44 protein-coding genes, 2 tRNA genes and 3 pseudogenes (1 of these 49 running past the window's edge) are annotated in these 57,671 nt (G+C 67.2%); 27 read left to right on the plus strand and 22 right to left on the minus strand.

The window, feature by feature from the left end:
• Positions 1-322: 322 nt before the first annotated feature.
• From AAH979_RS18400 to AAH979_RS18410, 3 genes are all read right to left on the minus strand, one after another.
• Complete coding sequence (locus AAH979_RS18400; protein WP_346259348.1) at positions 323-877, minus strand: hypothetical protein; 555 nt, start codon at positions 875-877, stop codon at positions 323-325.
• Positions 878-939: 62 nt separating this feature from the next.
• Complete coding sequence (locus tag AAH979_RS18405; protein WP_346259349.1) at positions 940-3,381, minus strand: polymorphic toxin-type HINT domain-containing protein; 2,442 nt, start codon at positions 3,379-3,381, stop codon at positions 940-942.
• Positions 3,382-3,423: 42 nt separating this feature from the next.
• Positions 3,424-4,356: a hypothetical protein gene (locus AAH979_RS18410; protein ID WP_346259350.1), complete on the minus strand. Its 933-nt coding sequence runs from the start codon at positions 4,354-4,356 to the stop codon at positions 3,424-3,426.
• A 327-nt stretch (positions 4,357-4,683) separates the two neighbouring features.
• Here AAH979_RS18410 and AAH979_RS18415 point away from each other — a divergent pair.
• The 8 genes and pseudogenes from AAH979_RS18415 to AAH979_RS18450 all read left to right on the plus strand — a co-directional run.
• Positions 4,684-4,950: pseudogene (locus AAH979_RS18415) on the plus strand (hypothetical protein); the annotation flags it as partial.
• A complete protein-coding gene (locus AAH979_RS18420) occupies positions 4,947-5,522 on the plus strand; it encodes a flavoprotein (RefSeq protein ID WP_346259351.1) in 576 nt (191 codons plus the stop codon). The pseudogene AAH979_RS18415 and the gene AAH979_RS18420, both read left to right, overlap by 4 nt.
• 546 nt (positions 5,523-6,068) lie before the next feature.
• Positions 6,069-8,801, plus strand: a complete 2,733-nt coding sequence (locus AAH979_RS18425; RefSeq protein WP_346259352.1) for a hypothetical protein — start codon at positions 6,069-6,071, stop codon at positions 8,799-8,801.
• Between the two features lie 2 nt (positions 8,802-8,803).
• On the plus strand, positions 8,804-10,294 hold the full coding sequence (locus tag AAH979_RS18430; protein ID WP_346259353.1) for a hypothetical protein: 1,491 nt from the start codon (positions 8,804-8,806) through the stop codon (positions 10,292-10,294).
• Positions 10,295-10,318: 24 nt separating this feature from the next.
• The gene (locus AAH979_RS18435) at positions 10,319-12,472 is read left to right on the plus strand and encodes a DNA methyltransferase (RefSeq protein ID WP_346259354.1); all 2,154 of its coding nucleotides are present in this window, start codon (positions 10,319-10,321) and stop codon (positions 12,470-12,472) included.
• Positions 12,469-15,066, plus strand: a complete 2,598-nt coding sequence (locus AAH979_RS18440) for a DEAD/DEAH box helicase family protein (protein WP_346259355.1) — start codon at positions 12,469-12,471, stop codon at positions 15,064-15,066. Before AAH979_RS18435 ends, AAH979_RS18440 begins: the two co-directional genes overlap by 4 nt.
• A gap of 255 nt (positions 15,067-15,321) precedes the next feature.
• Entirely contained in the window at positions 15,322-16,104 is a 783-nt protein-coding gene (locus AAH979_RS18445) for a transposase family protein (protein WP_346259356.1), read from the plus strand.
• Between the two features lie 56 nt (positions 16,105-16,160).
• Positions 16,161-16,456, plus strand: a pseudogene (locus tag AAH979_RS18450) (transposase); the annotation flags it as partial.
• A gap of 92 nt (positions 16,457-16,548) precedes the next feature.
• Here the strand turns inward: AAH979_RS18450 and AAH979_RS18455 are convergent.
• The 6 genes and pseudogenes from AAH979_RS18455 to AAH979_RS18480 all read right to left on the minus strand — a co-directional run.
• A pseudogene (locus AAH979_RS18455) lies at positions 16,549-16,949 on the minus strand (tyrosine-type recombinase/integrase); the annotation flags it as partial.
• Positions 16,950-17,244: 295 nt separating this feature from the next.
• Positions 17,245-18,075 (minus strand): hypothetical protein, encoded by an 831-nt coding sequence (locus AAH979_RS18460; protein WP_346259357.1) that lies wholly within the window; start codon positions 18,073-18,075, stop codon positions 17,245-17,247.
• 154 nt (positions 18,076-18,229) lie between these two features.
• A complete protein-coding gene (locus AAH979_RS18465) occupies positions 18,230-18,511 on the minus strand; it encodes a hypothetical protein (protein ID WP_346259358.1) in 282 nt (93 codons plus the stop codon).
• A gap of 371 nt (positions 18,512-18,882) precedes the next feature.
• Positions 18,883-20,061, minus strand: a complete 1,179-nt coding sequence (locus tag AAH979_RS18470) for a DNA adenine methylase (protein WP_346259359.1) — start codon at positions 20,059-20,061, stop codon at positions 18,883-18,885.
• Positions 20,062-20,066: 5 nt separating this feature from the next.
• Positions 20,067-21,452 (minus strand): hypothetical protein, encoded by a 1,386-nt coding sequence (locus tag AAH979_RS18475; RefSeq protein ID WP_346259360.1) that lies wholly within the window; start codon positions 21,450-21,452, stop codon positions 20,067-20,069.
• Entirely contained in the window at positions 21,452-23,500 is a 2,049-nt protein-coding gene (locus tag AAH979_RS18480) for a DUF87 domain-containing protein (protein ID WP_346259361.1), read from the minus strand. Before AAH979_RS18480 ends, AAH979_RS18475 begins: the two co-directional genes overlap by 1 nt.
• A 164-nt stretch (positions 23,501-23,664) precedes the next feature.
• On the opposite strand from AAH979_RS18480, the gene AAH979_RS18485 reads away from it, so the two are divergent.
• The gene (locus AAH979_RS18485) at positions 23,665-23,874 is read left to right on the plus strand and encodes a hypothetical protein (RefSeq protein ID WP_346259362.1); all 210 of its coding nucleotides are present in this window, start codon (positions 23,665-23,667) and stop codon (positions 23,872-23,874) included.
• A 487-nt stretch (positions 23,875-24,361) separates the two neighbouring features.
• Here the strand turns inward: AAH979_RS18485 and AAH979_RS18490 are convergent, their stop codons facing one another.
• From AAH979_RS18490 to AAH979_RS18505, 4 genes are all read right to left on the minus strand, one after another.
• Positions 24,362-25,834, minus strand: a complete 1,473-nt coding sequence (locus AAH979_RS18490; protein ID WP_346259363.1) for a tyrosine-type recombinase/integrase — start codon at positions 25,832-25,834, stop codon at positions 24,362-24,364.
• The gene (locus tag AAH979_RS18495) at positions 25,831-26,259 is read right to left on the minus strand and encodes a hypothetical protein (RefSeq protein WP_346259364.1); all 429 of its coding nucleotides are present in this window, start codon (positions 26,257-26,259) and stop codon (positions 25,831-25,833) included. Before AAH979_RS18495 ends, AAH979_RS18490 begins: the two co-directional genes overlap by 4 nt.
• Positions 26,234-27,166, minus strand: a complete 933-nt coding sequence (locus tag AAH979_RS18500; RefSeq protein WP_346259365.1) for a DUF2637 domain-containing protein — start codon at positions 27,164-27,166, stop codon at positions 26,234-26,236. Before AAH979_RS18500 ends, AAH979_RS18495 begins: the two co-directional genes overlap by 26 nt.
• 393 nt (positions 27,167-27,559) lie before the next feature.
• A complete protein-coding gene (locus AAH979_RS18505; protein ID WP_346259366.1) occupies positions 27,560-28,447 on the minus strand; it encodes a replication-relaxation family protein in 888 nt (295 codons plus the stop codon).
• 1,128 nt (positions 28,448-29,575) lie between these two features.
• Here AAH979_RS18505 and AAH979_RS18510 point away from each other — a divergent pair.
• Entirely contained in the window at positions 29,576-30,232 is a 657-nt protein-coding gene (locus AAH979_RS18510; protein WP_346259367.1) for an HAD family hydrolase, read from the plus strand.
• On the opposite strand, the gene AAH979_RS18515 is transcribed toward AAH979_RS18510, so the two are convergent.
• A complete protein-coding gene (locus tag AAH979_RS18515) occupies positions 30,229-31,566 on the minus strand; it encodes an XRE family transcriptional regulator (RefSeq protein ID WP_346259368.1) in 1,338 nt (445 codons plus the stop codon). The genes AAH979_RS18510 and AAH979_RS18515 overlap by 4 nt on opposite strands.
• Positions 31,567-32,049: 483 nt before the next feature.
• Here AAH979_RS18515 and amcA point away from each other — a divergent pair, with 483 nt between their 5' ends.
• From amcA to AAH979_RS18570, 11 genes are all read left to right on the plus strand, one after another.
• Positions 32,050-32,226 carry a multiple cyclophane-containing RiPP AmcA gene (gene amcA, locus AAH979_RS18520; RefSeq protein WP_346259369.1) on the plus strand — a complete coding sequence of 59 codons (177 nt, stop codon included), beginning with the start codon at positions 32,050-32,052 and terminating at the stop codon, positions 32,224-32,226.
• Between the two features lie 6 nt (positions 32,227-32,232).
• Entirely contained in the window at positions 32,233-33,201 is a 969-nt protein-coding gene (locus tag AAH979_RS18525) for an NAD-dependent epimerase/dehydratase family protein (protein WP_346259370.1), read from the plus strand.
• 21 nt (positions 33,202-33,222) lie between these two features.
• Positions 33,223-34,203 (plus strand): thymidylate synthase, encoded by a 981-nt coding sequence (locus tag AAH979_RS18530; RefSeq protein ID WP_346259371.1) that lies wholly within the window; start codon positions 33,223-33,225, stop codon positions 34,201-34,203.
• The gene (locus AAH979_RS18535) at positions 34,200-35,936 is read left to right on the plus strand and encodes a carbamoyltransferase C-terminal domain-containing protein (RefSeq protein ID WP_346259372.1); all 1,737 of its coding nucleotides are present in this window, start codon (positions 34,200-34,202) and stop codon (positions 35,934-35,936) included. Before AAH979_RS18530 ends, AAH979_RS18535 begins: the two co-directional genes overlap by 4 nt.
• Positions 35,918-36,964, plus strand: coding sequence for a hypothetical protein (locus AAH979_RS18540; protein ID WP_346259373.1), 1,047 nt, complete (start codon positions 35,918-35,920; stop codon positions 36,962-36,964). Before AAH979_RS18535 ends, AAH979_RS18540 begins: the two co-directional genes overlap by 19 nt.
• A gap of 51 nt (positions 36,965-37,015) precedes the next feature.
• Positions 37,016-37,537, plus strand: a complete 522-nt coding sequence (locus AAH979_RS18545; protein WP_346259374.1) for a topology modulation protein — start codon at positions 37,016-37,018, stop codon at positions 37,535-37,537.
• Between the two features lie 24 nt (positions 37,538-37,561).
• Positions 37,562-38,377: a class I SAM-dependent methyltransferase gene (locus AAH979_RS18550; protein ID WP_346259375.1), complete on the plus strand. Its 816-nt coding sequence runs from the start codon at positions 37,562-37,564 to the stop codon at positions 38,375-38,377.
• Entirely contained in the window at positions 38,374-39,111 is a 738-nt protein-coding gene (locus tag AAH979_RS18555; RefSeq protein WP_346259376.1) for a phosphotransferase, read from the plus strand. The genes AAH979_RS18550 and AAH979_RS18555 overlap by 4 nt, the downstream gene beginning before the upstream one ends.
• 22 nt (positions 39,112-39,133) lie before the next feature.
• Entirely contained in the window at positions 39,134-39,784 is a 651-nt protein-coding gene (locus AAH979_RS18560) for a histidine phosphatase family protein (RefSeq protein ID WP_346259377.1), read from the plus strand.
• Positions 39,781-40,563 (plus strand): aminoglycoside phosphotransferase family protein, encoded by a 783-nt coding sequence (locus tag AAH979_RS18565; protein WP_346259378.1) that lies wholly within the window; start codon positions 39,781-39,783, stop codon positions 40,561-40,563. Before AAH979_RS18560 ends, AAH979_RS18565 begins: the two co-directional genes overlap by 4 nt.
• Before the next feature lie 101 nt (positions 40,564-40,664).
• Complete coding sequence (locus tag AAH979_RS18570; RefSeq protein ID WP_346259379.1) at positions 40,665-41,534, plus strand: hypothetical protein; 870 nt, start codon at positions 40,665-40,667, stop codon at positions 41,532-41,534.
• Between the two features lie 11 nt (positions 41,535-41,545).
• Here the strand turns inward: AAH979_RS18570 and AAH979_RS18575 are convergent, their stop codons facing one another.
• From AAH979_RS18575 to AAH979_RS18585, 3 genes are all read right to left on the minus strand, one after another.
• Positions 41,546-41,842 carry a DUF4326 domain-containing protein gene (locus tag AAH979_RS18575; protein ID WP_346259380.1) on the minus strand — a complete coding sequence of 99 codons (297 nt, stop codon included), beginning with the start codon at positions 41,840-41,842 and terminating at the stop codon, positions 41,546-41,548.
• 278 nt (positions 41,843-42,120) lie between these two features.
• Complete coding sequence (locus AAH979_RS18580) at positions 42,121-44,778, minus strand: hypothetical protein (RefSeq protein ID WP_346259381.1); 2,658 nt, start codon at positions 44,776-44,778, stop codon at positions 42,121-42,123.
• Positions 44,779-45,098: 320 nt separating this feature from the next.
• Positions 45,099-45,174: transfer RNA gene (locus AAH979_RS18585), tRNA-Lys, on the minus strand.
• A 188-nt stretch (positions 45,175-45,362) separates the two neighbouring features.
• Here AAH979_RS18585 and AAH979_RS18590 point away from each other — a divergent pair.
• Both AAH979_RS18590 and AAH979_RS18595 read left to right on the plus strand, forming a co-directional pair.
• Positions 45,363-46,601: an Ig-like domain-containing protein gene (locus tag AAH979_RS18590; protein ID WP_346259382.1), complete on the plus strand. Its 1,239-nt coding sequence runs from the start codon at positions 45,363-45,365 to the stop codon at positions 46,599-46,601.
• Positions 46,602-46,800: 199 nt separating this feature from the next.
• A complete protein-coding gene (locus tag AAH979_RS18595; protein ID WP_346259383.1) occupies positions 46,801-48,093 on the plus strand; it encodes a L,D-transpeptidase in 1,293 nt (430 codons plus the stop codon).
• A 155-nt stretch (positions 48,094-48,248) separates the two neighbouring features.
• On the opposite strand, the gene AAH979_RS18600 is transcribed toward AAH979_RS18595, so the two are convergent.
• Both AAH979_RS18600 and orn read right to left on the minus strand, forming a co-directional pair.
• Positions 48,249-48,324, minus strand: a tRNA-His gene (locus AAH979_RS18600).
• Between the two features lie 145 nt (positions 48,325-48,469).
• The gene (gene orn, locus AAH979_RS18605; RefSeq protein ID WP_346259493.1) at positions 48,470-49,066 is read right to left on the minus strand and encodes an oligoribonuclease; all 597 of its coding nucleotides are present in this window, start codon (positions 49,064-49,066) and stop codon (positions 48,470-48,472) included.
• A 68-nt stretch (positions 49,067-49,134) separates the two neighbouring features.
• Here orn and AAH979_RS18610 point away from each other — a divergent pair, with 68 nt between their 5' ends.
• Positions 49,135-50,430: a glycosyltransferase family 87 protein gene (locus tag AAH979_RS18610; RefSeq protein ID WP_346259384.1), complete on the plus strand. Its 1,296-nt coding sequence runs from the start codon at positions 49,135-49,137 to the stop codon at positions 50,428-50,430.
• Positions 50,431-50,713: 283 nt separating this feature from the next.
• On the opposite strand, the gene AAH979_RS18615 is transcribed toward AAH979_RS18610, so the two are convergent.
• The 3 genes from AAH979_RS18615 to AAH979_RS18625 all read right to left on the minus strand — a co-directional run bounded on the left by AAH979_RS18615 (position 50,714) and on the right by AAH979_RS18625 (position 55,603).
• Positions 50,714-52,699, minus strand: coding sequence for a hypothetical protein (locus AAH979_RS18615; RefSeq protein WP_346259385.1), 1,986 nt, complete (start codon positions 52,697-52,699; stop codon positions 50,714-50,716).
• Between the two features lie 190 nt (positions 52,700-52,889).
• Positions 52,890-53,639, minus strand: coding sequence for a YcnI family protein (locus tag AAH979_RS18620; RefSeq protein ID WP_346259386.1), 750 nt, complete (start codon positions 53,637-53,639; stop codon positions 52,890-52,892).
• 11 nt (positions 53,640-53,650) lie between these two features.
• On the minus strand, positions 53,651-55,603 hold the full coding sequence (locus AAH979_RS18625) for a copper resistance protein CopC (protein WP_346259387.1): 1,953 nt from the start codon (positions 55,601-55,603) through the stop codon (positions 53,651-53,653).
• Positions 55,604-56,157: 554 nt separating this feature from the next.
• Between AAH979_RS18625 and AAH979_RS18630 the strand changes: the two genes are divergently transcribed.
• The 3 genes in view from AAH979_RS18630 to AAH979_RS18640 are tightly spaced (each overlapping or abutting the next) and all read left to right on the plus strand, a layout consistent with a single transcriptional unit that may run on beyond the window.
• Positions 56,158-56,703, plus strand: coding sequence for a MauE/DoxX family redox-associated membrane protein (locus AAH979_RS18630; protein WP_346259388.1), 546 nt, complete (start codon positions 56,158-56,160; stop codon positions 56,701-56,703).
• A complete protein-coding gene (locus AAH979_RS18635; RefSeq protein ID WP_346259389.1) occupies positions 56,696-57,415 on the plus strand; it encodes a thioredoxin domain-containing protein in 720 nt (239 codons plus the stop codon). Before AAH979_RS18630 ends, AAH979_RS18635 begins: the two co-directional genes overlap by 8 nt.
• On the plus strand, positions 57,412-57,671 hold the 5' end (the start) of the coding sequence (locus AAH979_RS18640; RefSeq protein ID WP_346259390.1) for a hypothetical protein. 958 nt of this gene lie beyond the right edge of the window; only the first 260 of its 1,218 coding nucleotides appear in the window; it begins with the start codon at positions 57,412-57,414; its stop codon lies beyond the right edge, outside the window. The genes AAH979_RS18635 and AAH979_RS18640 overlap by 4 nt, the downstream gene beginning before the upstream one ends.

Consider the following 57,671-nt stretch of genomic DNA (forward strand, 5'->3'; position numbering starts at 1 on the left):
CTGAGATCAACTTATCGACCCTGTCCGTCGAATCGGGTCAAGCCCACGTGCCGTATGGCACATGCCCGGCTGCCCGTGACCGAGGCAGAAACGAATCTCGGTCATGGATCGAGATCGAGTTTCAAACCAAGGTCAACCAGATACTCCGCATAGAAAGCCGCCAGGTCGGGATGTATATTGAGTACACGCCGAGTACGGGGAAGCTTCACGGTGGCCTCGTCGAGACCACCGTACATGTCGCCGTCTGTGAGCTATCTTCCCCTGCTCAAGAAAGCGTGACCGAAGGGATTCGAGCACTTAACCCTTTGATCCATAGAACGACCTACTTCCCCTCGACATTGAAATGCTCTCGGAACGACGAAACGAACCGAACAGTTTGCCGCGCCAGTAAAGCTGGCTGCGTCTCGGATAGGTGCTCTAGGCGTCGCAGTATCGACAATGCTTCGGGAATCTGACCAGCAACCATGTAGGAGACGGCGAGCTGCGCTGAGTTCAGGCTGGTGATGGCGGCTGCTTCCAATGCCTTGATGAGGTCGGCAATGGATGAATGTCGTGAATAGAACGACGATCCGTATTGATGGACGTCCGACAGGATTTTTGCGACTGCCGCAGGCACCTCACTTCGCTCTTCAACCGTCCACAGAATTCCGCTTCCCTGCCCGGCCGCCCGTAGAATGTCCGACAGGGAGGCCCCGACCGCAGAGGGACCACGATCGAATCCGTAGAATTGTGCAACGAGGTTCGATACGCCAGTGTGCCGGACCGACAATACGGGATTCAAGGACAACCCGAAATCTTTCCCGATAATGTCGAGCCCCAGCTCCGCGTGGATGTCGCCATGAATCTGCTTAGAGAACATGACCAGCTCGTCGTCCATATATGTACGACGCCACCCAAGCGGAGCCGCCTCCGTGGCAAACTCAGAGACGAATCTCTCGGCTAGTAGGGACTGGAACCGCATGCCGGACACGTCCATGCGTCTATAACAACTTGCATAGTTACAACAGATCCTTTCGGGATACCGAATTGCTCAAGCCTGGACGTATCAACAATGACCCCCACCGATTCAAGCTCCGGATATCCGGTAGCCTGCCCTGGAGTGATTTCGGCACCACGACCGGTCTTAGCTTCGATCGCAACCCAGTTTCCATTCGCATCCTGCGCCACAAAGTCTGCCCGGAAATCCCTACCCTTGCTGTTCAGGAACTGAACCTCCGATACGATATTAGTATATCCCTCGTTCTGCAACCGCTGCAGGCTTGCAGCCTCCCCGAGCTTGCCATGCGGGAGTCCGTTTACGGGACATGCGCCGACCGGCGAAGAGTTGTGCACGAGGACCGGCGTCTTGCCAACCATCACGTAGTACGTGTGGATGCCGGCGACCGTCAGGTTGTACGCCAGGTCTTGGCGAATACTTTCCCAATCGATGCCCTCGACGGTTGCCGGCGCGGCATGGCTGGTGTACAGCAGGTCTCCGCGATCGAGGTGCTGGGCTTCCTGCCACTGCCGGTCGCTGTGGTTCCAGAAGGGGTGGTCCTCGGTGGTAGTAACGGCAATACCATCAGCGAGTTTGAGGCTGACCACGACATCTTGATGTATCCAGAGGTGGGTGACCCTGCGTGGGCCCTGTTCGCCTGTTTCAGGGTCGGTGGCGAGGACGAGGTCCCCGACTTTGATGTCTTTGATGGCCTTGGTGCTGCCGTCGGCCAGGAGGATCTTGGTGTCGCCGCTAAAGCTGCAGGCCTTCTTGGCGAGATCAGCGGCGTCGGCGACATCATCGAGGCCTTTGAGCGCTTTCCACTTGCCCCAGGGGATGAGTCCTATCGCAGTCCATATGCAGCCGCTTGCCGAGCCGGCGACGCAGTCTTTCGCGTCGTTGATCCCGGACAGCTCAAGGAGGACGGCCTTGGCGATTTCCCGACTGTGGGCGTCCTCCATTTCTTGGAGTTTCTTACACAGCGATCGGTTGTTGATGCAGATCGCCATTCTGACGATCTCGATTTGATCCGACAGTGGCTGCTGCAAGAAGGTCTTGCCTTTTCTGAATCCGGTGTGGCAGGGGTCGTAGGGGTCGCATCCGTGTTCGTTGATGACGTCGCCGATGCTTTTCGACGAGGAGTGGGTACTGCCGGGTGTGGTGTCGTCGGGTGTGTGGGTGCCGTTGCCTTCGGCGCAGCCGGCTCCTTCTCCACAGACGAGGCCGAGGCCGCTCGGGTCGCTGTGGGTTATCGGGTTGTTGGTGCCGTACTGGTAGGCGTTGTGTTGGCGGGGGTCGTCTGCAACGAATAGTGGGTCGACGGAGATGAATTTGCCGAGGGTGGGGTCGTATTCGCGGGCGCCGAGGTGGGTGAGTCCGGTGGGGTGTTGGTCGCCGCCGACGAAGCCTTTCTGGTTGGCCCAGATCGGGTTTTGGCCGCGGGGGGTGCCGTAGGGGGTTTGTCGGCGGGTGGTGACGGCCTGGCTGGTGGGGTGGATGGTGGTGTGTTGGCTGCCTTGGTGGTCGGTGTGGGTCCAGGTGAGGCCGGCGGGGGTGCGGGAGGCGACGAGTTTGCCGGCGAAGGTGTAGTAGCGGGTGGGGGTGCGGACGCCGGCTTCGTAGCGGATTTCGTGGCCGGGGAGGTAGAGGGTGGTGCCGGTGGCGTCGCGGCGGATGAGGCGGTTGCCGTTCGCGTCGTAGATGTAGCTGCCGGCGGTGGTGGCGTTGCCGGAGACGCTGGCGAGGTGGCCTTCGAAGTCCCAGGTGAGGTGTTGGGAGTTGGTGTCGGGTGGGCAGGTGTTGGCTGTGGTGCCGGCGGGTCGGCAGGTGGTGTTGCCGGTGGCGTCGTAGCCGTAGTTGGTGACGACGGGTGGTTGTCCGGGTGCTTCGGTGGTTACGGAGGTGACGGCGTGGGGGCGTGGGACGCCTTTGCCGCCGGTGGGGAGGGTGTAGGTGCGGGTGGTGTTACCTGCGGCGGTGTGGGAGACCTCGGTGCGTCGGTTGCCGACCTTGTCGTAGGTCCAGTCGAGCCAGTAGGGGGCCGCTCCGCCGAGGTTGGTGACGGTGGGATCGGTGTCGCAGGCGACACCCTGTTTCGGTGTCCAGGCGCGGGTGAGGCGTTGCAGGGTGTCGTAGCGGAAGCATTGGGTGTCGCTGCTGCCGGCTTGCGGGGTGTCGGCGATGGAGGTGATGTTGCCGGCCGGGTCGTAGTCGTAGTTGCGGTCGGAGACCGGTACTGGTGACGATTCGGGGCGGATGGTGGTTCGAGTGAGTCGTCGGGTGACGAGGTCGTATGTGTTGACCTCTTTGACGTAGACGCCGCCGTCGGTCTTTCTGGTGGTGATGGTGGGTTCGTCGAAGTCGGTGTATTCCTGGGTGTCGACGTAGGTCCCGTCGCCGGTCATGGTGGTGTCGAGACCGGTGGGCAGGCCGGTGGTCTGGTCGTATCAGGTGATGACTTCTTCACTGTCGAGGGCCCCGGCGGTGGGGTACTTGACGCTGATTGGTGATCCGTCGAACTCGGAGTAGCCGTAGCCGAGCGACCAACTGGCGTTCAGGCCAGTCTCGGCCGCTGGGATGATGTAGGTGACGCCACCGGGCTGATTCCGCACGGTGAAGTTGGTGAACAGCTGCTGGTAGGCGTTGGTGGAGCCGGCCGGTTCATACCGGGTGGCTTCCGTGGTCTGGCCGCGGACGGTCTGCCCGCCGAAGCGGATGTCGACCTTGTCGTACTTCCACCGGGCGGCCAGTTTCGGCGTGGCGGGGTTGCTGTTGTCGTACTGGTGGGTTTTGCGGCCGAGTTTGTCGTAGGTGTAGCTGATGGCTTTGCCGTTGGCGGCGCGGGTCTCGGTGAGGTCGTTGTAGTCGTTGTAGGTGCTGACCGTGATGCCCTTGTCGGGGTCGTTGGCTTGGGTCTGCCGGCCCTTGACGTCGTAGGTGTAGATCCACTCGTTGTTGTCAGGGTCGGTGATCGCGACCAGTTGGTCCTTGCGGTTGTAGGTGTAGCTGGTCGCCTGGTAGGGGCCGTTGACGCCGTCGGTGGTGGTGTGCTGGCGTAGTTCGGTGGTGCGGCCCTGGGCGTCGCTGACGGTGGTGGTCGAGACGCCACCAGATGGGGGCGTGACCCGGACGGTGTCGCCGGTGTAGTCCGTGTGGGTCCGCCACTTCTCAGTCAGGATGACACTGTCGTCGCCGTTGATGTGGCGGCCGAGGAGGATCGTGTCGGTCGGCCGTGACGCGTTGTCATAGATGGTCTGGTTCACTGCAAGCATGGCGTTTAGCGGGCCGCTCCAGAGGACGCCGTCCGGTGGCCCGGATGGGGCAAATGGGGCCGACGTGAACTCGGCCCGGCCTACCTCGTCGTAGCGGGTCTCGGTCACGGCGCGTTCACCGCTGACGCCCGTGGTCTGCACCTGGCGGGGGCGGAGGAGGCCGTCGAAGAGCTGGTACGAGGTGCGGTAGCCGTTGCCGGCGTGCAGGGTGCGGGTGCGGATGTACGGGTAGGCGTCCCGAGACGCGGCGAAGGAGTAGATGAACTCCGACGACGGTCTGTCCTCGCGGCCAGCACGGCTCCAGCCGATGTTCCATACCTTCGCGACCCGGCCGAGCGGGTCGTAGACGATCTCGTTGACGGCGCCGTTGGGGTCGGTGGTCTTGACCGGCAGTCCCCAGTAGGGGCGGGTGTCGGTGCTGTTGGTCCAGGCGGCGCCCTCGCTCAGCAGGTGCCACTAGACAAGATCCGCCTCGCCGAACGCAAAGCCTCGCTCTTCGTCGACGTAGCCCAGGCCTACACCCAGTGGGGACGCTACGAGCACGGCCTCAAGGCGTTGCGCATCGCGTACGACGTGGCGCCCGAGGAACTCCGGTGCCGACCAGCGGTCCAGCGCATCGCCGGCGACCTCGCAGCCCTCAGCCGGGGCCACGTCCGCACCGCGGTCGTCGAGTTCGCCCACCGCGTCGGGATACCGGTATGACCGCCGGTCACCTACAGATCGTCGTCTGCGGCGCTGGCCCCGCCGGAGACCTCACAATGCTGATCGCTACCGCCAAGGGAAATTCCTGGACGGTGGCGGTCACCGCCACGCCGAGCGCCATCGACTTCATCGACGCCCGAGCGATCGAGTCGTTGAGCGGGCACCCGGTCAGGTCCACCTACCAGTCGTCTCCAGGTACTCGCCGTACGCTTCCCGGCGCCGACGCGCTCGTCATCGCCCCCGCCACGTACAACTCCATCAACAAGATCGCCCTCGGCATCGCCGACAACTACGCCATGACCTCAGTCGCCGAACTGATCGGACGCCAGGTGCCGACCGTCATCGTCCCGTTCGTCAACGCCGCCCTGGCCGCCCGCGCGCCCTTCCAACGCGCGGTGACCGACCTTCGCCACGAACACGTACCCATCCTGCTCGGTGAAGACGACGGCTGGGAGCCTCACCCACCGGGAAGCGGCAACGACCGGCAGCGCGTCTTCCCCTGGACGGCGGCTTTCGAGACAGCGGTCCGGCTCGTTCACAAGTCGCGTTCGGCGGCCGACCATCAGGGCTGACGGCCGGAGACGCCCACCCGGTCACCAACGCTCACGCACCGATCCTGTCCAAAACAGGGGCGGAAAGTCCCACGCCCGCAGTGGCCGTCCAACGGCTCCCGAGCACCCGTCGAGCACCCGGACCACGGCACGGGACATGAAAAAGGCCCGGACCCGGTACGAAACCCAGGTCAGGGCCTCGATCGGTGGTGCGCCGCCAGGGACTCGAACCCCGAACCCGCGGATTAAGAGCCCCGTCCATGCCGTGCTCATCGGTCCCGCACGGCGCTGGTAGTCCCACATCCCCTACCAGTCCATTGCCTGTGGGCCGCCGTGTACCACCGGATGCTCGTCTGTCCACGGCGCGCGAGCACCCGGCGAGCACCCGCATACCGCGTCCCTGCGTACGATGAGGACTGCCGTACAACCCGACGCTTGACCGATCAAGCTACTCAAAGCGCGCTGGTTTCCTCGACCAGACCGGCATGACCCTCAAGCCAAACCGCCATGATGATGCAGACGTCAGCCCTTCAACCTCTGCAGCTAGCTTGCGGCAGAATCTAGGCCATGCCAGGCAGCGTGTCCGGAGGGGCCAGCAGCGCAGTGGCGGCGTCGGCGCACGCCTCGTGCGCCCGATTCCGTGGGACAGACCCGCTGGTCACGGGCGTCACCCGCCGGAGGCTCGCTCAGGACGTCGGCCACTCGAAGGGCCCGGAGAGCGCCATCCCGCTGCTGCGCTGGATGCGTGCGATGACGTTCGAAGGCCTTATTCAGGACAAACGATTCGCCTCCGAAGTTGTCACGACCGCCGTTGGCGGCCTTGGCCTGGCTCGCCCGACTGGCGTCGTCATCAGGGACGCCGGTGTCAACGTAATCAAGACCGCCGCCGTGCTCGACGCCGCTCACAAGGACGCAATCGTCCACGGCCGCGCCACTCTGATCTATCACCTCGCTGTCCCGTTCGTCGGGCTCGATGGCGTGGACGCCACCACCACCCGACCGGATTTCGCTGTCGTCACCCCGCGCCCCCAGAACGTCGATGGCGAGGTCGACTCGTCGTGGTTGATCGTCGGAGACGCGAAGGACTACCAGCGCGTGCGCGCAAAGATCGACGACGCGAAGCTAATGAAGGGATTCCTGCAGGTCGCCCTCGGCGCCGAATCCGCCGCCCAGTGGTCGCAGCTGCCGGCTGGTATGGAGGTCCACACCTCCGGCGTGCTCGCGGTGCCGCGCAACACATCCCTGAATCCGACCGCCGTCATCGAAGACCTCACCGACTACCGCGACGAAGTCCGTATGCGCGTCGTCGAACGGCAGAACGAGGTGGCACGGTTCCCAGACCCGACGACGATTGACCCGCTCGAACACCTCGCCCACCTCACGGCTCACTTCGACCCTGCTTCGTGCGCCGGATGCGACCTCTTCATCTTCTGCCGAAACGAACTCCAGTCGTCGAAAGACCCCGCCGACCTGCTCATCGAGCTTGGCGTGAAACCGGAGATGCGTCAGCAGGCGATAGGCTTGATCGACAAGACCACCCCTCTCGGCCCGATCTCGTCCTCCGTCCGGTCGATGATCGAGGCCACTCTTTCCGGCGTCGGCGTGAAGTCGCGGCAGCGGCGCCTCGACCCGATCGGGCAGTCTGGCACCGTCCACGTCGTTATGGCGAAATCGGACGGTGCGACGCTCGGTGTGTACGGCATTGCTTTACAGCGCATCACCGCCCAGGGTGCGGGGGCGTGGGACGTCACCGTCTTCGACAACCCCGACTCCGATGCCACTCGCCGCCAGATCATGAAGCTGCTTGGCAAGCAGCTTTTCGACGCCCTGTCTGGTGCCGTGAAAGCGAATACGACCAGCCCCGAACCGATCCACGTCGTCGTCCCCGACTCCGGCACCGCCGATCTGCTCGTCGGCATCGCGGACTCCATCGCCGGCGCCGAACTGTCCCGCCTGCGCTGGCAGCGCGACAAAGACCAAGACCGTCCGGCGCTGACCTTCGGCGGCGAGCCTGCCGTCATCCCGCCGCGGCTGCCAGAGAAAGATCGGACGGCCGTGTCGTTCCTGCTCGAACAGGACCGGGCCCGGACGATGAAGTGCCGCATCCCGATCGTCGACCTGCGCGCCACGCTGGCTGCCCTCGTCACCGCCGGTGGACCGTCCGTGAACTCGCTGCGTGTCGACTACCTGTACCCGTGGGCGATCTCCGGAAGAGTGACGATCGACTTCCGCGCCCACAGCTCGGTCATCGAGAAGTCGCCGCACACCGTCGGCGCCCAACTGACCACCCCCCAGTCGAACGCGATCCACGAGGCGTTCACTGGCGACAAGCCGGGTCTGCCCCGCCCGGCCAACCCCGCCGCTTACGACTCACTCGTGCGCGACGAACTGGCGTACAAGACGGACGTGTTCGACAAGTGCGTCGCCGCGCTCGACTCCGAGTTCGCTCCGTCAAAGCTGCGGGCCGCCGTCCGCCAGGTCGAGGGCGACTCGCAGATCGTGTGGCGCCGTCGCCTCGACCTGCACGCGTTCGACCTCGTGCGCTTCACCCGCACGTCGCGCTTTTGGCGCAACGACAACGTCCCCCTCCTGGAGGCGGACAAGCTCTTCGTCGACCAGCTCACGATCCTCACCAGCCCGCTCGCCGCCGAGAACGCCGCGGTCGACGCCGGCAACCGACGCGTCGCCATCGCTCGCGTTGTCGGCACCTCCCCATACCTCCTCGAAGTTGACTCGCGGTGCATCGGGGACCAGTCGCGAGTCGTCGCCCTGCACGTCAACGGCGATCCGTGCGTGGAAAAGCCTGCCGTCACGGTGAAGATCCAGAAGGGCTCGTTCAAGATCTCGAACATGGCGATCGGTCCGGTCGCCGAAATCTCGGCCGACCCGCGTCAGTTCGAGTGGGACCCACACCACGACCCGGGCGTAGCCGTCGGCGACGAACTCATCGTCGCCGATTTCGCATGGTTTTCAACGAACACCGGCGACGCGTTCCTGAACGTCCCACGGCCGAGCGTCGACCAGCGCTCCGCCCCGAAGCCGGACTGCACCCCCGACTCGTACGGCGACGACCCAGCGAGCCACCAGTACTGCTGCAAGCCGCACGAAGTCTCGGAAGCCGAGTGGTCAGACGAACTCGCCGCCCGACGAGCGTCCGGTCGGCTCAATCCACAAACCTGGCCGCCGATCGTCGACCCGGACGCCTTTGACGTCGCCGCCGTCGGCGACGACTTGCCCGATCCCGCAGCCGAACCGGCCGTCGCACCGCCGGAAGACCTCTCGATGGACGACGTGGAGTAGCCGTGACCATCGTCTTCACCCCGCCAACCGCTGTCGCCACGAGCGCTTACCACCACTCACGGGCCGCCGCCGAGAACGAAGCCGCCGCCAAGATCGCCAAAGGCCAGCTGCTCGACGCGCTGAACGGCTCGTCCGACATCACGACGATCCTGCTCAAGGCGGCTGCCGGAGCCGGCAAGTCGTACGTCCTCAAGCAACTCGTTCAGGACGCAACCGTCCAGCCGCAGTGCCTGCGGGTCGCCGTCACCGCGTTCCAGAACCGCCAGTTGTGGCCGCTCGCCGAGTCGCTCGGCACCGCCATCGGCAAGGACAAGGTCTACCTCTGGTCGTCGAAGGGCCGCTTCAACGACGTTCCCGACTCGGTGAAGGCGGCCGCCACCGTTGTCGACTCCGGCAACGCCATCCCGACCGACGCCCCCGTCGTGATCGCCACGTCGCACATGTTCGGCGAGATCGGGCCGCGCAAGATCGTCAGAGACCACTTCACCCCGTCGTTTCACGGCGACTACCGGTTCGACGTCCTGTTCGTCGACGAAGCCTGGCAGCTGGCCAGCCACCGTTTCGACAAGCTGAACTACGTCGCCCCGATCCGCGTCGGCGTCGGCGACGTCGGGCAGCTGCCTCCGATCGAGATCGGCGAGAACCCTTGGCGAGGCGACTCCGGGTACAACCCGTACCGCGCATGGCCGAACAACCACTCTTCTGACGAGCACGCGTGGGCCACCGAACTGCCCGCCGTATGGCGCCCGACGGGAGAGCAGCTCGGGCTGTGGCGCGCCTTCTACCCCGAGTGGCGCTCCCTCAATTGCGTCGCCGCGCCCGGCGACCGGTCGATCAAGCTCGGCAAACTGACCGGCGTCGCGAAGGACGTGTGGGAGTCCGTCGCCTCTGGCGTACCGACGCTACTGGAAGTCGACGGGCTGCCGCCCGCCGAAGCACCGGACGTCGACTTCCCCCTCGTCCAGTTCGTCGAGCAGCTTCTCGACGACCTGTTCTCAGCCGGCTTCTCGCTCGCCGCCACCGAGTACAACGGCGACGGCACACCGAGCGGGAAGACGATCACTACCAAACCCGGGGACGAGCCGAACGATCCGCTCGTCGCCGTGCTCGCCACCCGCAACGCCACGGTGGACGACGCCGCCGACGCTGTCGAGCAGCTGCGCAAGCGGCACGGTCTCACCGAAGCCGACCTGCTCACCTCCACCGTCGACTCGTGGCAAGGGCAGACCGACGGCATCACGGTCGCGGTCCACCCGCTCACCGGGGCCTCGGAACTCGACGAGTTCAACTCGTCGTTCGGCCGTCTGGCCGTCACGTGCACCCGCGCCACCCACGGGCTACTGATCGTCTCGCGTGCCGGGCTGGACCGTATGCTGCAGGAGGCGCCGGCCATGCCTGGCACTCCATTCGGAGAGCCGGGCAACCGCACGCTGCCGCGGCAAACCCACCAACGCATCCTCGCCACGTTCGCCCGGGGCACCTACACCGTCTGATCACCGATCCGAAAGACTCACTGCATGTCTCGCCTCTCCGAACTCCTGCGCCAAGTCGCACTGAAGGACGAGCGCCTCGCCGCGGACCTCAAACGGGAGACGGACGCCCTAGCCGAACGGCGCGCGTTCGGCTTGAACTTCGAGCGGCACGTCCCGGAAGCGGTCGAGCTACCTGGCCGGCCCGTCCGCAAGAACGACAAGGTGCGGCGCCTCCCTCCGCGCGGCGAGACGCCAACCGCCGAGAACCAGATCCTGTGGCGGGTCGCTTCGGTCGACCGGAAGGCCGGTACCGCGACGCTCACCCGTTCGGTGGTTGTGGCAGGCGGTGCCAGTGTCGAAACCACCGAGGCCGCGATGGACGACTTGGTCGTCGTGGCCGAGTTCCGCGACCCGATCTACCCGGGCCTCATCTCCACCGGCAAGGTCGAGCGAGGTGAGGCGGAGAAGCCGTACCACGCAGTGATCAACGCCGAGAACTACCACGCGCTGCAGGCGCTGCTGTTCACGCACCGCGGCAAGGTCGACGCCATCTACATCGACCCGCCGTACAACACCGGCGCGAGGGACTGGAAGTATAACAACAACTATGTCGAGGGCGACGACTTGTACCGCCATTCGAAATGGCTTGCGTTCATGGAACGTCGCCTTATCCTTGCCAAGGAGCTACTGAACCCAGATAGTTCCGTACTAATCGTCACTATCGATGAAAAGGAGTACCTTCGCCTGGGCCTACTTCTCGAACAGGTGTTTCCCGGCGCGGTACGCCAAATGGTAACGGTCGTGATCAACCCGCTCGGACAGGCACGCAAGCAGGAGCTCGCACGCGTTGAGGAATATGCCTACTTCGTCTTTCTCGGTAGTGCTGGGCCCACCCCAACGGCCGACGATTTGCTTACTGAGCGTGCAGCAACAGACGCCACGCAATCAGTTCGATGGGAAAGGTTGCTCCGCGGTGGAACCAACGCTCGGCGTATGGATCGGCCAAACCTATTCTACCCAATAGTTGTTGACCCCGCCACCAAGAGAATCGTCGAGGTAGGCGAACCTATTCCGCGCGAAGCTAAACGGGATTCGGTTCCTGATCGCAAGGGTCTTGTGACAGTTTGGCCGCTCAACACCAATGGGAACGAAGGACGGTGGCGCGTCTCGGCCGACGCCTTCCGCGCCATGGTAGCGCGGGGTTACGCCAAGGTTGGCTCATATGATGCAAAGAATGACCGATTCAGTATCTCGTACCTGGGCCGTGCACAGGTTGCTCGCATTGACAGCGGCGAGATCAAGATCATCGGACGTGACGAGAACGACGTAGTGGTCGTCGAGGGCGACGGCAGCTCCGCCGCGAGTCTCGTCGCAAAGACGGTATGGAATCGTATGTCCCACCGCGCCGGCGAGCACGGAAGTGGTCTTCTAAAGAAGCTACTGCCCGGCAGGGATTTCCCATTCCCTAAATCTCTGTACTCGGTCGTCGATGCGTTGCGAATCGCTGTTGGCAACCGCCCCGACGCGCTTGTGGTCGACTATTTCGCCGGATCAGCGACTACTGCGCATGCCTTGATGCTTCTTAACCGCGAAGATGGCGGATCTCGACGTTCCATTATGGTAACAAATAACGAGGTCTCGGCCAGCGAGCAGGCAACCCTACTTGCACGCGGACTGCGCCCGGGAGATTCGGATTGGGAGGCGCTCGGCATATGTGAGTACATTACGAAGCCGCGGCTCGTCGCCGCAGTTACCGGAAGGACGCCCGAGGGCGCGTCGGTTGCCGGCGATTACAGATTTCTCAACGGCCTTCCAATATCTGGTGGTCTGGAGGAGAATGTTGAGTTCTTCACGTTGACGTACGAGGCGCCGCTGCGGGTTTCAACGAACCGCGAGTTCGGGAAAATTGCTCCCTTCCTGTGGTTGAACGCAGGCTCGCGCGGAAGGCGGATCGACGACATCTCGACTGGATGGGACGTTGCGGAGGCGTACGGCGTGATCGCTGATCTCGACCAGTCGGAGCAGTTCCTAAAGGCGATGGAGGACGCACCGAGCGTCACACACGCGTTTATCGTCACCGACGAAGACCGCCTTTTCGAGGCAATGGTGCGCCGGCTCCCTGCGCACGTCGAGCCGGTTCGCTTGTACGAGGCGTACCTGCGCAACTTCGAGATCGAAGCAGGGCGGGCTGCGCGATGAAATTCACCCTCAAGCCGTACCAAGCCGACGCCGTCGCGGCGATGCTCAGCTCGCTGGAGCGGGCGAAAAACGTGTACGAGCGCGAGAACGTCCCGACGTCCGTGTCCCTGTCCGCGACGACCGGTGCCGGCAAGACGGTGATGGCCGCCGCGGTCATCGAAGCTCTGTTCTACGGCAACGAGACGTTCGAGTTCGAGGCCGACCCGGGCGCCGTCGTCATCTGGTTCTCCTACAGCCCGGACCTGAACGAGCAGTCGCGGTTCCGGTTGATGGAGGCGTCCGACAAGATCGAGTCGTCCGATCTCGTCGTCATCGAACCGCCGTTCGCCAAGCCGCGGCTCGACCCGGGCAAGGTGTACTTCCTCAACACCGGCAAGCTGACGAAGAACTCGCTGCTCACCCGCGGTCACGTCGAGGTGCAGGAGGGCGAAGTCCTTCCCGGTCTGCATGACGCGGCCCAGCCGGACATGCAGGGGTGGACGATCTGGGAGACGATCGCCAACACGGTCAACGACCCGGACACGACCGTGTACCTGATCCTTGACGAGGCGCACCGTGGGTTCCGCGCCGACCGCAGTGCGTCCGACAAACCGACCACCGTCCGCAAGCTCGTCAACGGCCACTCCGGCCACCCACCGATCCCGATCGTCTGGGGCATCTCGGCGACGATCGAGCAGTTCCGCGACGCGATGACCGAAGCGGACTCGTCCGACGTACGCCGGGCGCTGCCGCCGATCGAGGTTGACGGGTTCCAAGTGCAGGAGTCCGGCCTCGTCAAAGACACGGTCGTCCTGGAGATCCCCGCCGAGGCCCAGGCGATCGACCTGGTCCTCGTGCGCCGAGCGGCGAAGAAGTTCCGCGAGGCGAGCGAGCGGTGGGAGAGGTACTGCGCCGACCAGGGTCTGCCGGACGTCGTCCGGCCGCTGCTGATCCTGCAGGCGCCGGCCACGCCGGACCACGACAAGATCGGCGAGGCGATCGACGTCATCTTCGACGAGTTCCCGGCACTGCCTGCCGGGTGCATCCGGCACGTGTTCGGCGAGCACACTCCCCAGCGATTCGGTGCGCACGACGTCGACTGGGTCGAGCCCCAGACGGTCGAGGACAAGACGCATATTCGGATCCTGATCGCCAAGGACGCCATCTCGACCGGCTGGGACTGCCCGCGGGCCGAGGTGCTCGTGTCCTTCCGCCCGGCGCGCGAGCACACGCACATCACCCAGTTGCTCGGCCGGATGGTTCGTAACCCGCTCGCCCGCCGCGTGCCCGGCGACGAGGTGCTCAACTCGGTCGACTGCATCCTGCCGTTCTTCGACCGGACGATGGCCGGCAACGTCGTGAAGTACCTGACCGGCAAGATCGACGGAGTCCCGGACGGTTCGGGCCGAAAGGCGATCATCGAAGAGTGCAAGCTGCTGCCGAACGCTGCGGTGGACTTCGTCTGGCCAGTGTGGGATTCGATCCCTACGATGACCGTCCCGCAGCGGGGTGCTGCCCCGGTGAAGCGGCTCGCCTCGCTCGCCCACGCGCTGGCCACCGACGGTGTGCGTCCCGGGGCGGTGAAGGAAGTCGCCGGGCTAATCCACGCGGCGCTCGACGGGGCGAACGTCGAGTTTGCGTCCAAGGTGAAGGCATCGACGGCGGAGGTGCTCGCTGTTCGGCTGCAGCAAATTTCCGGCCGACTCGGTAAAGGCAACATCGCGTACGCGGACGTCATCGAACAGGCCGACGAGCGGGCGATCCGAGCCGCGTTCCAGGACGCCCGCAAGGCGTTCGGCTCGGACATCGCGTCGATGTACGTGGACCACCTGGTGGGCGAAGACGGCGAGGACGACGACCTGCGCGACGCGTTCATCCGAGCCGCAGCGCTGGCGACCGTCCCGGAGATCCGCGAACGGATCGACGCGCGGGCGAACGAGATCGCGAACACGTTGTTCGCCGAGCACCGCGTGGACATCAAGAGCCTGCGTGACGACCGGCAGTCCGAGTACGAAGACATCCGGGCGCTGGCGGTCGAGCCGCAAGTGACGTCGCTCGGGCGGCCGAAGACACGGATCGAGGACTACGTCGAGGTGGACGAAAAGACCGGGCAGTTGGCGCGGGCGCCGTTGGCGCCCAAGCACCTGATGTCCGACGAGCACGGGCAGGTGCCGATAACGAAGCTGAACGACTGGGAGCGCGAAGTGATCTTCGCCGAGCTGAAGCGATCTGTCGCGTGGTATCGCAACCCGCCGCGTCAGGCGACGGACTCGCTTGGGATCGCGTACCGAGACGGCAGCGGCGACTGGCATTCGATGCATCCGGACTTCATCTTCTTCAGCGAAGTGAACGGCAAGGTCTTCCCGTCGATCGTCGACCCGCACGGTCACCACCTGGGCGACTCGACGGAGAAGCTGCAAGGGCTCGCGAAGTTCGCCGAGGACCACGGTGCGTCGTTCCACCGGATCGAAGCGCTGAGCAGAGTCAACGGCAACATGCGCGTGCTCGACCTGACGAAGCCCGCCGTTCGCGAGGCGATCTACGCCGGCGGCAACACCCCGATCGAGTTCTACGACTCCCCCATCGCCGAGGACTACGACGGACCGGGCTTATGACGGGCAGTTGACCTGGAAGGAGGCCGCCGTGTCCAAGCCCGGCCTTGCACGACTTGAAGGCTCCAGACTCTGCGAGCGCTCCTTCAACTGCTGCAGCCGAGCCGCGTCCAGTATTGCGGCCACTCATTCAGTGAAGCATTTTCATCGTGATGGCGCTGGTCACGGTGGGTACGGCAAGCCGGTGTCGACATAGGACGAGGCTCCCGGTAGGACAGCAGTCGACCAAGATCAGATGCCCCAACCGGGAGCCTCGCTGTGCTGTCTTACCCGTCCACGATCGCGCTGTCCAGCCATACCCTGAACCACCTGGCCGACCTCATCCGCGCCGAACGCACTCGGCGTCGCGGGCGGTGGTGGCGCCTCGACGCCGGCCGGCAGGCGCTGCTCGCCCTGGCCCATCTCCGCAACGGCGATACCATCACCCGCCTGGCCTGCGGCTTCGCGGTCAGCACAACGACGGCTTGGCGGTACGTCCGGGAAGCCGTTGATCTGCTCGCCGCGCATGCCGAGGACCTGAACGCCGCCATACGGCGCATCGGCCGTCTCGCCTACGCGATTCTCGACGGCACCCTCATCCCGATCGACCGGGTCGCGGACCAGAGACCGTACTACTCCGGAAAGCACAAGCGCCACGGGGTCAACGTGCAAGTCATCGCCGACTGCGCCGGACGCCTGATCTGGGCCTCGCCCGCGTTGCCCGGCGCGGTGCACGATCTGACCGCCGCCCGCACCCACGGCCTGATCGACGCCCTGACCAACGCGAACGTCATGACCTTCGCCGACAAGGCGTACCAGGGCGCCGGCGGCAGCGTCCGCACGCCGTTCAAACGCCGTCCGCACCGGCCCCGACTGTCCCGCCGGCAGAAGACCGTCAACCGCCACCACGCCAAGATCCGGGCCGTCGGCGAACGTGCCGTCGCCACCCTCAAAGGCTGGAAGATCTTGGCCAAACTTCGGTGCTGCCCACAACGCACCACCGCGATCGTCCAGGCCATCCTCGTCCTACATCACGTCCAGATCAGCCGACACCCACGATGAAAAGAACTCAGTGCAAAACAATGAAATACCAGCTACAGGATTTCTCGTAAGGAACCGTCAACGTCCATGGCCTGATCGAGGTCCGGGTCAACGCCGACGGCGGGCGCGAAGTGTTGGGCCTGGATGTCGTCCTTCGACGAGGGCGGAGCCGGCTGGCTCGCGTTCCGAACGTCGCTAACCGCCTGCGGTCTGACCGGGGGTGCGTCCGATCATGTCCGATGCCCACGCCAGCCTCGAGGCCGCCATCGGCGCGGCCCTGCCCGGTGCGTCGTGGCAGCGCTGCCGGCCCCGCTACCTGCGCACCGGGCTGGCGAAGATGCCCAAGTCGGCGCAGCCGTGGATCGCCACGGTGTGTGGCGCACGAGCGCGCCACACACCGTGGCGCCGTCCTTCGAGAGGGCCTGGAGAATCTGGGTGATGACCGCATGCGCGGGTCGTACCGGTCTACGCCGGCCTTGTCGTCGAGCCACGCCGTCGCGGGACGACTGACGCGGTGGTTTCGGCGGCGGCGTGTGAGATTTCGGGTAGGACGTCGCCGTAGAACTTGGCGGTGAAGTGTGGGCTGGAGTGGCGGAGTCGGTTGGAGATGACTTTCATCTGACGCCGGCGGCGAGGCCCATGGTGGCGGCGCCGTGGCGGAGGTCGTGGAGTCGGATGGGTGGTAGTCCGGCTTGGGTGGCGAGGTGGTGGAAGTGGTCGGTGAAATCGGCGGGGTGGAGCCGTCCGCCGGTGGGGGTGGTGAAGACGAGTCCGGTCTTGGCCCAGGTGGTGCCGGCGGCGAGGCGTTCGCGGTTCTGTTGGGCGCGGTGGGTGCGTAGGACGGTGACGGTTTCGGTTGTCAACGCCGCCCCAATTCTGGCTCTGGCACGCATTTTGGATGCTGTTGGTGATCTTGGTTGGGTGATCGGTCTGGGTGCGTCGCTGCCCGAGCCGGAGGCGTCTCGATGCTGGAATAGCGGGATGTCGGTGGGTCGTGGTTCGGGTTCGGCTGTTCCGGTGGAGACTGCTCGGGTTCGCCGGCTTTCCCGGGTGGAGTTGGTCGCGGAGACGATGCGCGCTTCGTTGGAGGCCCTGGCCAAGCTGGACGAGGTGTGGCTGGCCGGGGTCCTGGCGCCGGACTGGGCCGAACGGTACGGCCGGTCAGCGCGTCACGAGCGCCAGCCGACTGGTACGGCTGCGGTGCGGCAGTACGTGGAGCAGGTCGGCGCTGACGGCATTGCCTTGCTGCGGGCCGTCTACGGTTCGACGGCGCCCACAGGTGGCCCGCCTGTGGGCGCTGTCGAGGTGCTGCGTCAGGTCTGGGTCCAGCAGTACTGGTATGACGAGTCCGGACAGCTGCGGTGGCGGGAGGCGAAGCTGTCCCGAGCTCGCAAGAGCCGGGAAGGAACGCAGCGGCGCCGGTCCGGCACCTCGGCGGCCGATGATGATGCGGAGCCTGCTCGAGTGCCGTGGTCTCGGGTGGAGGTCGTGTCGCCGCATGATCCGCAGGCGCGGTTCAGCCACAAGCCGGGCAAGGTCGAATGGGTCGGCTACAAGGACCACCAGACCGAGACCTGTGACGAGGAGCGACCGAACCTCATCGTGCATGTTGTGACAACCCCGGCTCCGGAACAGGACGTCGATGTCGTCGAGGCGATCCACACCGCGCTGGCCGAGCAGCGCATCACGCCGGCGGAACACTATCTCGACAGCGGCTACGTCACGCCCGAAACGGTTCACCGGGCGTCGACCACTAATGCGATAACCGTTGTCGGGCCGGTCCGTCAGGACCCGCGCGCCAGTGACCGACCCGGCTTCGCCAAGGAGGACTTCCACGTCGACTGGCAGGGCGAAACCGAGGTGCCCGCAAGGAACGGTCAGCCCGCGGTGGAAAGCCACGGTGGCGGATGGGAAGCCGCGACTGTCGGTGCTGTTCAGGCGGGCGGACTGCCGCGCCTGCACCGCCCGGCAGCAATGCACCGGCAACGTCAACGGCAAAGGCCGACACCTGCTCCTACTACCCGAACCCCTGCAGAAGATCCAAACCCGGGCTCGGGCGCTACAACAGACCCCCGAGTGGAAACGGCGCTACGCCCTACGCGCCGGATGCGAGGCCACCGTCTCCGAAACCGTCCACGCGCACGGCCTACGCCACTGCCGGTACCGAGGGCTCGCGAAGACCCACGTCCAGCACGTCCTCACCGCCGCCGGCACCAACATCATCCGACTCGGTCAACACCGGCCCAACCAACGCCGACGACCACGAAGCCGCCTGCAACAACTCTTCCGCGCCCCGGCCGACGACTGACACCAAGATCACCAACAGCATCCAGAATCTGTGCCAGAGCCAGTTTTCAGGCGGAACCGACAACTGGAAGCGGCAGCACCGCCCGACGCACTCCCCACAACCCAAAATCACCAACAGCATCCAATAACTGCGTCAGAGCCACGACTGAGGCGGTCTTGACAACAGAGAGTAGTCATTATATTGATGTCGCACGGCGACCGCGCTTGTGGCTTCTTCGCCGTTGTGGACCGGGCGACTGTCCGAGCCAGTCGAAAGCTTCGAGAGGCTCGCGCGTGAACTGTCGTTCGCATGTTAAGTCTGACCAAGACGGTTTCGAATAGTGGCTAGGCCTACCTTGCGCGGATTTGGACGTCGGGACCCTGGAGGACCTGCTGAGATCCGAATCCTGCTGTCGCGAGTGCTGCCCGCGTGGACCTTTGGCGTCAGGGCATGGTTGACACGCGGGTTCTGACGGACGCAAATGATCGATCGTACATAGAGCCGCCCACAGATCAGTCCGGCAACTCGGCCAGCATTCTTTCGTTGGTCGGCACTGTTGCTGGCGGAAGCGTGGTGAGCAGAAGTTCCTGTGCCGGGCCGCGCCCCGTTCGCGAGGACGCAGTGTAGTTCAGTGTCACGATGCGCTTGCTGATATGCCAGGCCTTGACGCCATTCAGTTCGCGACCGGATTTCGACGGGCGCATCGCCTTCGCTGCATACAATGCGTCCTCTGTGAGCAGCCGCTCGTCGTAGTCGTACGACAGAATCCAGCGGTACTGCATTTCTCGCCGGAGGTACTCCGCCAGGTGGTGGTGCTGGAGCGTGCCCATCCAATCGAGATCCTTACCCGCCTGCGCTGCCTGACCATCGAACGAACCGCGATAGAGCTTCCCCGACTTCGAAAGGTAAGGTGGGTCGAGGTACGCGACAACGCGGTCGGGGAGCAGCGTCTTATAGTGCGAGGCAACGCCGTGGAGCGTGGTCTTCCAGTCCGATCGCCAGACGTCTGCGATCCTTCTCGTCTCGTAGAGGTGACCGATGTATTCGAGCCGCTCGACTAGGCTCTTGAGGTTGAATCGGCATCCAATGCCGTACTCCGAGGTCTGTGCGCGACCGCCGATAGGGCCAGCCTGCCCATGCAGGATCCCTGAGAAGGTGGTTCGGTTCAGGAACATGCACTTCGTGGCGAGTTCGAGGTCCTCAGTCGAACGACTGGTACCAGGAGCCGCCGTCCAGGCGCGCCAGTAGTCCCAGCGCGCCAGTGCTGTCGCCCCACCGGCAGCGACGTACGTTGCGTGTTCGTCGGCGATCCGCTCGACAAGCTCCTGCGTCCGGGAGGCCGCCACCTGCCAGAAGGCCGCCACCATCGGATCTGCGTCCGCAAGTAGCGCCCGCTCGACGATGCCCGCACCGACCAGCCTGAGGGTGGTCGACGCGCCGCCAGCGAAGGGCTCCACCAGGAGGTCGACTCGCCTGACTTGAGCGGACCGTTGAGCCGCTAAGATTAGCTCGCCGATCACATTCGACAGACCACTCTTGGCACCCGGGTAGCGCAGCGGACTCTGGTACCGACCTGCGGCAAGAGGATGTGCGACCTCGGCCGGTGCGTGGTCGATCTTGCGTGGAGTCGTTCCAACCGGAATCAGAATTTCCGTACGCGCCGACTCCTGATCGCGTACGGCGACTGTCACGGCGATCATGGTACCAGGCCGGTGTTGCGGGACGTTGGGTCGAGACCAAGCCGCTTGGTGGCCACCAAGCGCAGTACGTCGGTGCCGACGCCGATGGGGAACGCTGCCTTTCCATGCGCAGCTGCCACGGGAATGATCCCATCGACGTACATGGAGGAGCCTGTTCGGTCGACAACGTCGAGGATTGCTGGGAGCGTGGGGTAGTCCTTTGGGTCAGGCCGTCCCCCGTTCGCGTCGTATGGCGCACCGGACGGTGGCATGACTGTCGGGACGATCACCCGCCCGTCGAGCGCCCGATAAACGAATTTGCGTCCCCAGTAGGTCTCCTTGCCGTATGCACGAGCATTGGCCGCGTTGGTGACGCGAGCGATGATCTGCTCGTCGCAAACAAGCAGATCGCCAGGGACCAGCACATCGTGGCGAGCCAACTGCCGCGCGTAGTCGACCATGGCACCGGACTTCTCAATACCACAGACAAATGGACCCACGCCGGGTGTGGTTGAGGCCATCGCTTGGAAGTAGTCGAGGGCACGGCCTCGCAGCTTGGCCGGAGGACCGTACACGGCAAGGGGGCCATCGACGATGAATAGCGTGGTAGGCAGTAGCTCCTGACGGGACTGCTCCCAAAGTAGGGTGGCCAGCCCGACCAGCACAAGGAGTTCGACAACCGACATGAGTCGGCCGAGGGCGGACTGGTTGCTTCCCTCCTCGCCCACTTCCTCGTGGATGCGTAAGACGTCCGTGGGAAACAGCCAACTGCCGCACGCGTCGCAAGCGGCTCCGGCCGGCGGGACGCCGACGTCCTTGCTGCAATCTTCGGTCGGGCAGTTCACGGGCACCGTTGACGCGGGCACGCCCGGCTTCCCCTGTAACAGAAAGAGCAGCTCCAGCAAGGTCTGATTCAGGCGATTGACTTCGACCTTCTTCGTACGGAAGAGTTGGTCGATGGCCTCTCGCCACGAGGTCGCGATGTCGACACTCTCACGGGTGTAGGCGCCAGCGACCGGAAGGTCGAGCGTCACGAGCGCCGTATTGACGGCTCTTGCGACCTCGTACGGGTCGACGAACCGCTGTGCCTTTTGCGTCTCAAGGATGCTGAGGTCAAGATACGCCGCCGCAGCTTGCGCGAACCCGTACAGCACCGACGGCAATCCATCCCGCACCCGCTCAACAACGTACGACCCGTCGACGGCGAGCGCAGACGACAGCGGCAATGTTGGGGAATTGAAGTCGCTGCGGTGCCGGACCCGCTTGCGGATCTCCTCGACATCGCGCAGCACCTCAGACGGGACGTGGAACGTACGCTGATCGGCGATGGCACGGACCGCAGCGGTCGAGTGCCCGAGGCGTGAGGCGAGTTCATGGGTCCCACCGACGGTCTCGTATGGCATCAGGCGGCCGACCCATCGCCGTTCGGAGTCAACGGAGGATCACCCGCGGACGCGCGGGCCTCGTTGACGAGTTCCAAATCGTAGCGATCGATCTGCACCGGAACGATGTACGGCGATGACAGGGTCTTGAGTCTTACGTAGCCGCGGTCTTCGGAGGCGATGATGGCATCGGAGAACGAGCCGAAGTCGTAAAACTGGGCGAGTTCACGAACTTCCTTCGTGTTGTTCAGGTGCGCAACTACCCAGTTGGCCGTGTTGGCCTTCACCTGGTGCGCGACGCCCGAAACCTCTTGGGTCGCGTACGTCATGCCGAGGTTCAACTTGCTCGCCTCCTTGGCGAGCTTGACCCAGATATCCCGGTCGTCCTTGTAGCGGTCGGACGAGAACAGATTATGGGCCTCCTCGAGCATCACCTGGATGGCCGGGGGCTCCTGCCCTGCCGTGAAGACGGCGGTCTGGCGCTCAAGTAGCCGAGCAGTGATCGATTCGCTCAGGGCCTTGGTGATCGCGCTGGCTCCGACGTGCAGGTCGACGATGACGATGCGCCCTTGAAGGAGTTCGTCATAGATCTCGATTGCGGGGTCATTCATCGTCAGAGGGCTGTGGAATGGCCGCAGCGGGTTGAGGTTCTTCCAGCCGCGTACGTTGCGGTTTTGGCTCTTCGTCGTGAAGATCGGTTCCACGCTCGTCCATCGGACGTTCTTCGTGAAGTCCACGGCGTTGGCGTCGCCCGCCTCGCGAAGCTCCACGATTGCATCTACGACGGCCTCCACGTTCGAGGCGCCCACGGTCACCATGTTGGCCGTCGACCCCGCTTGGGTGAACGGGTTGCGGCGGAGCTTGCCCGTGATGACCTGCTGAAACTCGGCCTTGATGTTGATACGAGCTCGAAACTCGGGCGGCACTTCGAAGCCTGCGCGCATAAGCGCTCCGTAGAGGACGAGTCTCGCCCGCTGCGCGTGCGTGGTAGCGGACCGATCGTTAGGAACATCCGCGTAGGACGCACCCGCGAAGTCCTTTACATAGCCCGCGTCATCGGTGCTGAGCTCGCCGGAGATGAGGCTCTGAACCGCGTCGATCTGGTTTTCGGAGAAGAAGTTGATTGAGAGAGGCTTGACGTGCGGCTGCGACCCGTCCGCACCGAACTTGAAGATCCGGACGTGCTTCGCGCCGATGGCAGCGATTTCGGTGCCGTCCTGGGTGTTCGGGTTCGCGTACTCACCCTGCGGATCAAAGATCAACTGCCCCACGGGACGCTTGCCTACAGAGCGCTGACGCTCCGAGATGGCGAATGTGCGAGCGATGATAATCTTCGCGGTGTTCGACTTGCCCATCCGGGTCATGCCCAGGAGGGCGGTCTTGTGACCGATGAAATCACGGATGTTGACCTCGACAGTAGCCGTGGCCTGCTTCGACGCCTTTGCCCGGCGACGAGTCGCGGAGTACCGAACAGCGCCGATACGGACGCGGTCCACGGGGCGATCCGTCGGTTTCAGGTACGAGGCAATTGCCGAGAGCCCCTCGCCGACCGGCTTCAGCACCCGGTAGGTGGATGTGGCATAGAAGTTGTCCACATCGGCGCCGAACTCGAGCACCTTCTGGCCTTCGACGTCGTCCTCGTAGAAGGTGCCGAGAATCCTGCAGCGTAGTCCGGTGAAGGAAACGCGATTCTTCGTGAACGGGTCCATCTCTAGGTCGAGAACGACGGACGGCGATGGGTTCTGGCTGCTAGAGAGGGCGGCGCGGAGGGACTCCTCGCGCACGGCATGAAGGTCGCTCTCCATCGACAGCGACGACGTCCCCTCCACGCGCAGCAGCAGGACTTCGTCGTCATCGACCTGCGGGGTGTTGATGTCCTGGGCCGTGGCGAGCAGGAACGAATGCTGGGGTATGCCACCCGCATCGAACTTCCAACGGTCGTGTGTGAGCACGATAGCCTCGGTGTAGCCGATCCGGTAGATCGCGCCGATGCGGGTCGATCGGTCGTCCGCCAACAACTGCGAGTTCAGCAACGAGCCTGCGCCGACGCCGGGTATAAGGTTGGTCATGCAGGCTCCTCTGCGCGATCGAATTTCCTAGCCTAGTAATTACCGGCTCAACGAAGTTGATGGGGTTCGGCTGATTTCGCTGGTCTGTCCAGGGTAGACCATGATGGGCGGCAGCAGCCGTGTCGGCTTGTAGGCAGATGCCGCACGGTCGCGGGCAGCGGCCGATGTCGCGATCGCCGACGGTGGACGCGCCCTGGTGCGGTCGGCGCGGGATCACTACCAGGCGGTGGGTCGCCGAGCAGATGATCGCCCTGCTGCACTGGCTCCGCCGCCTGCTCATCCGCTGGGAGATCCGCGACGACATCCACGAAGCTTTCCTCGCCCTCGCCTGCGCCATCATCTGCTGGCGCCGACTCCGCCGCTCAAGAAGTTAGTAGTAGCTAGGACCCTGGTGAGGCCTCCATGCAGCTCCAACGGTGTCGTGCGACAGTCCTGCTGCCCGCAATGAGCCTCCGGCGCTGGACCGGCCGTAGAAGCGCCTCCAACGCTTTTGCCTGGGCGCGGTCCATTTGGGAGTGTGCCTCAGCGCCCACACCCTCCCCAACTGTCTCGCCCTGGAGCTTTCGGCGCTGGCTTGCCGATCTCGGAGCCGACCGTGCGCGCGGCCTTGCTGCTGCGTCCACCTACCTCCGTTGGAACGAACTGCTGAAGCCCGTAGAGGATGCCTACCTCGCCAATCGGATCGCAGTGTCAACGCTTCGGCAACCTCGACCCTGCCCGAAAGGTCCTCGAGAGCTCGCCGACTCCTGGCGTGAGAGTCTTCAGGAAGCGGCGACATGGTCAGACCGCTCACACGGCGTAGGGCCACCCGACGACATCGTCGGCTGGCCCTACGCTGCTGATAGGCGGTGAACCCGCGAACTATGCCGGCCTTGCGGTACCACCGCGGCGTGGGACGACGGCGGCCGTTGCTTCGGCTGCGGCGTGGGAGAGTTCGGGGAGGACGTCTCCATAGAACTTGGCGGTGAAGTGTGGGCTGGAGTGACGGAGTCGGTTGGAGATGACTTTCATCTGGACGCCAGCGGCGAGGCCCATGGCGGCGGCGCCGTGGCGCAGGTCGTGCAGGCGGATAGGCGGCAGTCCGGCTTGGGTGGCGAGGTGGTGGAAATGGTCGGTGACATCGGCGGGGTGAAGCCGCCCGCCGGTCGGGGTAGTGAACACCAGCCCGGTCCTGGTCCAGGCGGCGCCAGCGGCAAGGCGATCGCGGTGTTCCCGCGTGCGGTGGGCGCGTAGGACGGTGACGGTTTCGGCGTCGAGGGCGACGGTGGCCTCGCTGTCGGTGGTTTTTGGGGTGTCGATGGCGGTGGCCCAGCCATGTTGGACGAGTTGCCAGCGGACGGTGAGGGTGCGGGCGTCGAGGTCGAGGTCGTCCCAGTGCAGGCCGCATGCTTCGCCTCGGCGCAGGCCGGTAAAGGTGATGAGGTGGTAGAGGGCGTAGAGGCGGTCGCCGGCGTCGTGGGCGCGGTCGAGGAATCGTCCGGTCTGTTCGGGGGTCCAGATCATGACGGGGCTGGGGATCTTGCCGGTGTCGCGCCAGGTCTTGACACGCTGGTCGGTCCAGATGGTCGGCTTCGGTGCCCGGGCCGGGGGTAGTTCGACCACGAGGGCGGGGTTGATGTCGATGAGCCGGTGGCGGCGCATCGCGTCGTTGAGCGCTTTACGCAGCGTGGCGTGGATACGGTGCTGAGTCGCCGGGCCGACGATGCGCTGACCCTTGACCTGGTCCCGCTTGACCTGGTCTCGACTGGCGCGGAGGGTGTCGATGGTGGTGTTGCGTTCGTCGATGGCGTCGTACATCGCGTCGATGTGGCCGGGCCTGAGCCGGTCGATGCGCAGGTGGCCGAGGTACGGAATCAGGTACAGCCGGACGTGGCCCTCGTACGAGCGCAGGGTTCCCTGCTTGATGTTCTTACGTCCGGCGAGCCAGTCGGTTAGGTACTCCCCGACGGTCGGCAGTTCGGTCGGGGTGATGTCCAGGTGCAGCGCCCGGCGGATCTGATCCGGCGTGGGTATGGGTGCGCCGGTCTTGGCGGCGGTTTCGATGAGGTCGCCGGTCTTGACCGTAGCGTGTGGGTCAGTGGGGTCGGGGACTGCGAGCGCGGCGCGGATGCGGTCCAGAACCGCGTCGGCGTCTGCCTGGGTCGGGTACGGGCCGTGCCGCAGCGGCCGGCGGCTCCCGTCAGCGCGGGCGGGGACCTCGATCTGCCAGTGCCATTGGCCGTGGCTGCGGGACCAGCCACCGCCGGGCCGGCGGAGCTGAGGGCAGGAGCGCCCCAGTCGCCGGCCCGAAGTGGCGTCGCGGCAGCCGCAGCGTTTGAAGATGGATCCCTTCACTCATCGTCTCCTGGGTGCTCGACGCGGTGCCGCCAGCGGTGGTGGGCGTAGTCCGCTGGCGGCCTGGTCGTTGCATCCACGCTCGCCTCGCCGGTGCGATCAAGTCGCCGGTCGTCGGCGGCCAGGGCGGGGCTTTCGAGCAGCAGGAGCTGGAGCAGGCCGGCGACCGGGACGATGATGCGGGTGCCGGCCCGGATCAGTGGTGTGGGGAAGGTGTCGGTGGCGGCGAGCCGGTACGCCTGGGATCGACTGATCCCGAGTACGGACGCGGCGGTGGCGAGGGTGGTGGTCACGCCCAGGGCACGGAGGCGTTCCTCGGTCCACACCTCGGCAGCAATAGACGCGGGTCCGGCGGCGGGGACGGTGGACGCGGTGTTTGCCGTGGCGCGGTAAGGCTGCTCAGTTGAGTTTACGCGGGTGCTCATGATCGAGATGCTCCTGATCGTCTTGGGATGTTTCGGCTTCGCCGGATCGATGGCTGTCGTCCGTTTCGGGCAGGTCGGTGGTGCCGGTCGCGCGGTCGAGTGGGCTGGTGCCCGCCGACCACTGATCGGCTTTCAGCGGCGTCCCTGCCGGTAAAGATCGGCTGCGCTTGGACCCAGTCGCTGGCAGGGACGACTCGGCTTTGAGGGTCTTGAGGAGATCGGATACCCGGGTGTTGGAGACGGTGTGCCCGGCGGACCGGAGAGCATCGGCGAGCGCTGCCCGGGTGAGCGGCTCCCCGTCCGCGGCGAGCCGGTCCCGGACGTGTCGTGCTGCGGGCAGCAGTTCGTCTGCGTCAGGTGAGCGGTGCGTAGACCACTCGCGATGTTTTGTGTTGCGGTGACGGGTCCGTCCGTCTCGTCGATGGCTGGTGCCGGACGGGCGGACGGTCCGAGCGGTGGACCGCTCCCCCACCGGTCCGGCGGGCGGGGCTGCGCCGATCGGTCTGGCGGACAGCTCGACGTCCGCGGTCCGGTCCGGATGGTGTGGGGCGGACGGGGTTGCGTCGCTCCGGGTCGCCGTGCCGGTGTAGCCGAGGGCGACCTTGACCATGACGAGAAAGCCGAGTGCCGGCACCGCCGCGGCGATCCAGCCGATCGGCGAGGGCTCAGCCTCGACGACCTGCGCCGCGAGCGAAAGCGTGACCGCACAGCCCAGTACGACCGCCGGGAACCTCGTCGAGGCGTGGACGCGTTTGCGACGCCGCAGCTCGAGTCCGGCTGCGATGGACATCAGTTCCAGGACGATGGCGTCCGCCCAGGCGAGCCATCCTGGTTGACCGTGTGCTGCGGCTACGTTGTGGACGTGTGTGAAGCTCGCTGCACCGGCGGCCCCGCCGATCGCGAGCATGATCAGGATCTGGACGGCTCCCTCAGCCCGGTCCGTCCGCCGGGGACCGTCCGCATCGTTCTGCGGCGTAGTCGTGGCGAACCACCTCCTCCGTCCGGACCGCAGCGGCGCCGGCACCTACAGGTGCCGAGATGGTCTGCACGGGGACGGAGATCATGTCCGTACCTCTCAATCTGGTGATCATCGGGACGATCGCGCACGAGCACGGGTACCGCCCAGACGAAGGCGCGGGACGATACCTCGGAAAGGGTGGTGTTGGAAAGGATCCGGATCTGTCACGGCGCTGTCCGCGCTGGCAAGTCTTGCCGTGACAGCCGGGTGACAGATCCCCGCTCTTGCTGTCAGCGGAGACTGCGAGGAATAGGCCGCCTCTTGGCGATCGGATGGCACGGCTCATGCCGCCTCCGACGATTCGTGTCGCAGGTCGACGACGTACGCGGCGAGGTCAACCAGCCGGTACCGCTGGCCGTTTCCGTGCGCGATGGCCCAGACCGCGTCAGCCGGAGAGAGCCCCGCCGAGGCGGCGTGATCGCGTGCGCCGGTGGCGATCGGCAGCGGCGGCGCCTCCTCGGCGAGCAGGCGTCGCAGGTTGCGTTCTCGGGCTGCGGAGTGCAACCAAAACAGCACCGGCCACACCCGTCCAATCATGGCAAACAGTTTCTGGTACCCGATCAGCTTGCCGAGCAGGACCGACAGCTGCTCACCGCCCGAGTCGTACTCGACGAAGATCGGCACCTCAGTGCCGTCCTCGGCCCACAGGCCGTATCCGTCCGGTCGTATTCGGGGTTGGTAGGCGCGCATCAGCCCTGGATCCTCGGGGCTGGTGAAGGCTCCGGCTCGGTCGCACGCCGACTCCGGCAACCATCGGCACAGTTCCGCTTCCGGATGGGTACGGGCGTAGCCGGCCAGGTCGGTGAAGAAGCCGTTGATCCCGAGCCGGTGAGCCAGGCTGCGGCTGGAGGTCCAGCGCCGCCGCTCGACACGGGCGTGATCGCGCCGTGGCGGCCGCTCATCCCGCGCTGCGGCGACGACCTCGGCGCCGAGCTGGTCAATGACGTAGTGGTACGGATACGAGCCGCCGTCGGCGCGCTGTGGCCGGAACCGGGCCACAAGCCGTAGCCGGTGCAGCGTGCGCAGCCGGCGTTGACAGAAATCCAACGACGGAAACAAGGCGTGGGCGATCTGGAACGAGGTCAGCACCCCGTGGTCGTACAACCAGCTCAGCAGCACCTGGTCACGGTTGGTCAGCTGGGACTGAACGCGAAGGACGGGGTCATCCACCGGATCTCACCTCCTCGTCGATCCTCATGAAGCGGGTCCCCGGGGAGAGACCCGAGACCATGCAGGGTCTCTCGCAGGACAAACAGCAGGTTCTGACAGACGCCATGACCTGCGGTGTGACCGCTGGTCGGGGGTCAGTTCGGGGGTCCGGCTGAAGACTGACCCCAACCCGGACGCCAACACGGACGCCCGAACCGAGGTCAAGCCGGAATCTGTCACCGCCAACGGCCGGAAGCCGAAGCGGCGGAATGAAGAAGTGGGAGAACAACGCAACTCCTTGGTTGAAGGTCTGGACGGTGCCGACAGGCACGACGCCGTCACGGGATCGCCGGCCGTACTTCCCGCACGCCTGATCGAGGCGTGCGGCAGGTAGCCGGCGCCCTGCCGGGTCACGCCCGGCAGGGCGGGCCGCGCTATCAGCGGCCATGGAGGTGTCACTGTGGAGGTGTCAACGAACAGGTAGGCCGGGATACCGCCTGGCATGAGGCGGATCAGGGCAGCAGCGGTCGGCACGACCGCGAGCGGCACAGTCGCGCAGGCGAAGATGGACAGCAATGGACAGGGCGGTTGGCGTTCGCACCGGTATCCGGGTTCGTCACAGCCCGTGACGGGGACTCCTGCAGCCGCGTGACATTGCGGCGGCCGGGTAGGGCTTCGGCTCAACCCGCCGGGGGAAGATCCTTCATCTCAGCCCTCCTGTAGCTCGCTCGACACCCGTCGCCGACCCGCTCACACGGACTTAGCAACGAAAGCAAGCGCTCCTACGGAGCGCCCACCCATCGACCTCTGAAGCCCGGCGATCAAGACCGCCGCACGGGGAACGTCCATCCAGTACCTCTCGGCAGAGCTTCCTTGTCAAGGCCATTCAGCTGCTGCGATACAGCTCACGAGCCTCGCCGGCACCATCGATCGTGCAGGGGCGCATCGATCCGTCCGGGCGAGTACGCCGTGGTCCGACGGCGGTGCCTAGATTCCGGGGAATGCAGATGTGCCAACTTCCCGCGATGCTCCGTTCGCTTGCCCTTCCGTCGTCGCGGTATACGCCGGGCCGTCTCGTCTGCGACCGGTGACCTTCGGGCACGCAGACCCCCGTAGATCACTCTGCGTGTCCGGGGGCACAATCGAGGTGTGATCGCGAGCGTGTTCTTCGATGTAGGCGAGACGATCGTCGACGAGTCCCGGGAGTACGGGACCTGGGCAGACTGGCTCGGCGTACCGCGCCACACCTTCTCAGCTGTCTTCGGGGCGGTGATCGCTCGGGGCCTCGACTACCGGGAGACGTTCCAGGTGTTCCGCCCAGGGTTCGACCTGGCCGTGGAGCGGGAGCGCCGGACGGCGGCGGGACAGCCGGAGTCGTTCACCGAGGAGGACCTGTACCCGGATGCCCGACCGTGCCTCGCCGCGCTGCGCGAGTCGGGGCTGCGGGTCGGCTTGGCCGGCAACCAGACCGCGCGGGCGGAGACGATCCTGCGTGCCCTCGACCTACCGGTCGACGTCATCGGCACATCGGACGGCTGGGGTGTCGAAAAGCCGTCCGCAGCGTTCTTCGAACGCGTGGTGGCCGAGGCGGGCTGCCCCGCAAATCAGGTGCTCTACGTCGGCGACCGGTTGGACAACGACATCCGTCCGGCGCAGGAGGCGGGGATCGCGACCGCCCTGGTCCGTCGCGGCCCGTGGGGCTACATCCTCGACGACAGGACAGTCAGCGACCGCTGCCTGTTCCAGCTCGACTCGCTGGCCGAACTGCCCGACCTCGTCCGCAAGCACAACGAGTCGGCCGGCTAACTACCCGGAAGAGCCGCTCGACCGACGGTGAGAGCGGCGATGCGTTCGTCGAGCTGTGCACCGTGCCGGCTGTCGCCGAGTAGGGGCCGGACGGCGCGGACCCGGTCGAGGCCGATGCCGTACCAGTCGGTGTGCAGGGCGTCGATGGCCTGGTTGAGGTAGTCGGCGACCTGGTCGCCGTCACTGCCGTGTGCGGTGGCGAGGTCAGCGAGGACAACACTGCGCTGCTTCGCGCTGGTACCGGTGAGCCCGGCGAGCGCCTGGTCGAGTTGGACGGCGGCTTCGCGGTGGTCGCCGCTGACGAGGGCTGCGTACCCGGCGAAGGAGTGCAGGCGGCCGTTGTCGTAGAAGTCGAGCCATTCGGGTGGGGTGGAGTCGCCGTCGATCGCCCCTGCCGCCAGATCGATGTGCCGGCGGCTGGCGGCTGCCGCTCCGGCCCGCGCCTCCACCTCCGAGGCGACGCAGTGCAGCCAGGAGCGGACCATGGGGCTGACACCGTGCCAGGTGTGTTGAATGGCTGCGTCGATCAACGGACGGGCGCCGGCCGGGTCGTGACCGAACGCGGGAATGAAGGCGGTGTGGCCGAGAACAACCGCAGCCAGGGCGTGGTCGCCGGCTTCGCGGGTGGCAGCGAGGGCGACGTCGTAGCAGCGTTCGGCGATGGCGGGCCGGCTGAGGTCGAAGAAGGCGAGCCGGGCGGTGAGCAGCGCGGATTCCGCGAGCGCGCTGGCGAGGCTGGCGCGGCTGGTGCCGGTGGCGGCGGCGCGCAGGAGCCCGATGCCGAGCTGGGTGTGGGCGTAGGCGGCCTCGTAGAGCGGCCGGGCCGGGCTGGTCCAGTACAACTCCCGCTGGCAGCGCACGATCTGCCGGTACGCGTCCGGGTCGACGGACTTGCCGTCGGCGTGTGCGGCGTCGGGGTCGAGGGACAGCAGTGGCGCGACCAGGGGCAGCATGCTGGCTCCGACGAGGGCGCGTAGTACGGACGCACGGTCCCAGCCGTTGCCGTTGTCGTCTCCGGTGAGCATGTCCCACAACCTCCTGAACTCGTGCAGTGTTTCCGCCTCCGGGCGTACGGCCAGCTCGTCGGGGGTGAGCAGGCCGAGGTCGCTCGCTGGCTTGCCGAGGATCGCGACGAGGTGTTTGCGGTAGCGCGGGTCCGGCCACCGCTCGCCGATCTCCCAGCGTCGGACAGTGTTGGCGTTCAGCCCGGTGTCGGTCTCGCCGGCGCGGCTCATCTCACTACGGATTCGTTCGGTGATCTCCTCGTACGACCACCCGCGTTGGAGTCTCTCCCACGCGAGCCGCCGGTTCGGGGGATAGCGCCGCTCCGCCATCGGACACCTCCGGGCATCGCCAATCGACGTAGATCACGCTAGCTAGTCCGGCTACGGGTCGTCACTAGCTGGTTGCGATTGGACGGGCAGTGGACGGTACCGACCGATGGCCACAGACGGTTCGCTATTGCCGAGCCTCGAACGGTGCCGCCCGACGGCGGCTACACGGCCAGCCCGAATCGGCAACAGCTCAGGGGGTAGATCGTGGACACGTTGATCGAACTCGGCAAGACGATCTCGGGCCCGCGCCTAGTTGCGGCGGTGGTTCATGGCTCCAGTGTCGTGAGGCTGTCTCCTCGCCTGCGTACTGCCACGAGGGCTGCGCGGGCGGGTGACCGGCGGGACGCTCCCACCCGCAGCCTTGCGGTGGCGGACCCGCTGTCCCCCCCGGCGGGTCCGCCACATCGACCACGAGCGGACCCTCTCCGACACGCACCGCCGGCACACCCCCTACCAGCGAGCCGGCATGCAGACGGCACGGCAATGACCGTCTACCTCTCCCGCAACGCCGCCACGACGGCTACCAACGACGCCGACGGACAGGAATGCGGGAGCCGCCGGACCGCGATCGGTCGAGCAGGTGTTCCAGCGGTCGATCCTCCCCTGCTCACCCACGCCTGGCTGCTGATCTTCGAACACAGCACACGAAAGGAGGCGTGACGATCCATGTTCCGAGTCCTGGTGACCGGGGCGGCCGGGTTCATCGGCTCGCATCTGGTCGACGCGCTACTGGCCCGAGGCGTGACGGTGATCGGCCTGGACCGTCGCCGACTCGGCGACCACGCCCTCGCGGACGAGAACCTCGCCGCCGCAGTCTCCAATCCGTCGTTCACGCCATACCACCTCGACCTGGGCACCGATCAACTCCACGACGTGGTGAAGGGCTGCGACACCGTCTTCCACCTCGCCGCCCGGCCCGGCGTCCGTCAGTCCTGGGGCAGCGACTTTCTCGACTACGCCCAGACCAACGTCCTCGGCACCCATCGACTCCTCGACGCCTGCGTCCGGCAGGGCGTAGGACGGCTGGTCCTCGCGTCGTCGTCCAGCGTCTACGGCCCGACGAACCGGCCAAGCCGGGAGGGCGACCCGACCTCTCCGATATCCCCGTACGGCGTGAGCAAGCTCGCCGCCGAGCACCTCTGCCTGGCCTACGCCCGCCGCCCCGACAGCCAACTCAGCGTCGTCGCACTCCGCTACTTCACCGTGTACGGGCCTCGGCAGCGACCCGACATGGTGATCGGTCGGATCCTGTTCTCCGCATACACCGGATTTCCGATGACCCTCTTCGGCGACGGCAGTCAGCATCGTGAGTTCACCTACATCAGCGACGTCGTCACCGCGACCATCGCCGCAGCTCATCTCGACGTCCGGGCCGCAGTCGTCAACGTCGGCGGTGGCGCGAGCGTGTCCATGCGCGGCGTCATCGACGAGGCGTCGAAGGTCACCGGCCGGCAGGTACCGATCAAGGTCATGAACGCCCAGCCGGGCGATGTTCCGGCGACCGCAGCCGACCTGACCCGCGCCGGCCGGCTGCTCGGCTACTGGCCCACCGTCGGCCTGTACGAGGGACTCGCCCGGCAGTCCGCCTGGCTGATCGACCTGTCCCGCGACCGGCTCGCCACCTTCACCTCCTGAACCCCGCAACGGAGCCCACCCATGATCGTTCTCACCGCCGACTCAGCCAGCGAACTCTTCACCGCCGCCTGCCAGGCCGTACTACTCAACGGTCGCGCCGCATCCCCACGCGACCACGCCACCACCGAGGTCATCGGCGCCCACCTCTGCCTGACGAATCCCCGACGACGGATCGTCCACGTACCACCAGCCCGCGTGATCAACCCGGCCTTCGCCGTTGCCGAGGCGCTCTGGATCCTCTCCGGCTCGGACGACCCATGGATCTTCGACTACAACGACAACCTCCGCCAGTACGCCGACGACGGCGTGCTCCGCGGCGCCTACGGCCCGCGGCTGCGCCGGTGGGGTGGCCGGATCGACCAACTCGACGCCACGGTCGATCAACTCGACGCTGTACGACGGCAACTGCACGCCGACCGGGACACCCGGCGAGCCGTGATCCAGCTCTACGACCCGTCCCGCGACCACCGGGGATACCGGGACGTGCCCTGCACTCTCGGCTACCGCTTCTTCATCCGCCAGAGCCGGCTCGTAATGCACACCAGCATGCGCAGCCAGGACCTGTGGCTCGGCTTCCCGTACGACATCTTCACCACGACCTTGATTCAGGAGCTGATGGCCGGCTGGCTCGGCGTCGATCTGGGCGAGTACCACCACCACGTCGACTCCCTGCACCTCTATGCCGACCACACGGAAGCAGCCGCCGCCTGCCTGCACGGTCTGCCCGGCGACGCCGAACTGGCGCCGGTCACCGTGCCCTGGGCGGACCTCGACGCCCTTCTCCAACGCGTGATCTCCGGCGCCACCGACTCAGCAGACGGGCCGGTCTGGGACGCGTTCGGCCGGACCCTCAGCAGCTACCGATTCTGGAAGGCAGGCGACCGGGACCAGGCGCGGAAGCTGGCCGCAGCCACTCCCGGCCCGCTCGGCCAGGCCCTTTCAAGCTGGTACGACCACCTCGCCCCGGCCGTCGCCACAGCCACGCAGGACGCACGAGGATGAGGGCGCGACCGGACAGCCGCCACGCCGACGTCGTGCTGGGCCTGTGCGCGTACACGCACGATTCGGCAGCCGCGCTCCTGGTCGACGGACACCTGATCGGCTTCGCCGAAGAGGAGCGACTCGACGGGGTCAAGCACAGCAAGGCATACCCAGCCAACGCCGTCGCCTGGCTGCTGGCCGAGGCTGGGCTGACCGCAGACCAGGTAACGACAGTCGCGTACAACTTCGACGGCCGCCGATACCTGCCCGCGCTCGGTCAACTGCCCGCGCACCTGGCCGCCTCCGTGACGCGCGCCCGGGCGGTGCCCCGTGCTCGCAGCTTTCTCACCGTCCGCCGCCGCTACCAGGCCAGAATGCGGGACCTGTCCCGACGGTTCCCACACGCCCGACTCCGGCTGATAGAGCACCATCGCGCACACGCCCTCTACGCTTTCCTCGCCGCCGGGGTGGACGACGCGGCCGTCCTGGTCGTGGACAGCCTCGGCGAACTCCAGACCACCACCATCTGGCACGCCGCACAGCACGACACCCGATCCTTCCAACTCGCTCTGCACGACGCGGTCGACGACCCCGCATCGCTCGGCTACGCCTACGGCGCCGTCACCGAGCACCTGGGCTGGCGTCGAGGCGACGAGGAAGGCACCGTGATGGCACTGGCCGCGCTCGGCAACCCGGAGCGCTTCCACGGCCTGATGAGCCGAGCGATCCGCCTCACCCAAAACGGCTTCACCCTCGATCCGACCCTGCTGCCGCTGCGGGTGCTCTCCAGCCGGTACGGCCGGACCACACCGGCATTCGCTGCCGCCACCTGCCCGCCCCGCCTGCCGGGCGCACCGGTCGAACTCGTGCACACCGACCTGGCCGCCGCACTTCAGGAACGGACCGAGCAGGTGATGCTGCACCTGGCCCGGCGAGCCACCCGGCTCACCGGATCCGGCCTACTCTGCCTCGGCGGCGGCGTGGCGATGAACTGCGTCGCCGCCGGAATCATCACCCGCGCCGGCATCGTCGACGAGGTGCACGTACCGCCCGCGCCTGGAGACTCCGGCACCGCCATCGGCGCCGCAGCAGCCGCCTGGCTCGACACGACCGGCCGGCCACCCACCGGCGTCGAACAGCGCTGCTACCTCGGCCCGGCGTACCCGAAGCTGACCCTGCACGCCGAACCGCGCCCCGGCCTGGCCGCCGAACGCCTAAACGATCCGGTCCACCACCTTGCCCAGCGGCTCGCCAGTGGGGCGATCGTCGGGCTCTTCGCCGGCCCGCTGGAGGCCGGGCCACGCGCGCTGGGCAACCGGTCCATCCTCGCCTCACCCCTTTCACCCGGAGTCGTGGACCGGCTCAACGCCACCGTGAAGTTCCGCGAACCGTTCCGGCCGTTCGCCCCGGTCATCCTCGCTGACAAGGCCGCCGACTACATCCAGCTGCGTCAACCCTCGCCGTACATGTCCATCGCAGCCCCCGTCACCGACCTGACCCGCACCCACCTACCCGCGATCGTCCACGCCAACGGCACCGCCCGGGTGCAGACCGTCACCCACGCACAGCATCCCTTTCTCGCCGGCGTCCTGACCGCCTTCGGCGCGATCACCGGACACCCCGTCCTGATCAACACCTCGCTGAACGTCAAGGGCAAACCAATCTGCGGTACTCCGGAAATGGCGCTCGCCTGCCTCACCGCGACCGGCCTGGACGCTCTGCTCATCGAAGGCTGGTGGGTGACCAAGTGCTGATCGGCTACAGCTTCTGGGGATTCCTCGGCCCCGGCATCCTCGACACCCCCGACGGCGGACGCAGCCACCGCCGCACACTCATCGACGGCCTACGCCACACCGGCCATGACATCCTGTTCCTCCAGCGCAACCGCGACCTGGACGAAGCCGGAGACGACCTCACCGAGCACTATCGGTGGGCCATCGACCTGCCCGGCATCGACGTCCTGTTCCTCGAATGGCGCTGGCCCATCCCCGACCGCAACACCACGCCCTGCGGCCGGCCCGGCCACACCTGCGATCTTCACCGGCAAGCCGAACTTCTCACCCGCTACACCGTCGAACTCGGCATCCCGACGATCATCTGGGACAAGGACCGACAGCTCGACCCGGATGACTCACTCCGCCAGCTCAACCACGTCACGATCTGCGAGCCTGCGCTGCATCCGAGCCCAGGGGCGGTGCCGCTGCTCTTCCCCGTCGCCGATGCTGCCATCGACACTGCCAATCCCGCCGCACTCGCCGCCCACCCCCGGCCGACCCCACTGGTATATGTCGGCAACCAGTATGACCGCGACGACGCGTTCGACACCTTCTTCGCTCCCGCTGCCGCGCAGCTACCCCACCTGATCGCCGGCAAGTGGCCCGACACCAACCGCTGGCCCGGCCTCAACTTCATCGACCGGGTCCCGTTCCCGCAGGTCACCGAGATCCACGCCAACGCTCTCGCCACCGTGCTGCTACTACCCGACCGCTACGCCCGTGTCGGCCAGATCACCCAGCGGATCTTCGAGGCGGTCCTCGCCGGCTGCGCCCCGCTCCTGCCTACCACCGTCCGAGGCGCCGCCGGACTCGTACCGGCGAGTCTGCACGTCACCAATGCCACCGACGTACGGGACCGGGTCGGCTGGCTTGCCGAAATCGCCGGCACCAACGACCACACCAACCTGATCGCCGACTGCCTGCGCCGCCTCGCCCCGTTCCGGCTCTCCGCCCAACTCGACGTACTCGACCATCTTCTGCGCCATTCGGACCGGGTGCCGTCATGAGCCGCCGTGTCCGCCCGACATCACTTCATCCCGCCCCTACCCTGGAGGACCATGGACAGGATCGCCATCATCGGCTGCGGCGGCAGCGGCAAATCCACCGTCGCCCGGCAGTTGGCCCTCATCCTCGACGCGCCGCTGACCCACCTCGACGCGATCTACTACGACGAGCAGTGGAACCCGCTGCCCCAGGACGAGTTCGCTGCTCAGCAGGAGAAACTCGTCGCGGGCGAGCGGTGGGTCATCGAGGGCAACTACGCCGGCACCCTACCCATCCGGCTGGCCGCCGCCGATACCGTGATCTTCCTCGACCTACCCGCCTTGACCTGCCTCTGGGGCATCGCCCAACGCCGCTTGCGCTACCGGGGCGGCCAGCACCAGGCCGACGGCGTCTACGACCGAATCACCTGGAACTTCGTCCGCTACATCCTCGGCTACCGACGCACCATGCGGCCCCGGGTCGAGACCCTCGTCCGGGAACACGGGCCGCACGTCCGACTGATCTCACTGCGCACCCGCCGGCAAGCCAACCGACTGGTCGACCGGCTACGACAACAAGCCCAGCCGATGACGTAACCGGGCCGGGACGGGAGGCGGCCGGTGTCGGCTAACCCGTTCCTCGACCCCGCGCTGGTCCACGGCGACCTGTACTGCACCGACGACCGGCTCGCGGAACGCACCCGCGCGCTGCACCAAGCCAGGACCGTTGGGCGAAACGCCGCCCAAGTCGTCGTCGACCTACTCGCCCAGCGGACCTCGCCCGGTGCGGTCGTGCTCGACATCGGCTGCGGGCGAGGCACCACCACGCTCCGGATCGCTGCCGGTCTCCGCCCTCGACGGCTTATCGCGGTCGACGCCTCGGCCGCACTGCTGGACACCGTCCAGACCCGGCTGGCCCAAGCCGATGAGGTCGGCTCGACGGTCTGCGCCGATTTCCACCACCTACCGCTGCCCGATGCGATGGCCGACGCGGCGGTAGCCGCCTTCTGTCTCTATCACTCGACCACACCGGCCGTCGTCGTCGCGGAGATCGCCCGCTGCCTCCGTCCCGGAGGTGTCGCCGTCCTGGTGACCAAGTCGCTGGACAGCTACGCCGAACTCGACCAGCTCGTCCAAGCAGCGAGCCTCGACCCCGACGCCGCCCGCCGGCCGAGCCTCTACGAGAGCTTCCACAGCGGCAACCTGGTCAACATCGCCGCCACTCATTTCACCGTGCTCGATGTCCTGCACGAGCAGCACGTCTTCGAGTTCGCGGACGCCACGCACCTCGCCCGATACCTCGCCACGACCCCGAAATACCGGATTCCTTCGGCGGGTGGGCTAGCTGAACTGGCCGCGATCCTCCGGGAACGGCTGCCGGTGCCGCCGTATCCGACCCGGTCCACCGTCAGCTATGCCCTGGCGGCACGGCCATGACCAGCAACCTCTTCCTCAAGCGGTACGACGACCCACAACGTTGCTCGGCAGCGGCGGCCAATTACGCCTGGCTCACTTCGCTGGAGTCCGGGGTCCGCCTCCCGCACCTGGTCGCACGGACGAGTCGTCACCTGGCCTTCGAGCGGCTGCCGGGTCGGACACCCGAGGTGCCCGACCTGCCTCGCGTGGTGTCCGCACTCGGTCGACTGCACGACGCCGCGTACCGGAGGGAGCTGCACTCCGCGCGCCTCGACCAACCGCACACCACGTCGACCGGGCAGGTGCTTCCCGACTTCACCGGGCAGCGTCGGGAGGCGCTGCATCGGGCCGCACGTGTCACCGGCGTAGACCTGGCCGCACTGGACGCTGTTCTCGACCGGCCTGGCCGGTCTGCGGCCTTCTTCAAGGACCCGAACGTTCGCAACTACCTCGTTGAGGGAGAGAGCGTCGCCGTCGTCGACTTCGACGATCTCACCCTTGCCCCTTTCGGCTACGACCTGGCCGGCCTGCTCGTCACCGCTTCGATGACGTACGGCCGACTCAGCCAGCACACCGTCATGGGCTGCGTCCATGCCTACCAGTCCGCGATCGCACCGAACCTCTGCGCCCTTGACGAACTGCGGCAGTACGCCGAACTCCACCACCTCTTGACGCTCCGGTACCTCGGCACCAACGGATACCGGCACCCGTGGCCCACCGTCCGGCCCTGGCCCGACCCGTTCGCATCGACCTGACCGTCCCGAAGGAGTCCTGCCGATGGCCCCAAGCACCGAACTCGTTATCGCTCGCCATGGCGAAGCTGCCTGCAACGTCACCGGAATCGTCGGCGGCGAACGCGGCTGCACCGGACTGACCGACCAGGGCCGCCACCAGGTCACCCAGCTCGCTGCCCGGCTTGCCACTGAACACGACGATCGCCCCTACGCCGTCTTCTACTCCACGCCCCGGCGTCGGGTAGTCGAGACCGCCGAGATCATCACCGATGCGCTCCGGCTGCCGTCCTCGGTCGAGCCGGAACTTCGCGGCCCCGACCACGGCGACGCCGACGGCCGACCGTGGGCAGACATCAAGACTGCCTTTCAGGGTCCGTCACAACACAATCCGGACATGCCGTACGCCAACGGCTCCGAAACCTGGAACCAGTACCTCGACCGGGCAATCAGCGCCCTACAGAAGATCCTCGCCCGGCACGACGGCCAAAGGATCCTCATCGCCGCCCACGGCGAGACCATCGAGGCAGCCAACCACCTCCTCCTCGCACTCCCCCAGAACACCTGCCTACGGCTCGGCTTCGTCACCGATCACGCCTCGGTCACCCGATGGCAGCGCCCAACCAACCGGTTCGGCCGCACCATCTGGCAACTCGTCGCCCACAACGACACCCGGCACCTCGAACCCCGACGATGAGCACCGATCTTCTCCAACTCTGCCGGCGCCTCCTCGACACCGACGCGGTACCCGTCACGCGGCACCTAGGCCACGCCGGCACTCAGGTGCTCCGTGCCTCGACCGCAGAGCATGGCGAGGTCATCGTCAAACAACACCGCACACACGAACGGCACACGCAGGAGGTGCACGCCTATCGAACCTGGATATCGGCCCTCGGCGACCGGGCGCCTCGCCTACTGGCGGCAACCGACGATCCGCCCGCGATCGCCATCACCGCCGTACCAGGTATCCCCCTCAGCCAGCGGAAGCTCGATCCCGAGGTTGAGCGAAACGCCTACCGCCAGGCGGGGCTGCTACTGCGGACACTCCACGCCGCCGGACCCCCACGACTGGAACCGGACTGGACGGCCTGGCTCGCCGAACGCGCCGAGCACTGGATCCATCAAGCCGGTAATCGAATCACACTCGGCTACCGCGCCGAGGTACGCGCCCACATGCGAGCCCTCCAAGACCTCGCTCCATTACCGGCCACGCCGTGTCACCTCGACTTCATGCCCCGAAACATGATCTACGGCGACGACGGTGTCGTTCGCCTGATCGACTTCGAGCACAGCCGCTACGACCTGCCCGCCCGCGACCTCGTACGCCTCACCACCCGCATATGGCCCGACCGCCCAGACTTTCGCGCGAGCTTCCTCGACCAGTACGGCCAGCTCGGCGCAGTCGACCGCGAGCTCCTGGAACACTGCGCGCACCTTGATGCCCTGACGACCTTGGTCACCACCACCCTCAGGTGAACTCAGGCAGAGGCCACATCGCCTCCGATGGCTAGCGCCTGGCGAATTTAGATGTGAGACTCTCTATGTAACGAGAAGTGCACAGGAAGCCACATTCAGCGATGTTGGTGGTTCTGGTGGGACAACTTCCGTTGTGGGGACCGGGCGCGGACGAGGATCCGCCATCGAAGCCAGTACTGACACGACCAACGGCACTCCGCCTCCTAATCACCGTGAAGGCGGCTCCCAATCCCTCCGCGCGCTACGGGGAGACAGTCTGCGTCGGCGCGCTCGGCCTGGAACCGCCCTGGACAGGCTGGATTCGGCTCTACCCGATCCACTTCCGCGATCTGGCCGACGACAGCAAGTTCCGTAAGTACGACATCGTCCACCTCGACGCACTGCCGTCCAGGCAGGACCAGCGCCGCGAAAGCTGGAAGCCGATCGTGGAAACCATCACCACCGAGCGGCACATCACCAACCAGCAGTCGCGTCGAAATCTCCTCGATCCCCTCGTCGAAGACTCCATGTGTCGGCTCAACCAGCAGGCCCGCGACGACCCGAGCGCACGATCGATCGGATTGATCCGCGCCGCCGACATCTCGGCCTTACGAGTCAAGCGCCATCCCGGCTGGTCGGCCGAGGACCACAGGAAGATCGCGGGCTACCTTAACCAGCTCGACCTACTGGAGCCGTCCAAGCGCAGCCCTCTCCAGGCACCGCGGTTCACCGGCGCCTACCACTACCGATGCGCAGACCGCCGTTGCCGCGGTCACCAGCAGACACTCTGGGACTGGGAATTCGTCGCCCTCCAACGTCGTCTGACCCAGCTCACCGACGCGGAGGCTGCGGATCAACTCCGACAAAAGTTCCTCGACCAGCTCTGCGCCGCCGACCGCGACGTCGCCTTCTACGTGGGCAACCAAGCGGCAAGACCGCAGTCCTTCAGCATCGGCGGCGTCTACGCGCCCAGACGGCCCACCGCCCGATAAAGGACCACACGTCAACCGATGATCTCGGCCAGAACATCAGCGTGGCAGGCGTCCTCAACGCGGCACCAACACGCCAACTGCTTTCCCGCGAGTTCCCGCCGCGCCCGCTCGACAAGCGCCGGCTGCCCCACCAGCCACTGCCGGTACAGGCGCAACGCCTCAGCCCGATCATGCCCACGAAGACTGAACGGATTGGCCCAGGGAGAACGCCGCAACCCGAACCCCTGCCTCCCCACATACACGGCACCGGGCGGCACCACCGGGTGATAGAGGTCCCCCTGCACACGAACCCGAGGTTGTCCTCCCACGCCGCCAGCGTAATCGGCGACAACCGCCTCCGCGTGGATACTCGGAGGGACTCGGAGGGAGCGCGTCGACGCCTGGTTAGGGACCGGATGCCCCGATCAACGCGAAGGGCCCTGCAGGATGACGACGAGTGGACGTCCACGGAACGACGACGTGTCCAGGCCACCCAAATCGAGTCCAACGGCTTCCGGGTATCCGCCGATCATCCAGCCCGCTTCCTGGAGCGCCTTTGATAGTAATCCACAGCTCCGCTGCTTCCTCAGCACCACAGCTGGTCCGCTCACCGTTGGACGCTCCGCTCACGCCCGATGGCCGCCTCAATGGACTCCTTCAACCGGCTGATCTCTTCATTGGTCCGATACCGGAAGGACATCGACAGTGAGTCTTCCATAGGCGGCCGGCCGCCGAGGAGTAAGCCGCGTTGCTCAGGCACCGGCGACTGGCCCTCGACAATAATCTGAATATAGCCGTGGTTCCAGTGTGTAGCAGGTTTGACAGCGACCGTGTCGATCTGATTGATGGTTACGGCACGACGACCCTTCATCTGAGAGCCAAGGCCGTCCTTGACGATTGTGACGACGCGGCCGTCGAACTCCACACGCCCCAGCAAACCCTTTACAACCATCGGCTCGTTGGATGAGCTTAGAACCGGGGCCGGCGTGAGCACCCGTTGTGCTGCAGGCTGGCGCTCCGGCTCTACGGCGACCACGAGGGGACTGTGGACTAACGGCTCGAGGTCTGGAGCCGCCTGCGAATTGCCGGTGGCTGCCACGGCAGACATCGCCAGCGCCAGGACATCGTCGACCGTGGCCGGTCGCTGGGTCGGGTCGTCGCGGGTCATCACCTCGACCACGGTGTGCCAGGGCGTCTCCGCTGGCACCAGCGGCCGGTTGGCTCGCGGCCACTGCTTCGTGCAAGCCCAGCCAATGAGCTGTCCGAGGCTGTAGATGTCGGCTTGTGGGCCGGCTTCGTGGGCATCGTCGGACAGCTCCGGCGCGGCGAAGCCCTCGGTGCCGTAGAGCACGCCGACCTGGGTGCGTCCGGGCTGACTGGTCCGGCCCCGCGGCCGTCGGCCCAGTCCCCAATCGGCGACGGCCCAGATTCCGTCGATCCTCAAGATGTTGGGCGGCTTCAGATCACGGTGAACCCAACCGTCCTTGTGTGGCTGCCGAAGGCCCTCGCAAATCGCCTTGACGAGTTCGAGAAGACCCAGCGGACTCTCAAACTCGTCGAGGGTCTCGGCCGCAGTGTCCGACGCCAGGGGCATTACGAGCCAACCGGCGGCTGGGTCGAAGTCAAGGACCGGTACGACGTGAGCATTATCGCCGAAGCGTTGCCCTGCCTCGACCTCGCGACGCATGCGCGCGACGTTCTCCGGATTCTTAATCTTCAGCCTCTTGAACGCTACTCGGGCACCGCTCGCGCGGTGCCGAGCGCCGAAGACAACCGCCTGCCCACCGTCGGCAATTGGTTTGGGGTCCAGAGCGTAGTCGCGCCGCTCCCCTTTAGCCGCCAACCGTAGCTGATGAAGCGGCGTCGCCATACCTACCCCGGCAGGCTGGGTCTGGTGTGGAAGCGTCGCTTTGAGGATCACCGGTCGAGGCAGCTGAAGATCGTTGCCGCGGACGTCGCCGAGGATATAAACATGCCTGTTTAGGGCCACTGCCATGCCCTGAACCTTGTTCAGCCGCAACCGCGCCAGCAGCTCGGTACTCCGGCCGAGAACGTCGGTGCGATAAATCGTTACGCCCACGCCACTGCCACTTGCCGATCCGGTGAGAACCGTCCAGGGGTTGAGCGCGATCACGTGGTTGGGATACGGCTGCTCCGATCTGACCTGGTCAGCTGACCGCACGGCGCTGCTGCGGGAGAGATCAACAACACCGCTGTTGCCGCCGGCCGCGAGATAGAAGCTACGGCCATGCAGCCATGTCAGGCTGTGAACGCTCGCGTTGAAGCCGACCGCGTACGTCTGCTGCCGCCCGAACCGGTCTCCGATGCGTGTCAGCAACAGTGTGTCGGAGCCCTCGCCGAACTCCACGCCGGTTCCCGACAGCACCCACGCGTCGCCCTCATGATCCGTACACAGACCGACGATGCCGCGGAGACCCCCGGCGGTCGGAACAACCTTCTCGTCGCAGTAAGCGATGACGGTGTCATGACAGATCACCCACACCGACCCGTCCCCCCGAACGAGGGGGGCACCGCGTAGCCCTCGCATCGCCAGGAACCAGGTTCCGGTACCACGCCTTACATCAAGCTCAATCAACCCATCCGCAGTGGTGAGCAGCAACCTCCGGTCATCCATGACCGCCATGCCCGTCATCTCCGGCCAGCCCGGCCGGCCTCCAAGAACTTGACGGATGCGCACGTCGCCCTCGACCCTGTCCACCAGGTCCCACGGCGGGGGTACACGATCGGGCGGCGCGAACTGTGGGCAGGGCGCCGGCTGCTGGGTTGTGAGAAACCGGGTCAGGGAGAGGTAGGGCTGAGCGTCGAAGATCGCCTGTTGGGCGACAGCTTCCAGCAGCTCTACCGGGTTGACGAGCCCGCCAAGCATCGCCTCAAGATGGTGTCGATCGAGCAGCATCACATCATCGCGTACCTCGAGCGACTCCGCATCGAAGCCTTGCATGGACAGCACTGCCGGTCGCAGCGTCGCTGTGGCACGCGCTCCCACCATGGCGACATGAGCCGCAGTCAATGGCTCATCGATGCCAGCGATCTCCATCGAGATGTTCATCGAGGGCAGCGGCACGGCGACAGTCCTGGCCGAGGTCAGGACGCCGGGCCGAGACCGACGCGCCTTCACCTCGCAACGGCTCAGGATCTCGACGACCAGATCAGACAGCCTGTCGACGCGATCCGGCTCAGCCGCTGCGTCGTCGAGGAGCGCGCCATACACAGCGATCAGTTCATCCCTACGTGAATCCGCCACTCGCGCCCTCCCTCGGCATCGAGAAGATTGTCCTTCACGCCACTGCCCGTCAGCGTGCCGGATTAGTCACCGAGGTGGACTCGCTGCACAGGTGCCGTCGGATTCCAAGGAACCCCGACGTTCTGACCGGAGTTCCTCGGAAGGACGCCTACCCACGGCGGCGCATGGAGGATTCACCTATCCGATGGCGAGACACCGCGTCCCACCCATGCCAGCCCGGTCCAACGGCTCCAGAGCACCCGCCGAGCACCCCGGCTGCGGCGGCAGCAATGAAAAAGGCCCCGGCCCAGGTGGGAACCCAGGTCAGGGCCTTGATCGGTTGGTGCGCCGCCAGGGACTCGAACCCCGAACCCGCGGATTAAGAGTCCGCTGCTCTGCCAGTTGAGCTAGCGGCGCTCGCTGACAACGGGAGAAACCTTAACACGGCCCGACGAGGGGGTTCCAACCAGTTCCCCTCCCGGTCGCGACCGGCCAGCCCAGGCAGCAAAACGGGCATTACACCCATAAGTTTCGGCGTCCGGGGCTAAAACTGTGGCCCCGATAGTGCACGATGTCTCCCGGGATTCGAGTGGACCGAGGTGGGGATGGGCAGGAGCACGCGCAACTGGGCGATGATCATCGCTCTGGCGGTCGCCACGCCGCTGGGTACGGCGGCGTGTGGCGGCGACGGGGACGAGAAGCCGCAGTTCGTCAGCGGTAACGGCGCGGCGGCGGGAGCGAGTACGACCCCGACACCACCCGCCGAGTCGCTCGAATTCGCGGTCACCCCGGCCAACGGCGCCAAGAAGCAGCCGGTGAGCGTCGAGATCGGCACCAGCGTCAAGGGCGGCAAGATCAGCAGCGTCAGCCTGACCGTCGCCGGCGGGGGTACGGTCAAAGGCGCGATGCGGCCGGACGGCTCGTCCTGGGTACCGGCGGCGCCGCTGAAGTACGCCAAGACCTACACCGCGCAGGTCACCGCGACCTCCGCGTCCGGGCAGACGGAGACCAGGACCACCTCCTTCACCACCATGGCGAAGCCGAGGTCGGTGATCGGCTCCGGCCTCTACCTCTTCGACGACAAGACCTACGGCGTCGCCATGCCGGTGGTGGTGGAGTTCTCGCCGGGGATCGCCAAGAAGGACCGGGCCAGGGTGCAGCGGCGGATGTTCGTCGACTCCGACCCGCCGCAGCCCGGCGCCTGGCACTGGGTCTCCAACGGCACCCAGGCCTACTACCGGGCCCCGGAGTACTGGCAGCCCGGGACCACGCTCAGCGTGCGGATCGGGCTGGAGGGCATCCCGCTGAGCAACGGCCGGTACGGCAACGTCGACCGCAAGGCGACCGCCAAGATCGGCAGCAAGTTCGAGATGAAGGTCGACAACAAGACCAAGAAGATGACCGTCTTCGAGGGCGGCAAACTGGTCCGGACCATCCCGGTGAGCCTCGGCAAGAAGAGCACCCCGTCGTCGAGCGGCACGATGGTGGTGATGGAGAAGAAGGAGACCACGGTCTTCGACACCCGCGACGACCCGGACCCGGCCAACCGGTACGTGACCGACATCGACTTCGCCCAGCGCCTGACCTGGGGTGGGGAGTACATCCACGCCGCCCCGTGGTCGGTCGGTGACCAGGGGCGACGCAACGTCTCGCACGGCTGCGTCAACGTCTCCACCGCGAACGCCCGCTGGCTCTTCGAGAAGACCAAGCCGGGCGACCCGGTGACGATCACCGGCACCGAGCGGAAGCTGGTCTCCGGCAACGGCTGGACCGCCTGGAACCTGCCCTGGAAGGAGTACGTCAAGGGCAGCGCCCTGCCGGTCCCCGCCGACCTCGGCGCCTGACGGGACGGATCGAGGACGCCCCATCGGCATTTGAGGCACTAACCGGCTAAATCGACCCCATCCGATGGTGTTCTACGGCACGGCAGGAAACGAAAGCTTGCTCACAGACGTCATTGGGAGAGGATGACTGTGGGGACCGAGTGGGTACAGCTGTGGAAAACAGCAGTGTGAGGGGATCATGCGACCAGGCCGAGATCAGTTGACCCGTCGTACCTCCGACCGGGGTCTGGCGACGCGGGGACGGCCCGCGCCGCTCCGGGCCCTCGCCTCGGTCCTGATCGCCGGCGCCTTGGCGGTCACCGCGACCGCCTGCACCGGCGACGGCGACAAGGGCGCCGGGCCGTCGTTCCAGGGCGGCAGCGAGGCCGAGCAGAAGCCGAAGGCCTCTGCCGCGATCACCACGCCGGCGGCGGACGCCAAGGACGTACCCGCCTCCGCGGAGATCGCCTTCAGCAGCAAGGATGCCGTCGAGACCACCGTCGAGGTCAAGAACGCGGCCGGTGAGAGCGTCAAGGGCGCGCTCACCGGCACCGGGACGTGGCTGCCGGAGAAGGCGCTCGAATACGGTACGACATACACGGCGACCGTGACCGCGACCGGCGACGACGGCAAGCCCGCGACCACGACCAGCACCTTCACCACCATGGCCAAGCCCAGCAAGCAGATCCGGGTGACCAGCTTCCTCGGCGACGGCCAGACGGTCGGGGTCGGCATGCCGTTGATCGTCAAGTTCAGCCGGGCCGTGCCGGAGGACTACCGGGACGACGTGCAGCGCCGGATGACCGTCCGGGCCACCCCGGCCCAGGAGGGGATCTGGCACTGGGTGAGCCCGACCGAGGTGCGCTACCGCCCGAAGACGTACTGGAAGGCCAATACCAAGATCTTCTACAAGATCCAGGCCGGTGGGCTGCCGATGGGCGGCGGATGGTACGGCCGGGCCGACCTGACCGTCGACCTCAAGACCGGGCCGGCGGTGGTGATGACCGTCGACAACAAGACCAAGAAGATGACGGTCAAGAAGGACGGCAAGGTCATCAAGACCATTCCGATCAGCCTCGGCAAGAGGAGCACCCCGTCCTCCAGCGGGACCATGGTGGTCATCGAGAAGCTGAAGAAGACCGTCTTCGACACCCGCGACGACCCGAACCCGGCCAACCGCTACGTCACCGACATCGAGTACGCCCAGCGCCTCACCTGGGGCGGCGAGTTCATCCACGCCGCGCCCTGGTCCGTCGCCTCGCAGGGGCGTACGAACGTGTCGCACGGCTGCGTCAACATGTCCACCGCCAACGCGAGCTGGCTGTTCAACCAGACCCGGATCGGCGACCCGATCGTGGTCAAGGGCACCGAACGCAAGCTGGAGAACGGCAACGGCTGGACCGACTGGAACATGAGCTGGGACCAGTACGTCAAGGGCAGTGCGATTCCGGTCGGCGAGACGGCGACCGTACCGACGACCGAGCCGACCGCCGCCGGCACCACCACGGGCTGAGCCGGCGGCGACCCCGTACGGGCATCGCCCCCGCTCCTCCTCGGAACCTTCCGGAGAGGGCGGGGGCGTTCCGTGATCTCCCCCACCCGGCCCCTGAAACGATCAAGGCCCCCTGCCATGAGGGGGCCTGACCAGCAGTGGAGGAGATCCACAAGTGGGGTGACTGATGGGATTTGAACCCACGACACCCGGGACCACAACCCGGTGCTCTGCCAACTGAGCTACAGCCACCATGTTCAGTTTGATCAGGAACATCCGCGACCACCGGATCAGCGGACCCGGCGGGGCGACGACCAATGATAGCCACACCTCTCCCCCCGCCGTCGACCGGGTTGCGCCCTGATCGGTCGGCGGCGCGGCCGCTCCGCCGAGGCCGTCAGAGTTCGGCGGCGATGGCCTTGGCGGTGTCCACGTCCGGCCCCGGCAGCGGCACGAAGACCGTCCGCCGGTAGTACTCCAGTTCCCGGATGCTCTCCCGCACGTCGGCCAGGGCCCGGTGAGCCAGCCCCTTCGCCGGCTGGCCGAAGTAGACCCGGGGGTACCAGCGACGGCACAGCTCCTTGATCGACGAGACGTCGATCATGCGGTAGTGCAGGTGGGCGTCGAGTCGCGGCATGTCACGGGCCAGGAAGCCGCGGTCCGTGGCGATCGAGTTGCCGCAGAGCGGTGCCGTACGCGGGTCCTTGACCAACGAGGTGACGTACTCCAACACCAGGTCCTCGGCCTCGCGCAGGCTGACCGTCGAGCGGCGGGCCTCCTCGGTCAGGCCCGAGCGCTCGTGCATCGCCCGCACGATCTCCGGCATCCCGGCCAGTGCCTGCTCGTCGGCGTGGATCACCACGTCCACACCTTCGCCGAGCACGTTGAGGTCACGGTCGGTGACCAGCGCGGCGACCTCGATCAAGGCATCCTTGCCGAGGTCGAGCCCGGTCATCTCACAGTCGACCCAGACGAGAAGATCAGCCACGACGATCAGACTACGCGTAGCCCCGGGACCCGCGCCTCAACGCTGTGGACAGAACGGCCCGCTAGGGTTTTCCCGTGCCAGCCGATCCCCCCGCGCCATCCGCCACCGACGAGGACGATCCCGGCGGCCGTACCGCACGCCAGATCATCATCGTGGTGCTGGTCGCCGCGGCGGTGCCGCTGCTCTATCTGGCCAGCAACCCGCACGACTTCTACGACCTCAAGATCTACATGAGTGCGATGCGGTGGTGGGCGGACGGAAACCCGCTCTACGACTACGTGCAGGCGGACGGGTTGCAGGGCAAGTTGTACTTCACCTACCCGCCCTTCACCGCCCTGCTGCTGCGCCCCTTCGCCGGGTTGCGGATCGGGGTCACCGTCGTCGTCTTCACCGCGCTGACCGTACTGGCCCTGCTGGTGACCACCTGGTGGCTCGTCTCGTCGATCGCCGACCGGCACGGGGTACCCCGGTGGTTCGCGGCGGGACTCGCCGTACCGCTCGCCTTCGCTGTGGAGAGCACCCGGGAGACCATCGTCTTCGGTCAGATCAACATGCTGCTCGTGGTGCTGGTCCTGGCCGACCTGCTCTTCGCCGTACCCCGGAACTCGCGCTGGGCCGGCGTCGGGATCGGGCTGGCGACGGCGCTCAAGCTCTATCCGGGGATCTTCATCGTCTATCTGCTCGCCACCCGGCGGTGGCGGGCGGCGCTGGTCTCCTCCGCGACGGCGGCCGGCGCGACGCTGCTGGCGGCGGCGATCGCCCCGAGCGACTCCTGGCGGTTCTGGACCCACGAACTCTGGCTGACCGACCGGGTCGGCCGGCCCGACTACACCGGCAACCAGTCGCTCTTCGGGCTGCTCAGCCGGTTCACCACCCCCGGAAAACCCAGCCAGGCGCTCTGGCTGGTGCTGGTGGTCGCCGTGGCGGCGTACGGGCTGTGGCGGGCCGCCCGGGCCGCCCGAGCCGGTGACGAGGTCACCGGGCTGACCCTCACCGGGCTGGTCGCGGTGCTGGTGAGCCCGATCACCTGGACCCATCACGCGTACTGGTTCATCCCGGCGGTGCTGGTGCTGCTGGACGTCGGACTACGGCCCCCCGATCCGGCCGCCGGCCGGGCCGGGCGCCGCCGCAGGGCGGCACTGCTGGCGCTCGCCGCGCTGGTCACCGCCGTGATCGTGTACGGGGTGGTCTCGTACTACGACTGGGGACGCGACTTCGACCGGACCAACGCCCCCGGTGAGTTCCTGCTGCGCAACCTCTACGTGCTCTTCGCGCTGGTGCTGCTCGTCGTGCTGCCGATCCGCCGGGAGTCGCCAGGGACGGGTACGGGCGGCGGCACCCCGAAACACGAACCAAGTATCCAGCAATAGCAGAAGTTGCACCAAATGGACAGATCTATCTAGTACGTCTCGATGCCGCTAATCTAACGACAACATCTGAAACGTCCCTTCGGTACACCGATCCCCCGGTGAAGGTGGCCCCCCGTGTCGGCAGCGCGGGGGGCCACCCGCCATCCGTTTTCCCCTCGCAACGGACCTCGACTCCGTCGGCTCCGGCTGGTCGGGCGACACGAGCCCGACGCCCCGTCGGGCGACACGAGCCCGACGCCCCAGACCGGTTTCGCCCCGAGGGCGGATGCGCCGGCAGCCGAGGTCAGTGGGGCCTTGGACTCGGACTGGGCCGCCTGATCTCGCCCCCTCGCCCGGCCGGCTCCTCCTCCTGACCCGGGACACGCGGGTACCCAGGGGCGGCGTTGCCACTGTGCCGCCCCGCCGGAGCGTCCATCGCCGCGGACCTGGTCGCCGGCTCGTAGCCCCTCGGCCGGTTCAGTGCACCACGCCCCGTACGCGGCTGCCCGGCGCCGTACGCCGCCGTTCCCGGAGTCGCCGGACGCAGCGGGATCTGCCGAACCGGTCCGTCCTCGGCCGAGGAGGCTGCCGCGGCTGTCGACTCGGCGCCTGACGCGGGTCCGGCCGTCCGCGCCGTCGTCGGGGCGCTGGTCGGTCCCGGGGTGACGTCGGCCGCCGGAACGGGTACGGGCCTCGGCGGCGCCGGCATCGGCGGTGCCGGGGCTGGCAACGGCGGCGTCGGCGAAGGTGCCGGCACCGGCGCGGGCGGTGGCGCTGGTACCGGCGCGGGCGCGGGTGCCGGTGCGGGAGCACGGGCCGACCGCACCGCTGCCACCGAGCCTGTCGATCCGGCCGCGCCCGGCGGTCTGACCGCGCCGGGCGACCCGGGAGAGCCAGCCGAGGCCGGGACCGCACCCTCGGCGGCGGGTACCGTCGCGGCGCCGGTCGAGGCACCGGCAGCCGGGTTCAGCGGCGGCCAGCACAGCCGCGCAGAAGGCTCAGGGCCGGATCGCACCGCTCCGGTGCCGCCCGCCGGGGTCAGCACGTCCGCCAGCGTCGCCGGCCGGCTGGACGGCACCCGCCGGCCCGGCGGCACGACCCTGCCCGGCACCACCCTGCCCGGCGCCATCCCGGTCGACACGACATCAGTCGACGCCATCCCGGTAGACACGACATCAGTCGACGCCATCCCGGTAGACACGACATCAGTCGACGCCACGCCGGTCGACACGACATCAGTCGACGCGACATCGGTCGACGCGACATCGGTCGACGCGACATCGGTCGACGCCACCATGCCCGACACCACTCCGGTCGATGCCAGGTCGGTCGACGCGCCCCTGGTCGACGCCGCACCGGTCGGCGACACGGCAGCCTCCCGCACCGGCGCACCGATCGGGCCGGGCAGCGGCGCAGACTCACCGAGCCCGGCACGGCCCGGCGGGTTCCCAGGCTGAGCCGGCAGGCCCGCTGGTCGGTCCGGCGGCCCCCCGGCCCGACCCGGCAGCTCCGCCCGCCGCTCCGGCGTCCTGGCGGGACGGTCCGAGGAGGCTCCGACCTCGTCCAGGGTGGCGATACCGAACCTGGCGGCGAGCACCGGCACCTGGCTCGGTTCGACGACGAAGACCACCTCGCGGGGACGAACCGGCCGGGCCAGCAACACGACGCCGAAGAGCACCAACAGGCCGCCGACGGCCAACGAACTCCAGGCGACCGGACCGAGCCAGCCGGGGCGTACCTCGGCACGCAGGTCGGCGACGACGCCGGCTCCCGCGTCAGGGCGCATGACGACCAGGCTGAGCCGGGGTGCGCGTACGTCGTCGGCGGTCAGGTCCAGCGTGCCGAGACCGCTGCGGATCCACAGTCCCTGGTCGCCGGGGCGTGCGGGTGCGGCTGCCGTGGCCGGCTCGTCGGCCGGGTCGACGCGTACCGGCAGGCTGCCCCTGGTCACGCTGACCCGGGCGACCCGGACGTGCGGCGAGTTGGCGAGGTAGGTCGAGACCTCGGCGGTGGGCGCGAGGCCGAGAAAGGCCGGCTCCGCTCCGGTACGGGCGACGACCCGCAACCCGGTCCGGCCGTTGTCCAGGAAGGGCACGTCCCGGCGCAGCATCGCGGCCAGGTCGGGTACGACCACAGCGTGCCCGCCGGTTTCGATCCGGTCCAGGGCGGCGACGAAGCCCCCGTCGCCGCTCCGCTGTTCCGAGAGCGTCCACAGTGCACCGCCGACGAGGAGCACCGGCAGCCCGATCGTGAGCAGGAGTATCCCGGCGATCAGCCGCACGAAGCGCATACCGATTCTTTCCCTCCGGTCGCGGTATCCGCCGACGGCGTCACACGACCGGCGGCGGGGTCGCAGTACCCGCCGACCATACCGAGCGAAATCGCTTCAACACGGATTATCAACCGAAAACGCCGCTGGCCTGTCGGCAGTTCTGCCGACAGGCCAGCGAGAGCACCGGTAGGTGCGGGAGCGTCCGGGATCAGGCTGCGGGCGGCGCGGCCCGCCGTCGGGTACGGGCGAACGCCAGCCCGCCCAACGCCAGGCCGGCGAGGCCGGCAACCAGGCCCGCGACCCCCAGCCCCAGCGCGGCCGAATCTCCGCCGTCCTCGCTCGACGTGACCGCCGGCTCCTGCTGCTGCACCACGGCCGGGCCGGAGTTCGCCGGCGTGCCCTCCCCGGCGGCCGGAAGCAGCTTCAGCACCGGGGCGGGGTCGTTCTCCGGCTCGGTGCCGTCGGCGGCCGGCGGCTCGATCCAGCGTGCCGTGTTGCCGTCCGAGTAGTGCTGAAGTACCCGGAACACCAACTGCTTGACCTCGGGCAGCGGCCCCATCGAGACCGGGAACTCCTGGAACTCTCCCGGCTTGATCCCGGCGGTCGCCGACGCCGTCCAGGTGATCTTGGAAACCACCTCGCCGACCTGGCTGCCGTGCACCTCCACCGGCGGGTTCACCTTGCGCTTCTCGACCACCGCCGTCCAGCCGGGCACCGGCATCGTGGAGACCGAGGCGAGCGCCGCGTCGTCGGGGAACGTCACCTCCAGCTTGACGGTCGACGCGGTGTCGCTCTCGGTCGGTACCCGGAACGCCACGCGCCCGTAACCGCCCTGGGTCGCCTCCCTCGGATTCACCGTGACGTGCGCGGACGCCGACGAGGCCAGTCCGAACACGCCGATCACGGCTGCCCCGACGACGAGGGCGGCGGCGCGCGCTGCCCGACGGTGACGGATCATGGTGTACCTCTCTAGGTGATGGGCACGGTGCTGGTCACCGTGGCCTGGTCGATGTCCGATATCCGGACCGTGAAGCTGAGCTGCCAGTTGCCCGCGGTCGGCAGGCTGATCTCGCCGGTGGCGTGGTTGTCGGTGAGCGGCAGCAGGGGAATCTCGATCGGTTCGACACCCTGGTCCGGCAGCGCGGCCGTGGCCCGCCACTCGACCACCGGCAGGGGCTTGTTGTCCGGGGTGTACGCGTACAGGTGGACCGAGTTGCTGCCGGTCCCGGCCGGGTCCACCTCGACCTGCAACGAGTAGAGCGAGCTGGTCAGCGTGGTGGTGTAGTAGCCGGGACCGCCGGCATCCCCGTACTCGCCGGCGGTCCGGGCCGGCGGGGTCTGCACCAGTACTGCGGAGAGGGCCAGCACGACAGCGGTGATCGCGAGTTCGACCCAGACCGCCCGCCGGATCCGCCGCGCCGAGCCGACCGGCCGGGCCGGGTCGTCGGCGAGGAGCGCCGTGGCGGTGCCCGCGACCGCACCGCCGGCCAGCGCCCTTCCGGCCGGCTCGTCGCGACCACCCGAGCCACGGGAACCGGAACCAGCCGGCTCGTTTCGCCCGCCGTCCTCCCGCTCGTCCGCGCCGCCGATCTCGTCCCGCTCGCCCGCGCCGTCGATCTCGTCCCGCTCGCCCGCGCCGCCGGTCCCGTCCGGCTCGTCGTCGGCGTAGCCGTCCTCCGGCTCGGCGTAGCCGTCCTCCGGCTCGGTCGGGCCGTCGGCGAGGAGCCGCCGCCGGACCAACTGCCGGGAGTACGCGGCCACCGCGATCACCGCGGCGAAGAGCACGACCTTGGCGATGATCAAGCGGCCGTACGTGGTCGACACCAGCGCGGACGGCGTACTCACCTCGATGAGGGCCTGGACGACCCCGGCGAGCAGCAGCGCGGAGACGGCGACGGTCGCCCAGCGGGACCAGACCGGCAGGATCGCGTCGAGTTCCCGGTCGCTCGCGCGGCGGAGCAGGAACCCGCCGAGCATGACCAGTCCACCGAGCCAGACCGCCATGCCGGCCAGATGGACGCTGTCGACCACCACCGAGACCGCCGGCACCGGCGAGGCGGCACCGTGCCCGGCGATCGGCCAGGTGCCCAGGCCAGCCACCCCGAGCACGGTCAGCAGGATCTGGTCGCCCCGGCCGGCCCGGCCGCTGATCACGGGGCGGAGCAGGATCGCCGCCGCGGCCAGGATGCCGAGCCGGACCAGGTGAGCCGCGCCGAAGGTGCTGCCGAGTACGTCACCGAGTGCGCTGCCGCTGACCGCGAACGGCCCGCCACCGGTGGTGTACGGCACCTGGAGCCAGAGCCCGGCGAGGGTGGAGAGCACGATCAGCCCGATGCCGGTCCAGATCAGCCGGGCCGGGCCGCGCCGGTCGAGCCGTCGGGGCCAGAGCAGGCTGAGCACCATCACGGGCCCGATCAGCAGCAGCAGGCCGGCGTAGCCGACGTACTTGAAGACCCGTACCGCCGCGCCCACCGCCGGGTGCACGTCCTCGGCGCCACTGTCCGACGGCGGCGTGGACGGGGCACCGACGGAATAGGTGTACGCGCCGGCGACCGGGTGGCTGTCCGCCGAGATCACCCGGTAGCTGACCAGGTAGGTCCCCTGGGCACCGGACGCGTCGACCGGGATGGTCACCACCGCGCCGTTGAAGGTCGGGTCGCCCCGGTCCACCCGGGCGCCGTCCGGGCCGAGGATGCGGATCTTGTCCGGCACCTCCCGGACGCTCTCGCTGAAGGTGAGCACCACCTCGGCGGGCGAGTTGGGCAGCACCACGTCGGCGGCCGGACTGCTGCTCACCAGCACCGCGTGCGCGCTGGCCGGGGCGGCCGGGCCGAGCAGCAGGGCGAGGGCGGCCAGCAGCAGGCCGAGACTGGCGCCGGTGCGGGCCAACCATCGACGATTCGCAGCAATCATGCCCGACATCGTGGCCGACCACCCCGGCCCCGCGCGACCTCGGGTCACGCCCGGCCCCCCTCGGTCACACCGCCCGACACGGGACGACGGCCACCTGCGGCCACCCGCGGACCACGGCCACCGGCGGCCACCCGCGGACGACGGGCACCGGCCGCCAGCCCCGGACGGCGGGCACCGGCCGCCTGCTCGGGAGAACGGCGACCGGAGGCCAGCCGGCGCCCGGCGCGCCGGGCGGCGCAGAAGTCCTCGGCTGCCAGCCGCCCGGGCCCGGTCCCGTCAGAAGTCACGGATCGATAGTCGGCGCCGGAGCCGAAAAAGTTCCCGACCCCGCGACACCGATCCAAGAGACGGTGGACCAGCCCGGGGACGGCAGGCACCACCGACGCATGAATCGGCTCCGCCACCGGGCTCCGGCGACCGACGGCCGGAGGTTCTGCCCGGTAATGCCCACCTGCCACCGTAATGCCCCCTACCGTTGGTGAGCGTGATCTCACCCGGTACGGCGCTCCGGATGACCGAAGCCACACCGGAGCCGGAAACCCTCCCACCGACCAAGACGACTAATGACTGTGACTGAGCGGACCACAGCAAGCACCCCGGCACCGGGCCACAGCCGCTGGCGGGCCGCCCGCCCGTGGCTCGGCACGGCCGCCCGGCTGGGCCTCGCCGCCGTGTGGCTCACCGCAGGCGGGTCCAAGGTCGGTGACCTCGCGGCCTCCGGCCGGGCGGTCAGCGCGTACAAGATCTTCCCGTACGACCTGGCGGTGGTGATCGGCGCGGCGCTGCCGTTCGTGGAGCTGGCCCTGGGACTGATCCTGCTGGTCGGGCTCGCCACCCGGCTCGCCGCCGGGATCTCCGCGGCGCTCCTTGTGATCTTCATCGCCGGGATCGCCTCGGCCTGGGCGCGCGGCCTCTCCATCGACTGCGGCTGTTTCGGCAGCGGTGGTGACCTCGCCGCCGGCCAGGACCCGACGTACGGCACAGAGGTCCTCCGCGACGTGGGCTTCCTGGTGCTCGCCGGCTTCCTGCTGGTCTGGCCGCGTACCCCGGTCTCGGTGGACGCGGCGCTGGGTCGGGACACCCGCGAGGAGGAGAGCGACGATGAGTGACCGGAACCGCAAGGGGCAGCGCCGGCCCGCCCGGGTGGTACGCGAGCAGATGGCCCGGGAGCGGCGCCGCAAGCGCACCCTGTGGACCTCGGTCGGCGCGGTCGTCGTGCTGATCATCGCCGGGTTGATCGGCTGGGGCGTCTCGGCCAGCCAGGACTCCGGCGACTTCACCCCGCCGGGCGGGGCCAACCCGGAGGGCACCGGCATCGTGCTCGGCTCCGGACCGGTCAACATCGACGTGTACGAGGACTTCATCTGCCCGATCTGCCGCACCTTCGAGCAGCAGGCCGGCGGTACCCTCGACCAGCTCGTCGCCGAGGGCAAGGTACGGGTCACCTACCACCCGGTGGCGTTCCTCAACCGCTTCTCCAGCACCGAGTACTCGACCCGGTCGTCCGCCGCCTCGGGGTGCGCGGCGCAGAGCGGCAAGTTCCGGGAGTACGCGAAGGCGCTCTTCGACCGGCAGCCGCCGGAGGGCGGCGCCGGGCTCAGTGACGACCAGCTCGTCGAGGTCGCCACCAGCATCGGGCTGGCCGGGGACAGTTTCCGCAACTGCGTCGAGGAGAATACCTTCGAGAAGTGGACCGAGCACGTGACCGACGAGGCGGCCCGGGCAGGGGTGACCGGCACGCCGACCGTGCTCGTCGCCGGCAAGCAGGTGCAGGCCAGCGCCGAGGCGATCACCGCGGCGGTGGCGGCGGCCGGCAAGTGAGCTTCCCCACCCCCGGCAGCGGCCGGAGCGGCCTGCTGCGGCGGATCGGGATCGCCCTGGTGGCCGCCCTGGCCGGCGTACTCGGGTCCGCCGCGCCGGCCGCCGCACACGCCGCCGACACCCCGGACGGCACCAACTACCGCACCGAGGTCACCGGGGTGAGTCCGGCGCTGCCGGGGCTGCGGGTACGGGTGGTGGAGGGCGGGGCGCGGCTCGAACTGGAGAACCGGACGGGTCGCACGGTCGAGGTGCTGGG

The organism is Plantactinospora sp. ZYX-F-223 (assembly GCF_039649625.1).
Classification (GTDB): Bacteria; Actinomycetota; Actinomycetes; order Mycobacteriales; family Micromonosporaceae; genus Plantactinospora.

Coding starts and splice junctions, on each gene's coding strand:
- AAH979_RS18400 (WP_346259348.1), bottom strand. CDS start 877: ATGGACGACGAGCTGGTCATGTTCTCTAAGCAGATTCATGGCGACATC.
- AAH979_RS18405 (WP_346259349.1), bottom strand. CDS start 3,381: ATGACCGGCGACGGGACCTACGTCGACACCCAGGAATACACCGACTTC.
- AAH979_RS18420 (WP_346259351.1), top strand. CDS start 4,947: ATGACCGCCGGTCACCTACAGATCGTCGTCTGCGGCGCTGGCCCCGCC.
- AAH979_RS18425 (WP_346259352.1), top strand. CDS start 6,069: ATGCCAGGCAGCGTGTCCGGAGGGGCCAGCAGCGCAGTGGCGGCGTCG.
- AAH979_RS18435 (WP_346259354.1), top strand. CDS start 10,319: ATGTCTCGCCTCTCCGAACTCCTGCGCCAAGTCGCACTGAAGGACGAG.
- AAH979_RS18440 (WP_346259355.1), top strand. CDS start 12,469: ATGAAATTCACCCTCAAGCCGTACCAAGCCGACGCCGTCGCGGCGATG.
- AAH979_RS18465 (WP_346259358.1), bottom strand. CDS start 18,511: ATGCTGTTGGTGATTTTGGGTTGTGGGGAGTGCGTCGGGCGGTGCTGC.
- AAH979_RS18475 (WP_346259360.1), bottom strand. CDS start 21,452: ATGCCATACGAGACCGTCGGTGGGACCCATGAACTCGCCTCACGCCTC.
- AAH979_RS18480 (WP_346259361.1), bottom strand. CDS start 23,500: ATGACCAACCTTATACCCGGCGTCGGCGCAGGCTCGTTGCTGAACTCG.
- AAH979_RS18485 (WP_346259362.1), top strand. CDS start 23,665: ATGTCGCGATCGCCGACGGTGGACGCGCCCTGGTGCGGTCGGCGCGGG.
- AAH979_RS18495 (WP_346259364.1), bottom strand. CDS start 26,259: ATGAGCACCCGCGTAAACTCAACTGAGCAGCCTTACCGCGCCACGGCA.
- AAH979_RS18500 (WP_346259365.1), bottom strand. CDS start 27,166: ATGCTCGCGATCGGCGGGGCCGCCGGTGCAGCGAGCTTCACACACGTC.
- AAH979_RS18515 (WP_346259368.1), bottom strand. CDS start 31,566: ATGGCGGAGCGGCGCTATCCCCCGAACCGGCGGCTCGCGTGGGAGAGA.
- amcA (WP_346259369.1), top strand. CDS start 32,050: ATGACCGTCTACCTCTCCCGCAACGCCGCCACGACGGCTACCAACGAC.
- AAH979_RS18525 (WP_346259370.1), top strand. CDS start 32,233: ATGTTCCGAGTCCTGGTGACCGGGGCGGCCGGGTTCATCGGCTCGCAT.
- AAH979_RS18530 (WP_346259371.1), top strand. CDS start 33,223: ATGATCGTTCTCACCGCCGACTCAGCCAGCGAACTCTTCACCGCCGCC.
- AAH979_RS18535 (WP_346259372.1), top strand. CDS start 34,200: ATGAGGGCGCGACCGGACAGCCGCCACGCCGACGTCGTGCTGGGCCTG.
- AAH979_RS18545 (WP_346259374.1), top strand. CDS start 37,016: ATGGACAGGATCGCCATCATCGGCTGCGGCGGCAGCGGCAAATCCACC.
- AAH979_RS18555 (WP_346259376.1), top strand. CDS start 38,374: ATGACCAGCAACCTCTTCCTCAAGCGGTACGACGACCCACAACGTTGC.
- AAH979_RS18560 (WP_346259377.1), top strand. CDS start 39,134: ATGGCCCCAAGCACCGAACTCGTTATCGCTCGCCATGGCGAAGCTGCC.
- AAH979_RS18565 (WP_346259378.1), top strand. CDS start 39,781: ATGAGCACCGATCTTCTCCAACTCTGCCGGCGCCTCCTCGACACCGAC.
- AAH979_RS18570 (WP_346259379.1), top strand. CDS start 40,665: ATGTTGGTGGTTCTGGTGGGACAACTTCCGTTGTGGGGACCGGGCGCG.
- AAH979_RS18590 (WP_346259382.1), top strand. CDS start 45,363: ATGGGCAGGAGCACGCGCAACTGGGCGATGATCATCGCTCTGGCGGTC.
- AAH979_RS18615 (WP_346259385.1), bottom strand. CDS start 52,699: ATGCGCTTCGTGCGGCTGATCGCCGGGATACTCCTGCTCACGATCGGG.
- AAH979_RS18620 (WP_346259386.1), bottom strand. CDS start 53,639: ATGATCCGTCACCGTCGGGCAGCGCGCGCCGCCGCCCTCGTCGTCGGG.
- AAH979_RS18625 (WP_346259387.1), bottom strand. CDS start 55,603: ATGTCGGGCATGATTGCTGCGAATCGTCGATGGTTGGCCCGCACCGGC.
- AAH979_RS18630 (WP_346259388.1), top strand. CDS start 56,158: ATGACTGTGACTGAGCGGACCACAGCAAGCACCCCGGCACCGGGCCAC.
- AAH979_RS18635 (WP_346259389.1), top strand. CDS start 56,696: ATGAGTGACCGGAACCGCAAGGGGCAGCGCCGGCCCGCCCGGGTGGTA.